46 protein-coding genes are annotated in these 57,671 nt (G+C 69.7%); 25 read left to right on the top strand and 21 right to left on the bottom strand.

Annotated elements, in window-relative coordinates:
• Window positions 1-7: 7 nt before the first annotated feature.
• Window positions 8-1,186 (top strand): acyl-CoA dehydrogenase family protein, encoded by a 1,179-nt coding sequence (locus tag RM1_RS08335; RefSeq protein ID WP_027503589.1) that lies wholly within the window; start codon window positions 8-10, stop codon window positions 1,184-1,186.
• Between the two features lie 69 nt (window positions 1,187-1,255).
• On the opposite strand, the gene RM1_RS08330 is transcribed toward RM1_RS08335, so the two are convergent.
• Window positions 1,256-1,855: a TetR family transcriptional regulator gene (locus RM1_RS08330; RefSeq protein ID WP_245816147.1), complete on the bottom strand. Its 600-nt coding sequence runs from the start codon at window positions 1,853-1,855 to the stop codon at window positions 1,256-1,258.
• Between the two features lie 139 nt (window positions 1,856-1,994).
• Between RM1_RS08330 and RM1_RS08325 the strand changes: the two genes are divergently transcribed.
• Window positions 1,995-3,146 carry an alpha/beta hydrolase family protein gene (locus RM1_RS08325; RefSeq protein ID WP_092667920.1) on the top strand — a complete coding sequence of 384 codons (1,152 nt, stop codon included), beginning with the start codon at window positions 1,995-1,997 and terminating at the stop codon, window positions 3,144-3,146.
• Window positions 3,147-3,208: 62 nt separating this feature from the next.
• Here RM1_RS08325 and RM1_RS08320 read toward each other — a convergent pair whose 3' ends face one another.
• The 5 genes from RM1_RS08320 to RM1_RS08300 all read right to left on the bottom strand — a co-directional run bounded on the left by RM1_RS08320 (window position 3,209) and on the right by RM1_RS08300 (window position 6,984).
• Window positions 3,209-3,952 carry an SDR family NAD(P)-dependent oxidoreductase gene (locus tag RM1_RS08320; RefSeq protein ID WP_072750857.1) on the bottom strand — a complete coding sequence of 248 codons (744 nt, stop codon included), beginning with the start codon at window positions 3,950-3,952 and terminating at the stop codon, window positions 3,209-3,211.
• A gap of 25 nt (window positions 3,953-3,977) precedes the next feature.
• Window positions 3,978-4,898 carry a 3-oxoacyl-ACP reductase gene (locus tag RM1_RS08315; protein WP_072750856.1) on the bottom strand — a complete coding sequence of 307 codons (921 nt, stop codon included), beginning with the start codon at window positions 4,896-4,898 and terminating at the stop codon, window positions 3,978-3,980.
• A 152-nt stretch (window positions 4,899-5,050) separates the two neighbouring features.
• Window positions 5,051-5,452, bottom strand: coding sequence for a cupredoxin domain-containing protein (locus RM1_RS08310; RefSeq protein WP_072750855.1), 402 nt, complete (start codon window positions 5,450-5,452; stop codon window positions 5,051-5,053).
• 132 nt (window positions 5,453-5,584) lie between these two features.
• Window positions 5,585-6,073 carry a nuclear transport factor 2 family protein gene (locus RM1_RS08305; RefSeq protein ID WP_072750854.1) on the bottom strand — a complete coding sequence of 163 codons (489 nt, stop codon included), beginning with the start codon at window positions 6,071-6,073 and terminating at the stop codon, window positions 5,585-5,587.
• Between the two features lie 41 nt (window positions 6,074-6,114).
• A complete protein-coding gene (locus tag RM1_RS08300) occupies window positions 6,115-6,984 on the bottom strand; it encodes an LLM class F420-dependent oxidoreductase (protein WP_072750853.1) in 870 nt (289 codons plus the stop codon).
• 171 nt (window positions 6,985-7,155) lie between these two features.
• Here RM1_RS08300 and RM1_RS08295 point away from each other — a divergent pair, with 171 nt between their 5' ends.
• From RM1_RS08295 to RM1_RS08260, 8 genes are all read left to right on the top strand, one after another.
• Window positions 7,156-8,043 (top strand): IclR family transcriptional regulator, encoded by an 888-nt coding sequence (locus RM1_RS08295; RefSeq protein ID WP_072750852.1) that lies wholly within the window; start codon window positions 7,156-7,158, stop codon window positions 8,041-8,043.
• Window positions 8,044-8,586: 543 nt separating this feature from the next.
• Window positions 8,587-9,798: a hypothetical protein gene (locus tag RM1_RS08290; RefSeq protein ID WP_072750851.1), complete on the top strand. Its 1,212-nt coding sequence runs from the start codon at window positions 8,587-8,589 to the stop codon at window positions 9,796-9,798.
• A gap of 90 nt (window positions 9,799-9,888) precedes the next feature.
• A complete protein-coding gene (locus RM1_RS08285; RefSeq protein ID WP_072750850.1) occupies window positions 9,889-10,764 on the top strand; it encodes an alpha/beta fold hydrolase in 876 nt (291 codons plus the stop codon).
• Window positions 10,761-12,488: an FAD-binding protein gene (locus tag RM1_RS08280; RefSeq protein ID WP_072750849.1), complete on the top strand. Its 1,728-nt coding sequence runs from the start codon at window positions 10,761-10,763 to the stop codon at window positions 12,486-12,488. Before RM1_RS08285 ends, RM1_RS08280 begins: the two co-directional genes overlap by 4 nt.
• A gap of 64 nt (window positions 12,489-12,552) precedes the next feature.
• The gene (locus RM1_RS08275) at window positions 12,553-13,731 is read left to right on the top strand and encodes an acyl-CoA dehydrogenase family protein (protein WP_072750848.1); all 1,179 of its coding nucleotides are present in this window, start codon (window positions 12,553-12,555) and stop codon (window positions 13,729-13,731) included.
• Between the two features lie 32 nt (window positions 13,732-13,763).
• Complete coding sequence (bphC, locus tag RM1_RS08270) at window positions 13,764-14,684, top strand: biphenyl-2,3-diol 1,2-dioxygenase (protein ID WP_072750898.1); 921 nt, start codon at window positions 13,764-13,766, stop codon at window positions 14,682-14,684.
• A 70-nt stretch (window positions 14,685-14,754) separates the two neighbouring features.
• Window positions 14,755-15,486, top strand: a complete 732-nt coding sequence (locus tag RM1_RS08265; RefSeq protein WP_072750847.1) for a flavodoxin family protein — start codon at window positions 14,755-14,757, stop codon at window positions 15,484-15,486.
• A gap of 194 nt (window positions 15,487-15,680) precedes the next feature.
• Window positions 15,681-16,067, top strand: a complete 387-nt coding sequence (locus RM1_RS08260) for a VOC family protein (RefSeq protein WP_174562933.1) — start codon at window positions 15,681-15,683, stop codon at window positions 16,065-16,067.
• Between the two features lie 69 nt (window positions 16,068-16,136).
• On the opposite strand, the gene RM1_RS08255 is transcribed toward RM1_RS08260, so the two are convergent.
• Genes RM1_RS08255 through RM1_RS08245 form a run of 3 tightly spaced genes read right to left on the bottom strand, consistent with a single transcriptional unit; the run spans window position 16,137 to window position 18,340 of the window.
• The gene (locus RM1_RS08255; protein WP_072750846.1) at window positions 16,137-16,928 is read right to left on the bottom strand and encodes an SDR family NAD(P)-dependent oxidoreductase; all 792 of its coding nucleotides are present in this window, start codon (window positions 16,926-16,928) and stop codon (window positions 16,137-16,139) included.
• 18 nt (window positions 16,929-16,946) lie between these two features.
• Entirely contained in the window at window positions 16,947-17,174 is a 228-nt protein-coding gene (locus RM1_RS08250) for a hypothetical protein (RefSeq protein ID WP_072750845.1), read from the bottom strand.
• Between the two features lie 2 nt (window positions 17,175-17,176).
• A complete protein-coding gene (locus RM1_RS08245) occupies window positions 17,177-18,340 on the bottom strand; it encodes a 3-ketosteroid-9-alpha-monooxygenase, oxygenase component (RefSeq protein ID WP_072750896.1) in 1,164 nt (387 codons plus the stop codon).
• A gap of 195 nt (window positions 18,341-18,535) precedes the next feature.
• On the opposite strand from RM1_RS08245, the gene hsaA reads away from it, so the two are divergent.
• Entirely contained in the window at window positions 18,536-19,702 is a 1,167-nt protein-coding gene (gene hsaA, locus RM1_RS08240) for a 3-hydroxy-9,10-secoandrosta-1,3,5(10)-triene-9,17-dione monooxygenase oxygenase subunit (RefSeq protein WP_072750844.1), read from the top strand.
• A 19-nt stretch (window positions 19,703-19,721) separates the two neighbouring features.
• Here the strand turns inward: hsaA and RM1_RS08235 are convergent, their stop codons facing one another.
• Window positions 19,722-21,665 (bottom strand): acyl-CoA dehydrogenase family protein, encoded by a 1,944-nt coding sequence (locus RM1_RS08235; RefSeq protein WP_072750843.1) that lies wholly within the window; start codon window positions 21,663-21,665, stop codon window positions 19,722-19,724.
• 189 nt (window positions 21,666-21,854) lie between these two features.
• On the opposite strand from RM1_RS08235, the gene RM1_RS08230 reads away from it, so the two are divergent.
• The 7 genes from RM1_RS08230 (at window position 21,855) to RM1_RS08200 (ending at window position 29,030) form a co-directional block, all read left to right on the top strand.
• The gene (locus tag RM1_RS08230; protein WP_027503610.1) at window positions 21,855-22,472 is read left to right on the top strand and encodes a TetR/AcrR family transcriptional regulator; all 618 of its coding nucleotides are present in this window, start codon (window positions 21,855-21,857) and stop codon (window positions 22,470-22,472) included.
• A gap of 133 nt (window positions 22,473-22,605) precedes the next feature.
• Window positions 22,606-23,493, top strand: coding sequence for an N-acetyltransferase (locus RM1_RS08225; RefSeq protein WP_143069505.1), 888 nt, complete (start codon window positions 22,606-22,608; stop codon window positions 23,491-23,493).
• 121 nt (window positions 23,494-23,614) lie between these two features.
• Complete coding sequence (locus tag RM1_RS08220; RefSeq protein ID WP_072750842.1) at window positions 23,615-24,778, top strand: steroid 3-ketoacyl-CoA thiolase; 1,164 nt, start codon at window positions 23,615-23,617, stop codon at window positions 24,776-24,778.
• Between the two features lie 98 nt (window positions 24,779-24,876).
• Window positions 24,877-27,063, top strand: a complete 2,187-nt coding sequence (locus RM1_RS08215; protein ID WP_072750841.1) for an acyl-CoA dehydrogenase family protein — start codon at window positions 24,877-24,879, stop codon at window positions 27,061-27,063.
• Window positions 27,064-27,165: 102 nt separating this feature from the next.
• Window positions 27,166-28,314: a steroid 3-ketoacyl-CoA thiolase gene (locus RM1_RS08210; RefSeq protein ID WP_072750840.1), complete on the top strand. Its 1,149-nt coding sequence runs from the start codon at window positions 27,166-27,168 to the stop codon at window positions 28,312-28,314.
• 48 nt (window positions 28,315-28,362) lie between these two features.
• Window positions 28,363-28,716 (top strand): YidH family protein, encoded by a 354-nt coding sequence (locus RM1_RS08205; RefSeq protein WP_072750839.1) that lies wholly within the window; start codon window positions 28,363-28,365, stop codon window positions 28,714-28,716.
• A gap of 2 nt (window positions 28,717-28,718) precedes the next feature.
• The gene (locus tag RM1_RS08200) at window positions 28,719-29,030 is read left to right on the top strand and encodes a DUF202 domain-containing protein (RefSeq protein WP_072750838.1); all 312 of its coding nucleotides are present in this window, start codon (window positions 28,719-28,721) and stop codon (window positions 29,028-29,030) included.
• Window positions 29,031-29,114: 84 nt separating this feature from the next.
• Here the strand turns inward: RM1_RS08200 and RM1_RS08195 are convergent, their stop codons facing one another.
• From RM1_RS08195 to map, 3 genes are all read right to left on the bottom strand, one after another.
• On the bottom strand, window positions 29,115-30,029 hold the full coding sequence (locus RM1_RS08195; protein ID WP_072750837.1) for an NAD-dependent epimerase/dehydratase family protein: 915 nt from the start codon (window positions 30,027-30,029) through the stop codon (window positions 29,115-29,117).
• 66 nt (window positions 30,030-30,095) lie between these two features.
• The gene (locus RM1_RS08190; protein ID WP_072750836.1) at window positions 30,096-30,911 is read right to left on the bottom strand and encodes an SDR family NAD(P)-dependent oxidoreductase; all 816 of its coding nucleotides are present in this window, start codon (window positions 30,909-30,911) and stop codon (window positions 30,096-30,098) included.
• A gap of 109 nt (window positions 30,912-31,020) precedes the next feature.
• Window positions 31,021-31,788 carry a type I methionyl aminopeptidase gene (map, locus tag RM1_RS08185; RefSeq protein WP_072750835.1) on the bottom strand — a complete coding sequence of 256 codons (768 nt, stop codon included), beginning with the start codon at window positions 31,786-31,788 and terminating at the stop codon, window positions 31,021-31,023.
• 52 nt (window positions 31,789-31,840) lie between these two features.
• Here map and RM1_RS08180 point away from each other — a divergent pair, with 52 nt between their 5' ends.
• The gene (locus RM1_RS08180; protein ID WP_027501989.1) at window positions 31,841-32,110 is read left to right on the top strand and encodes a helix-turn-helix domain-containing protein; all 270 of its coding nucleotides are present in this window, start codon (window positions 31,841-31,843) and stop codon (window positions 32,108-32,110) included.
• Between the two features lie 63 nt (window positions 32,111-32,173).
• Here RM1_RS08180 and RM1_RS08175 read toward each other — a convergent pair whose 3' ends face one another.
• Window positions 32,174-33,298, bottom strand: coding sequence for an erythromycin esterase family protein (locus RM1_RS08175; protein WP_072750834.1), 1,125 nt, complete (start codon window positions 33,296-33,298; stop codon window positions 32,174-32,176).
• Window positions 33,299-33,379: 81 nt separating this feature from the next.
• On the opposite strand from RM1_RS08175, the gene RM1_RS08170 reads away from it, so the two are divergent.
• From RM1_RS08170 to RM1_RS08145, 6 genes are all read left to right on the top strand, one after another.
• Window positions 33,380-34,141 (top strand): TioE family transcriptional regulator, encoded by a 762-nt coding sequence (locus tag RM1_RS08170; protein WP_072750833.1) that lies wholly within the window; start codon window positions 33,380-33,382, stop codon window positions 34,139-34,141.
• A 166-nt stretch (window positions 34,142-34,307) separates the two neighbouring features.
• On the top strand, window positions 34,308-36,098 hold the full coding sequence (locus RM1_RS08165) for a glycosyl transferase (protein ID WP_072750894.1): 1,791 nt from the start codon (window positions 34,308-34,310) through the stop codon (window positions 36,096-36,098).
• A gap of 30 nt (window positions 36,099-36,128) precedes the next feature.
• Window positions 36,129-39,413: an arabinosyltransferase domain-containing protein gene (locus RM1_RS08160; protein WP_245816146.1), complete on the top strand. Its 3,285-nt coding sequence runs from the start codon at window positions 36,129-36,131 to the stop codon at window positions 39,411-39,413.
• Entirely contained in the window at window positions 39,410-40,126 is a 717-nt protein-coding gene (locus tag RM1_RS08155; RefSeq protein WP_072750892.1) for a haloacid dehalogenase type II, read from the top strand. Before RM1_RS08160 ends, RM1_RS08155 begins: the two co-directional genes overlap by 4 nt.
• A gap of 101 nt (window positions 40,127-40,227) precedes the next feature.
• On the top strand, window positions 40,228-43,533 hold the full coding sequence (locus RM1_RS08150; protein WP_072750832.1) for an arabinosyltransferase domain-containing protein: 3,306 nt from the start codon (window positions 40,228-40,230) through the stop codon (window positions 43,531-43,533).
• 84 nt (window positions 43,534-43,617) lie between these two features.
• Window positions 43,618-44,472, top strand: a complete 855-nt coding sequence (locus tag RM1_RS08145; protein WP_072750891.1) for a dienelactone hydrolase family protein — start codon at window positions 43,618-43,620, stop codon at window positions 44,470-44,472.
• Window positions 44,473-44,500: 28 nt separating this feature from the next.
• Here RM1_RS08145 and RM1_RS08140 read toward each other — a convergent pair whose 3' ends face one another.
• The 7 genes from RM1_RS08140 to RM1_RS08110 form a co-directional block, all read right to left on the bottom strand.
• Window positions 44,501-46,045: an acyl-CoA carboxylase subunit beta gene (locus RM1_RS08140; protein WP_072750831.1), complete on the bottom strand. Its 1,545-nt coding sequence runs from the start codon at window positions 46,043-46,045 to the stop codon at window positions 44,501-44,503.
• Window positions 46,046-51,019, bottom strand: coding sequence for a polyketide synthase Pks13 (pks13, locus tag RM1_RS08135; RefSeq protein ID WP_072750830.1), 4,974 nt, complete (start codon window positions 51,017-51,019; stop codon window positions 46,046-46,048).
• Between the two features lie 50 nt (window positions 51,020-51,069).
• Window positions 51,070-52,953, bottom strand: a complete 1,884-nt coding sequence (fadD32, locus tag RM1_RS08130) for a long-chain-fatty-acid--AMP ligase FadD32 (protein WP_072750829.1) — start codon at window positions 52,951-52,953, stop codon at window positions 51,070-51,072.
• Between the two features lie 177 nt (window positions 52,954-53,130).
• Window positions 53,131-54,123, bottom strand: coding sequence for an LLM class F420-dependent oxidoreductase (locus tag RM1_RS08125; RefSeq protein ID WP_072750828.1), 993 nt, complete (start codon window positions 54,121-54,123; stop codon window positions 53,131-53,133).
• Between the two features lie 99 nt (window positions 54,124-54,222).
• The gene (locus tag RM1_RS08120) at window positions 54,223-55,203 is read right to left on the bottom strand and encodes a cutinase family protein (protein WP_072750827.1); all 981 of its coding nucleotides are present in this window, start codon (window positions 55,201-55,203) and stop codon (window positions 54,223-54,225) included.
• A gap of 6 nt (window positions 55,204-55,209) precedes the next feature.
• Window positions 55,210-55,743 (bottom strand): DUF732 domain-containing protein, encoded by a 534-nt coding sequence (locus tag RM1_RS08115; RefSeq protein WP_072750826.1) that lies wholly within the window; start codon window positions 55,741-55,743, stop codon window positions 55,210-55,212.
• A gap of 149 nt (window positions 55,744-55,892) precedes the next feature.
• Window positions 55,893-57,671: alpha/beta hydrolase-fold protein (locus RM1_RS08110; RefSeq protein ID WP_245816144.1), on the bottom strand; the 1,779-nt coding region annotated here is incomplete at its 5' end.

Below are 57,671 nucleotides of genomic sequence, written 5' to 3'. Positions count from 1 at the left end.
GCAATCAATGGGTCAGGTCCAGGATCGGATCGAGCAGTTCGCGGAGGAGATCCGCGCCGAGGGTGTGGAGGGCGACCGGCTCATGCGGCTCACCGACACCTCCGCGAAGCGGCTGCGTGAGTCGGGGGCGATCCGCATGCTGCAGCCGAAGCAGCACGGTGGGCTCGAGGTCCACCCGCGTGAGTTCGCCGAGACGGTCATGAGCATCGCCGCGATGGACGGCGCCGCCGGCTGGGTCACCGGCATCGTCGGCGTCCACCCGTGGGAGCTGGCCTTCGCCGACCCGAAGGTGCAGGAAGAGATCTGGGGCGCGGACCAGGACACCTGGGTGGCGTCACCGTACGCGCCGATGGGCGTCGCCAAGGCCGTCGACGGGGGCTATGTCCTCAACGGTCGCTGGTCGTTCTCCTCGGGCACCGATCACTGCCAGTGGGCGTTCCTCGGCGCCCTGCTCGGCGACGAGAACGGCGCGCCGGTGATGCCGCCGGTACCGCTGCACGTGATCCTGCCGCGGTCGGACTACCAGATCGTCGCCGACTCCTGGGATGTCATCGGACTCCGCGGCACCGGGTCCAAGGACCTGATCGTCAAGGACGCCTTCATCCCGAGCTACCGCACGATGCTGGCCTCGGAGGTGATGGACGGCACCGCGGTGAAGAAGGCGGGCCGCACCGAGACGCTGTACAACATGCCGTTCTCCTGCATGTTCCCGCTCGGCATCACCTCGGCGGTCGTCGGCATCGCCGAGGGCGCGCTGGCCTGCCACATCGCCGCGCAGAAGGACCGCGTCGCGATCACCGGGACCAAGATCAAGGAGGACCCGTACGTCCTCTACGCGATCGGCGAGGCCGCGGCCGAGATCGCCGCGTCCCGCGCCGCCCTGCTCGAGACCGTCGACCGGTTCTGGGACATGACGGAGGCGGGCAAGGAGATCGACTTCGAGGCGCGTGCCATCGGGCGTCGTACCCAGACCGCGGCGGCCTGGCGTGCGGTGCGCGCGGTGGACGAGATCTTCGCGCGCTCGGGCGGAGGCGCGCTGCACTACAAGTTCCCGATGCAGCGCTTCTTCCGGGACGCACACGCCGGCATCGCCCACGCGATCCACGTGCCGGGCTCGATCTTCCACTCCTCGGCACTCACCCAGCTCGGCGGCGAGCCGCAGGGGATCCACCGCGCGATGATCTAGGCGGCTCCGCCGCCCGTGCGCGGTTGACGAGTGCATGGACTCCTCAACCGCGCACGGGCGCGCAGCGCCTCACTCGGCCGCGAGTAGTGCGACCGCCATTCGGATCAGCTCGGGCTCGAGGGAGTCGAGATCCTGTGCCGCCTCCGCCGTTGGCTCGCGCTCCCAGGCCGCGAGGGCCCCGATCACGAACCGTGCCATCAGCGCGACCCTCCTCGGCCGTATCGACTCCGGTAGCTGGGTCAACTCGCCCGCGATGTCCGTGAACAGCCCGTGCACAACCATGACCGCGTCCGTGTGCGGTTGCCGGGCGGCCTCCGCGTCGTCGAGCGCGAAGAAATCGAGCCGGATGCCCGCCAGCCACTGTTCGCTGAAGCGCGCCCAGTAGCTGGGCCGCTGCCTGCGCAGCTCGGCGACGAGCGGGCCGACGTAAGCCTCGACCATCGTGGGCAGCGTGAAGTCGCCGCTCGCCCGCGCCGACGCGATGAAGGCCGCGCGGTCCTCGTTGACCGGCTCGGTGTGGAGCTGCCACACCGCCTCGAGCAGGCCCTCCCACGATCCGAAGTGGTAGGTGACCGCCGAGTTGTTCTTGTGTCCGGCGGCCTTGACGACCTCGCTCGCGCGGACACCATGCAGGCCCCGCTCGGCCACGAGTTGCTCAGCGGCCCTCACCAGAGTGAGACGACTCGTTGACATGGGTGTGCGCGCCACGGTACTAAGAGGCCCTTCTTAAATCACATCTGGGGCGATCTGCTCCACCGCATGCTCGGAGGCCGCCATGCGTCACCCTCGTCCAGCTGTTTCGTTCCGAATGATAGGTGCACTGGCGGTCACCGCCATCGCCGTGACCGGGTGTTCCTCGGGTGGGGGAGAGGATTCCGGTTCGTCGCCGCGCGCAGGCGACGTGCTCTCCTCGGCGCCCCTCGCCAACGCGGCGGTGCTGCCGAGCGCCGCCCGCAGCGAGCTGATCACCTACGCATCGCAGAACGGTGCGGGTGAGCCGATCGTCGTCTCCGGTACGGTGGCGATCCCGTCGGGGACCGCGCCCGACGGCGGCTGGCCGGTGCTCAGTTGGGCCCACGGGACGACCGGTATCGCGGACACCTGCGCACCGTCGGGCGACACGGTCGACGGCGCCGTGCACGACTACGTCGGCATGGTCAGTGCGACCCTCGACCAGTGGGTCGAGAACGGTTACGTGGTGGTCCAGACCGACTACGAGGGCATGGGCACCCCAGGGGATCACACGTATCTGAACGCGACCTCCGAGTCGAATGCAGTGACCGACATCGTCCGGGCAGCAAGGCATCTCGACCCGTCGGTGGGCGACAGGTGGTTTGTCGGCGGGCACAGTCAGGGCGGCGCGGCGGCGATCAGCGCGTCCGATCAGGCGGTGGACCGGGCGCCGGAACTGACCCTGCTCGGCGCGATCGCGGTCGCGCCGGGTAGCGGCCTGAGCCAGACCCCGCAGTACGTCGCGAGCGGCAGCCAGGCGGTGGCCCCGGTGCTGTCCTTCCTGCCGATCACCCTGCTCGGTGCGGCGGCGGCGGACCCGGCGGTGGTGCCGGCGGAGATCGTGACCCCGGCCGCAGAGCCGCTGATGCGGGCCGCCCGCACCGGGTGCATCGCCGACGTTCGAGCGGCCATCGGTGACATCCAGGTGAATTCGGTGATCCGTCCGGGCGCGGACCTCGGGCCGTGGACGGACTACCTCGCCGAGCAGGAGCCCTCGAACGCCGACCCCAAGGTCCCGGTGCTGTTCGCGCAGGGCACCGCGGACGCCCTCGTCACACCTGCCGCCTCGCAGGTCCTGGTGAAGCAGCTGTGCGAGAAGGGCGCCGAGCTCGACTACCGGACCTATGACGGCGCGGACCACCGGGCCGCGGTCGCGGCGTCGCGGTCCGATGCGCAGGAGTTCACCGACGCGCTCCTCGCGGGTGACGAGACCCGGCAGACCTGCTGAGGCCCAAGACAACTGTGCGCGAGTTGTACCCCTACCGGGGTGCAACTCGCGCACAGGCGCGTTCAGCGCAGTTTGATGCTGCCGCCGTCGACCATGAGGGTCTGGCCGGTCATGTAGTCGGCGTCCGCGCTGGCGAGGAACACCGCGACCCGCCCGATGTCCGACTCGGGATCGCCGAACCGGTGCAGCGGGGTCTTGGCGAGGAGCGCGTCCTCGATGCCGGGGTTCGCATCGATGTAGGCCCGGACGCCCTCGGTCATGGCGAGCGGGGAGATGACGTTGACGTTGATGTCGTCGGGGGCCCACTCGTTGGCGGCGACACGGCTGATGGCCCGGATCGCCTCCTTGGCAGCGCCGTACGAGCCCTGCGTCGGCTGGCCCTCGATCCCGGCACCGGAGGCGAAGTTGATCACCGAGCCCTGGTTCGCCTTGAGCTGCGGATGGCAGGCCTTCATCAGCCAGAAGGTCGGGTAGAAGCCGGTGCCAAAGGACAGGTCGAGCATGTCCTTGGTGGTCTCGAGCAGGGGCGCCTGACGGGAGGCGTGGGCGTTGTTGACCAGGACGTCGACCCTGCCGAACACCTCGATCGCGGCCGCGACGATCGCGGCCGCGCTCTCCTCCTCGGAGATGTCGGCATTCAAAAACCTTCCGGCCCCGCCGAGTTCGTTCTCGAGTGCCCTTCCGGCATCGTCATCGATGTCGACGAACAGGATCCGTGCGCCCTCCTTGGTGAACGCCCGGACGATGCCGCGGCCGATGCCACCGGCACCGCCGGTGACGATCGCGACCTTGCCTGCAAGCCTCATGCCGTGCTCCTTCGTGGTGGGCAGATCAGTCGACGGCCAGTGCGGCCTTCTCCAGTTCCGCGACGCTGTACGCGGAGTAGGTCTCGTACTGGCCGCGGCCGGTGAAGTACGACGACAGTTGCTGGTCCAGCTCGTCGACCGTGAATGCGGAACCGCTTGCGTCGAAACGGTTCTCGACCTTGGGGGACGCCATGAGTGCGACCATCTTGCCGTAGACGACGAAGACCTGGCCGGTGATCTCGTGCGAGGCCGGGGAGGCCAGGTAGCTGACCAGGGTGCCGACGCGCTCGGGGGCGAGCGGATCGAGGTCGTCGGCAACGGCGGCCTCGCCGAATGCCTCGGCGGTCATCGCGGTCCTGGCGCGCGGGCAGATCGCGTTGGCGGTGACGCCGTAGCGGGACAGGCCCTGCGCGGTGGACAGCGTCAGCGCGGTGATGCCTGCCTTCGCGGCCGAGTAGTTCGGCTGACCGGCAGCGCCGAAGAGGAACGCCTCGGAGGAGGTGTTGATGACGCGGCCGAAGACCGGGCCTCCCGCGGTCTTGCTGGCCGCGCGCCAGTGCACGGCGGCGGCGTGCGACGTCGCGGCGTGGCCCTTGAGGTGCACGCGGATGACGTCGTCCCAATCGGATTCGGACAGGTTGAAGATCATCTTGTCGCGCAGGATGCCCGCGTTGTTGACGAGGATGTCGAACGAGCCGAAGTTCGAGACGGCCTCCGCGACCAATCGCCCGCCGAGGGACCAGTCGGACACGTCGCCGGTGACGGCGATCGCCTCTCCGCCCGCGGCCTTGATCTCGTCCGCGACGTCGTGCGCGGCCTGACCCATGTCGTTGACGACGACGCGAGCACCGGCCGCGGCGAGGGCGAGGGCCTCCGCGCGTCCGAGTCCGGCGCCCGCGCCTGTGATGACGGCCGTCCGGCCGTCCAAGCTCACTGATTCACCCATCTGGGTCCTCCTTTGGGTCGCATTGCCCACGAAATTGGTATTTCGTTCCAGTCTCGCCTGGAGGGAGGGGGCTCGGGTCGACGGATCCCGGTGACCGAGAGTCGGCCGTGACACCCGTTGCGGACGTGGGGCTTTCGGACCGAGGGCGGGTCTCACTCGACGATCAGGATGCTGTACATCTCGGGGTGATAGACGCAGTGGAACGTGTACGCACCCGGGGTGGTCGGCGCCGTGAAGGTGGCGGACTCGTTGCCGTCGACATGGGTGTCGAACAGCCCCTCGGTGTCGGAGGTGACGGAGTGTTCCGGTCCGGCGCCGTTCCGCACGACGACCTCTTCACCCGCACGCACCGACGGTGGGGTCTTGTAGGTGAAGTCCTCGATGGCGATCACCGGCGCCCCGGACTCGGGCGCGACGGTGGTGCTCGGGTGATGCTCGGATCCGTCGTCGGAGGAGCAGGCGGCCGCGAGTCCGGCCGCGACGGCGAGGGCGGCGAGGCCGGCCCGCCGACGTGCCGCACGCCTGCGGGTGAGGGGGGCGGTGGATCCTGGCATGTCGGGCCTCCGTCGGTCGATGGCGTGACGACGCGCTGAGGAACGTTGCTGGAGTGTGTCCAGCGTATGCCCGGCTCTGTCCTCGCGAAACCGCCGCGCCGTCGCCCGGCGGTCGCGAGGCTAGAGCGTATTTCAGTTCTTGACGCCAGCTGCGAGGATCTCCCGCGCCTCCGCCCGGCCGTCGAGGATTCGGTTGGTGCGCAGCGTGACCTTCCACTCGCCGTCGATGCGGGCGAACTCCCAGCGGTTCGCGGTGATCCGGGCGACCCGGTAGGTCCGGGTTTCCTGGTCGTGCAGGACCAGCTGTGAATGGCAGGTGGCCACCGCGGTGTCGCCGTCGACGTCGATGTGCGGCGGGCCGACGAGGTGGCCGCTGCCGGCGTGGATGTAGGACTGGTGAGGCTTCGACTGCACCATGGCCTCGATCTCGCCGTGCCCGCGCAGGCAACCGGTGTCCACGTCGTAGACGCCGTCCTCGGTCCACATCCCCGCGACCGCCGCGCTCTCGCCGCTGTCGACCGCCGGCCCGTACGCGCTGATGATCCGCATCAGGGCGAGCTGGTCCTCGAGCAGCTGAACCCGGGCGGCGAGGCCGGTCAGCAGGGTTTCGGTGTCGGTCATGGTGGGTCCTCCATGTCGAGTGCTGTGGTTGGGAGATCGGGTCAGGAGAACTCGACGCCGAGCGGCGCCGCGAGCTCTTTGAGCGCCTCGAGTTGCTCGCCGTAGTGGGCGGCGCCGGTGGCGGCGATCGAGGCGCTGGCGATGGTGGCGCCCGCATCGCGTAGCCGGGTCAGCGCCCGGGCCGCCGCGTCGGGCGAGCCGGTCGGGTCGAGGGGGCGGCCCGCGCTCAGCACCACCTCCATGTCGGCGGGTACCGGCGCCTTCGCCAGCAGGTCGGCGAGGTCGGGCAGGCTGAGCCCGAACGGCACCCAGCCGTCGCCGAGCTCGATCGCGCGTCGCAGCGACCGAGCGGTGCGGCCGCCGATCCACAGCGGCACCCGCGGCTGCTGGGCGTGCGGTTCGACGACGACGTCGGCGAAGTCGTAGAACTCGCCGTGGTACTCCGGCCGCGGCCGCGACAGGCAGGCCCGCAGCGCGCGCAGGGCGTCGTCGGCGCGGGGGCCCCTGCCCTCGAACGGGGCGTCGAGCAGGTCGAACTCCTCCCGCAGGCTGCCGACCCCGAGGCCGAGGGTGAGGCGTCCGCCGCTGATCCGGTCGAGGGTGCCGTAGCGCTTGGCGATCTCGAGCGGATGGTGGTAGCCGAGGACGAGCACCTGGGTGACGAGCCGGATGCGACGGGTGCGCGCGGCCAGGAAGCCGAAGGTGGCCAGGGGGTCCCAGTAGGTGCCACCGCGCTCGGCCGCGATCGGCGCCGGGACCGCGACGTGTTCGCTGCATGTGAGGTGGTGGTAGCCGAGCCGGTCGGCCGCCTCGGCGATCGAGGCGACCTCGTCGATGCCTGCGCCGACCTCCCAGTCCGCCCGTACCGCTGGGTGCTGGATCAGCACTGGGGTCACGATCCCGATCTGCATGCCACCTTTCATATCCCAGTGGTCCCGATCGCCGCGGTGCTCTCCCGGTGATCGGGACCGAACGAATTCTCGCGGGGGGCTCCCGCTGGCAGGGACGGCTTGCTACTGTTTCAGAATTCATTTCAGTTTCGGTGATCGGGCGGCCCCCCGATCGGGACCGGAGGAGGACCCATGACGGTCGTCACGGAACATGTCGTGCGCAATGACGCCCGTGAGGCGCCGCCCTCGATGGTCGAACGTATGACCCTGATCCTCGATGCGTTCGACGGGCGGGCGGCGCGGTTGACGTTGGAGGAAGTGGCCTGCCGCGCCCGGCTGCCCCGATCGACGGTGCACCGGATCCTCGATTCGCTGGTGAAGCTGAACTGGGTGGAGCACGCCTCGTTCGGGTACCGGCTGGGTCGCCGTGCGCTCGGGATCGGTGGCGGCGACGGCGGGAACGCGGAGATCCGGGAGGCAGCGGCGCCGCTGCTGCACGAGCTGCACCTGCAGACCGGGATGGTCGTGCATCTGTCGGTCCTGGACGGCAACGAGGCCGTCTATCTCGACAAGGTCGGCGGCCGGCTCGCCTCGTCGATCCCGTCCCGCGTCGGCGGCCGGGTGTCCGCACATTCCACGGCGAGCGGGAAGGCGATGCTCGCCTGGCTCGTCCCCGAACGGGTCGACGCGCTGTTCGGTGGCCCGATGAATCGCTGCACCGACCGGACCATCTCGGATCTCGGTGTTCTGCATCAGGAACTCAACCGGATCAGGCAGCGTCGCGGGCTGGCGTTCGAACGAGGCGAGTCCGCGCGCGGGGTGGCCTGCGTCGGCGTCGGCATCCGCGGGCACGAGGGCCCCGTGGCCGGGCTCTCGCTGTGCGGGGATGCGCGGACGGCGCCGCTGGAGCGGCTCGCACCGCTCGTGGCGGACGCCGCCCGCGAGATCACCCGGACGCTGTTCCCCGAGCTCGGCGGCGGTCGCCGGGCCGCGCGGCCGACGGCGACCCAACAGGCGGAGACGTGGTCCCCCGAGGCGCGCACGCGGTTCCTGGCCGTGCGGGGTGCCGGCTGGATCTAGGGCATGTCTCCCAATCCCCATTTCGGCGCCCCCGGCGTCCAATCGCCGCCCTGCAGCGTTGTCGTCGGCGCCGATACAACCCCGGTATCGGCTTCTCCTCCGCCTTGCCGGACGACGATTGTCTCGCCGGGAGCATCCGAGAGGGATTGGGAGACACGCCCTAGGCGGACCGCCCGCTCGGCGGGTACCCGCGCTCCGTGCGTCCACGTGTCGGCGGGCGTGCCGACTGACCGGTGCGTGAACCCTTCGTAAACGTTGCGAAGCACCCCGGCTCCCGAGTTGAACGATCGTCCATGAATGGGTGTGATTGTCCGGCCGAGCGGCATCGTCGCAGGCAGCAGGCTGCCGACGCATTCGCACGCAGTCCTCCACTTCGATCAGTCGGGAACGAGCATGAGCCGGGTTTCACGTCAAAAAGGGTTTCGGTCCGCGGTAGCCGCGGCGGCGGTGGGCCTGGCGCTGGTGGGTGGACCCCTCTCGCAGTTCGCTCTCGCCGCTCCTGCGCGCGCTGCCGAGACCGTTCGCCAGGACGACCCTGTCTGTGTGGGATCCGATCGGGCGACGATGAGCGCGGTCTTCGACGCGGTCCTGCAGGCCTCGAAACCGATCCTGCCCCAGCCGTACCTCGACAACTACGAGGGCATCCGCGCGGAGGGGTTGGCGCGACTGAGGTCGGTTGGCATCAGCACCCTCAGCGTGTCGAACCCCGCCTCCGCCTACTCCTCGGACGACGAGGCGGGGATCCACAAGTACGGCGATCCGATCACGCAGTACATCGTCACGCAGCTGATGAACGTCAAGGCCGGGCGGGAGGGCGCGGTCATCCGCGCCGAGAACCTCACCCTCGGTCAGGCGATCGAGACGGCGTACGCGGTCATCTACACCACCGCCGTCATCCCGGCGAACATCGTCGCCGGCATGATCCCGTCCATGTTCGCGGTCGGGCCGGTCAGCGCCGGGACGCTCATCAGCCTCCCGCTGAGGCTGGGGGCGAAGGGCTTCACGGCCATCTATGAGGCCGCCAGGGACCAGCTCGAGAAGAGCTGTGTGGTCTGGACGACCAAGGCGGTCGCCGACCGCGCCGGCCAACCGGACCGGGAACTCGACTACGGCTTCCGGGCTCCCGCCTTCGTCGAGGCCGTGGCGAACGAGCTCGACATCGCCGGTCCCGACTGCCTGGCCGTGTCCGGCATGCCGCTCTCACGGGTGCTGTCGCGGACCACGAGCCACCTGACCTCCCTCGAGGTCGATCCCGCCCGCCGGGCGCAGATCGAGGATCAGCGCTCGAGGCTGGAGTGGATCATGCGCAACGCGATGGTGCCCGCCGGCCTCATCCCCGCGCACCCGGACGACTTCTCCTCGATCGAGAAGTTCCTGTCCATGGGCCTCGGATTGGTCCCGAAGGTCGGTGGCGCAGCAACCGACGCCCTGATCGGGCTGGGCCACAATGTCTTTGCCGGGAAGGACTTCAGCAAGCTGGTACCGCTCGGCACGCTCACGGTCGGGGATTCGCTGACCGCCGCCTACTTCTCGTACGCACTGACCAGCCAGGTGATGGAACTCGTCTTCGACGAATCCATGAACGCGATGTCCGCTGCCTGGACCGGGGCCTCCGGGGGCGTCGGCGCGCTCGTCAACCCCTTCGAGTGGATTCCGTCGCCCTTCCCCCTCATCAATGCACCGAACGTCTACGGGCTGGTGACCTACCACCACGTCCTGAACTCGGTCTGCCTCACCTCCGAGGCCGACAAGTAGTCGGGCAGCGAGACCCCCGGTGCCACCGGGGGTCTCGCTCATCGGGATCGGCGGGGCGGGTGGCCTGCGGTTGCGGCAGCGTGCGGAGTCATGACGAGCGAACTCACCCACGAGGGCACCATGCGGGAGGTCTCCACCGACCTCGGCGTGTTGCGCTACCACGAGGCGGGCGACGGACCGCCGCTCCTCCTCCTGCACGGCTCCGGCCCCGGCGTCACCGGGTGGCGCAACTACCGCGGTGTGCTCGGGGATTTCGCGCAGCACTTCCGCTGCCTCGTGCTCGAGTTCCCCGGCTTCGGCGTCAGCGATCCGGGCGACGGGCACCCGATGGCGATGGCGATGGGGTCGGTCGGGACATTCCTCGACGCACTCGGCATCGAGGAGCCGGTGCACATGATCGGCAATTCCATGGGCGGCATCGTCGCGACTAACGTCGCCATCCATGCGCCGGAGCGGGTCAACAAGCTGGTGACCATCGGTGGCGTGGGTAAGAACGTCATGATGCCCAGCCCCGGCGAGGGCATCAAGCTCCTGATGGAGTTCACGGACAATCCCACCAGGGAGGGCCTGATCCGGTGGCTGCACTCGATGGTCTACGACCCGGCGGTCGTCACCGAGGAGCTGATCGAGGAGCGGTGGGCGCTGGCCACGGAGCCGCTGACGCTGGAGATCGCCGCGCGGATGTACAGCAGCAGGGCGTTCGCGGCGAACACCGCCGCCGCCAAGGCCTCCGGCGCGACGCCGTACTGGGCGCAGCTGCACAAGATCTCGGCACCGACGCTGCTCACGTGGGGTCGTGACGATCGGGTCAGCCCGGTGGACATGGCGATGCTCCCGATGCGCGACATTCCGAATGCCGAGCTGCACGTGTTCCCCAATTGCGGTCACTGGACGATGATCGAGGCCAAGCAGGCGTGGACGTCGGCGGTGCTGGCGTTCCTCACCCGTGAGGAGGCGAACCGATGACCGGGGAAGGGTCGATCCGCGAGCACGACTCCGGAGACGAGCAGGATTGGGATGCCACCGTCGACTTCCTGATCGTCGGGAGCGGCGGCGGCGGCATGAGCGCAGGCATCACCGCGGCCGACCTCGGGCTGGACACCCTGATCATCGAGAAGGGCAAGAAGTTCGGCGGCTCGACGGCGATCTCCGGCGGCGGCATCTGGATTCCGAACGCCCCGACACTGACCCGCAGGGACGGGGGCGACGACCCGAACGCCATCCGCCGATACCTGCGCACCCTCACCAAGGGCACGGTGCCCGCGGCCCGGATCGACGCGTACGTGGACGCCGGTCCGAAGCTGATGCAGCTGCTGGACCGCAGTCCGCACATGAAGCTGTACTGGGTGAAGGGTTACTCCGACTACCACCCGGAGGAGGACGGCGGCAGCGCGCTCGGGCGCACCATCGAGTGCAAGCCCTTCGACACCCGAAAGCTGAAGGAGGACGAGCAGTTCCAGCGTCCGAACAGCATGAAGGGCCCGCTGGGCCTGTGGGTGACCTCGAAGGACTACCACGACCTGGCGATGGTCAAGCGCACCTGGGCCGGCCGCAGGGCGTCGATGGTCGCCGCCTGGCGCGTCGCGTCGAACATGGTGCTGCGCCGACACATGTCCACCGGTGGACGCGCCCTGGTGGCGCGCCTGCGGATGGTGCTCAAGGACGCCGGGGTCCCGCTCTGGCTGCGCACCTCGATGACCGAGTTGGTGACCGACGCCGACGGCGTCGTGGTCGGCGTGGTCGCCGATCGTGCGGGTGAGACCGTCCGGATCCGCGCGGGTCGCGGTGTGCTGCTGGCCACCGGCGGCTTCGACCACAACCAGCAGATGCGCGATCAGTACCTGCCCGAGCTCGGACGTGCGAACGTCAGCGCGGGGGCCAGGGAGAACACCGGCGACGGCATCCGGGCCGGTCAGGGGCTCGGCGCTGCCGTCGACCTCATGGACGATGCCTGGTGGATGCCGTCGGTGTTCCACCCGATGGGTGCGGTCATCCCGCTGGTGTCGGAGAGGTGTATCCCGCCGTCGGTGATCGTCAATGCGCAGGGAGAACGCTTCACCAACGAGTCGTCGCCGTACGTGAACTTCGTGCACGACCAGCTCGAGGGCGGTCACGTGCCGGCCTGGTTCGTCATGGACACCAAGGCGAAGAACCGGTACCCGTTCGCGCAGGTGCTGCCGAACATGCCTTTTCCGCAAGGGTTCTACGAATCCGGTGTGGTCCACAAGGCGGACACGCTGCCCGAGCTGGCCGCCGCGATCGGCGTCCCCGCCGGTGCGCTCGTCGCGACCATCGAACGGTTCAACGGCTTCGCCCGCGGCGGCAAGGACGAGGACTTCGGCCGCGGCGACAGCGCCTACGACCGATACTACGGCGATCCCACCATGGCGAACCCCAACATGGACGAGATCGTCAAGGGGCCGTTCTACGCGATCCGCTGCGAGGCGGGCGATCTCGGCACCAAGGGCGGCCTCGTCTGTGATGAGAACAGTCGCGTGCTGCGCGGCGACGGAAGCGCGATCGAGGGCCTCTACGCCACCGGCAACACGACCGCCTCGGTGATGGGAAACGAATACGCGGGCGCGGGCGCCACCATCGGCCCATCGATGGTCTTCGGGTACCTCGCCGCGCGGTATGCCGCCGAACACGAGCTCTCACTGAGCGAGAGCGCACCCGTCGCCTCGACCTGAGGCTGCCACGTTCACTTACAGGAGGCGGCTCGCCGCCAGGCACACAGAGAGGGCCGAGGAAGCCATGGGTCAGGTTCAGGAACGGATCGAGCAGTACGCCGACGAGATCCGCGCGGAGGGCGCCGAGGGCGACAAGCTCATGCGACTGTCGGATACCGCCGCCAAGCGACTGCGCGAGTCCGGCGCGATCCGGATGCTGCAGCCGAAGCAGCACGGTGGCCTCGAGGTGCACCCCCGCGAGTTCGCGGAAACCGTCATGAGCATCGCCGCGATGGACGGCGCGACGGGCTGGGTCACCGGCATCGTCGGCGTCCACCCCTGGGAGCTCGCCTTCGCCGATCCCAGAGTGCAGGACGAGATCTGGGGAACCGACCAGGACACCTGGGTCGCCTCGCCCTACGCGCCGATGGGCGTCGCCACCCCGGTCGACGGCGGCTACATCCTCAACGGCCGCTGGTCGTTCTCCTCCGGCACCGATCACTGCCAGTGGGTGTTCCTCGGCGCCATGCTCGGGGACGCCGACGGCAGGCCGCAGATGCCGCCGGTCTCCCTGCACGTGATCCTGCCGCGGTCCGACTACGAGATCGTCGAGGACTCGTGGGACGTCATCGGCCTGCGCGGGACCGGCTCGAAGGACGTGATCGTCCGGGACGCCTTCATCCCCGGCTACCGCACCCTGCTCGCCTCGGATGTCATGGACGGCACCGCGGTCAAGGCATCGGGACGAACCGAGACCCTCTACAACATGCCGTTCTCGTGCATGTTCCCGCTTGGCATCACCTCCGCGGTGGTCGGCATCGCGGAGGGTGCGCTGGCCTGTCACATCGCGGCCCAGAAGGATCGGACCGCGATCACCGGGCAGAAGATCAAGGACGATCCGTACGTGCTGTACGCCATCGGTGAGGCGGCGGCCGAGATCGCGGCATCGCGTGCGGCGTTGCTCGAGACCGTCGACCGCTTCTGGGACATGACCGAGGCGGGCAAGGAGGTCGACTTCGAGGCACGAGCCATCGGCAGGCGGACCCAGACGGCCGCGGCATGGCGTGCCGTGCGCGCGGTCGACGAGATCTTCGCCCGCTCCGGCGGCAATGCCCTGCACAGGAAGTTCCCGATGCAGCGGTTCTTCCGCGACGCGCACGCGGGCATCGCGCACGCCATCCACGTGCCGGGCTCGATCTTCCACTCGTCGGCCCTAACGCAGCTCGGTGGTGAGCCGCAGGGCATCCACCGTTCGATGATCTGACCGACGTAACAGCAAAGGGATTGGTGGAGAACATGTCTGACATCCGTTCGCTCGGATACCTCAAGGTTCAGTCGCGAGACGTCGATCGCTGGCGTGAACTCGTGGTCGACGGCCTCGGCATGGCCGTCGGCTCCGGCCCCGACGGCGACGGGCTGTACCTGCGGATCGACGAGCGCCGGTCACGCCTACAGGTGCTGCCGGGCGAGGTGGACAGGGTGCTCGCGGTCGGCTGGGAGGTACGCGACCAGTTCGCGCTGCGGGCGGTGCGCGATCAGCTGGAGAAGGCGGGCGTCCCGGTCCGCGAGCTGTCCCAGGAGGAGGCGGACCACCGCGACGTGGAGCGCGCGATCACCTTCGTCGATCCCGCGGGCACCACCGTCGAGGTGTTCTTCGGCCCGGTGCTCGACCACAGCCCGGTGGTCACCCCGCACGGCGGCCGGTTCGTGACCGGGCCCGCGGGCCTCGGCCACGTGGTGCTGCCGACGCCGCACTTCCAGGAGACCTACGACTTCTACACCGAGGTCCTCGGCTTCCTGCCCCGCGGTGCGATCCGGCTCGGCGGACCGGGCGCACCCGGCCCCGCCCGGCGGGTGCGGTTCCTCGGCATCAACCAGCGGCACCACAGCCTGGCGATCTGCCCGGCGCCGCCGTCGGAGGCCCCAGGGATGGTGCACCTGATGATGGAGGTCGACACCCTGGACGCCGTGGGCCAGGCGCTCGACCGGGTCGGCAAGCTCGGCTTCTCGATCTCGTCCACCCTCGGCAGGCACACCAACGACAAGATGGTCTCGTTCTACGTCCGCGCGCCCGGCGGCTGGGACGTCGAGTTCGGCACCGAGGGCATGCTGGTGGACGAGAGCCACTTCACCGCGGAGGAGATCACCGCGGACAGCTACTGGGGTCACGACTGGTCCGGTTCGGAGCCCCTCGCGGCGTTCACCCCCGAGTCGTAGCGTTCGGCGCCCCGGGGGCCGGGCGGGCGCATATCGTGGACTGCCGGGGGCACTCGCGGAGGAGTCCGAGATGACAATTCCATCGTCACTGGGCACGGCGCCCAGGTTCGACGGCCTGCTGGCCGCCTTCGTCAACTGCACGCTGAAACGGTCGCCGGAGGTCAGCAACACGCAGGGGCTGATCGACCGCAGCGTCGGGCTGATGCGTGACGCTGGTGTCGCGGTCGACGAGATCCGCGCGGTCGATCACGACATCGCCACCGGCGTGTACCCCGACATGACCGAACACGGCTGGCCGAGCGACGAGTGGCCGCAGCTGTACGGGCGGATCATCGCCGCCGACATCCTGGTGCTGGCGGGCCCGATCTGGCTCGGCGACAACAGTTCGGTGATGAAGAAGGTCATCGAGCGTCTGTACGGCTGTTCGTCGATCCTCAACGACCGGGGGCAGTACGCCTTCTATGGGCGGGTCGGTGGCTGCCTGCTCACCGGGAACGAGGACGGCGTCAAGCACTGCGCGATGAACATCCTCTACAGCCTCCAGCACCTGGGATATGTGATCCCGCCGCAGGCCGACGCCGGCTGGATCGGCGAGGCGGGTCCGGGACCGTCCTACCTGGACGAGGGGTCGGGCGGGCCGGAGAACGACTTCACCAACCGCAACACCACCTTCATGACCTACAACCTGATGCATGCGGCGGCGATGTTGAAGGAGGCGGGCGGGTTCCCCGCCTACGGGAACCAGCGGTCCGAGTGGGACGCCGGCTGCAGGCCGGACTTCGCGAACCCCGACTACCGCTGAGAACTCCAGGTCGCCGGGATCGCGGAAAACGGCTACACCGGAGCAACTCTCGCCTTGGTCGAGCGGCAACACCTCGGTGCGGCAGCGGCGGGGGACTTGCGCGCGCGCCGCGGCCGAGGTATTCCTGGATACAGCGTCGCGTGTCGATGACGGACTGCGTCAGGCATGGAGGCGTCGAATCCCAAGGGGTTTCCTTGACCATCTCGTTCAACCACACCATCGTCGCCGCGAAAGACAAGCAGCTCTCGGCGTACTTCTTCACCACGCTGTTCGGCCTCCCGGATCCGGTTCCGGCCGGCTTCTTCCTCGCCGTCCAGCTCGACAACGGAGTCACCCTGGACTTCGCCGAACCGCCGCCCCACCTCGACGTGACCCCGCAGCACTACGCGTTCCTGGTCTCGGAGGAGGACTTCGACAGCATCTACGGTCGAATCCTCGAGGGCGGCATGGAGCACTGGGCCGATCCCCGGCAATCGGCGACGGGCATCAACAGGAACGACGGGGGTCGCGGGACCTACTTCCTCGACCCGGCCGGGCACTTTCTCGAGATCATCACCCGGCCATACGGTTCGGGCAGATAGGGTCCGCGAATACGGCGGTGGCCGCACCCCGGGCTCGGGGTGCGGCCACCGCGCCGGACGGGTGAGAACCTAGGTGCGTCCGAGGAGCTTGCGCATGCCGTCGGCGGCGCCCTGGACGATCTTGTCGCGCGGGAACCCGGCACGCTTGACGACCGCCGGATAGTTGCCGCCCGCCACCCAGACGGGGCCGTCGGCGAGGTGCTCGAGACCCTCGCGTGCCACGTCCTCTGGCTCGGCGACCAGCATGCCGGGGATGTCGAAGTTCAGCCCGGCCCTTGCCATGGCGGGGGTGCGGGTGACGCCGAGGACGAGTTCGAGCACGTTCACGCCGAAAGGCTTGAGCTCCAACCACAATCCCTCGGCGAACACCCGGCTGAACGCCTTGGCCGCGGAGTAGATGCTCTGCTGCTCGGCGCCCAGGTATCCGGACATCGAGCCCAGCAGCACGATGCCGCCCCTGCCGCGGGCCTTCATCTTGGCGCCGAAGTGGTGTGTGAGCTGCAGCTGCGAGGTCACGTTCAGGTCGATGACGCCCTGCACCTTCTGCAGGTCGCTCTCGACGAATTCGTGCCCGTACGAGTTGGCCCCCGCGTTGAAGATCAGCAGCCCGACCTCGAGGTCGTCGGTGACCGCGCGGATCCGGTCGAGTGCATCCGGTACGAGCAGGTCCAGCGACAGCGTGCGCACCTGCACACCGACAGCACGCACCTTGTCCGCTGTCTCCTCGAGCGGACCGGGCTTGCGCGCGATCAGGACGAGGTGGATACCGGCGGCGGCGAGTTCGTGTGCGAACGCGGAGCCGACACCCTCGGAACCGCCCGCGATCACCGCCCACGGGCCGTACTGGGACTTGTCGATCATGGTTCTCCTTGAGGGGGTTCAGTTCTCGGCGACGTCGAGTCGCCCGTCGAGTACGGCCCGGTCGATCGATCCCTGCAGCGCCTCGCAGACCTGGACCCGAACCGTACGGGCCCGGGAGGGTTTCCCGTCGCGGAACTCGGCGCAGGAGGACTCGGACTCCGACGTCCATTGGATGGCGGTGTGTTGCCAGCTGGTCTTCTCGACGAGGACCCGGTTGCCGCATCGGTCGCATGCCAACGGCTGCATGGCTAGACCGGCTGGTTCTGGGCCTCGGCGGCCTTCTTGGCCGCGATGTTGGCGTCCACTTCCCTGCGCCACGCCTCGACCGGCTTGGTGGTGTCCATCTCGAACTCGAAGCGGTCCACCATCTCCGGTGTGACGTCGGCGACGTCGACGTAGAACTGCTCGTACCAGCGGCGTAGCTGGTAGACCGGGCCGTCCTCGTCGCACAGGAGCGGATTGTTGATGCGGCTCTTGGATTTCCAGATCGCGACGTCCTGCTCGAATCCGGTGGCGATGAACTTGGTCATCCCGCTCGCGATCGACTCCGCCTCGCCGGCCGGCAGCTGGTCGGTCTTCTTGACCATCACGCCGTACATCAGCACGAACTTGTCGGGGGAGATCGGGAAGTGGCAGTTGATCAGGATCGACTCGACATCGAACGTGTCGTATCGGTAGATCAGCTCGTCGATCATGAAGGACGGGCCGTGGTAGGCGGCGACCGAGTCGCTGCCCAGCAGCTTCGGCCGGGTCGGGTCGTTCGACGGCGGCCGCATGTCCTCGCGGGCGATGCCCTCGAAGTACTGGATCGCGGTGTGGCCCTCGAAGATGTTCTTGAACCGGGTGGGGAAGGAGAAGTGCACGTAGAAGAAGTGCGCCATGTCCACGACGTTGTCCACGATCTCGCGGCAGTTGGTGTCGATGACGATCGAGTGCCAGACCCAGTCGGTCCACTCCTCGCCGGGCTTGCGCATCTGCGGGATCGTGACGTCGGCGGGCGGCGGGTTGCCCTCCGGGTCGTTCCACACGAACAGCAGGCCGTCCTGCTCGAGGGTGGTCCAGGAACGGGTGCGGGCGAGCGGGGGGACCCTCCGGGCGTAGGGGATTCCGGTGCACTTGCCGTTGCCGCCCCACCGCCAGTCGTGGAACGGGCAGGCCACCGCGTCACCCTTGATGCTGCCCTGGCTGAGGTCGCCGCCCATGTGGCGGCAGTACGAGTCGAGGACGTTGAGTTTGCCCGCGCTGTCGCCGAACACCACCAGCTTGGTGCCGAAGGCCTCGATGCCGTGGGGCGTGCCGTCGCGGAAGTCCTTCGCGAGGCCGAGGCAGTGCCATCCGCGCGCGAACCTGGTCGGTGCGGCGCCTGCGTCGATCACGCGAACTTCATCGTCTGCGGACTGCGTGGTGGTCACGGTTCTTCCCATCCCTTCGAGCGAGGCCGCCTGCGTGCGGCGAGACCTACTGGTCACTGCCCCCGACGCTAACGAGCACCGTGGCGGGCAATGGTCCCTGTCTCACTGGCCGGGACCGGCCTGACCAGCAGAATTGGACTTTGCCGACCGGCCAGGGCCTCGGCAGCCGGCGCTCAGACGGATAGCATCGGTCAGATGGACAACGAGGTTCTCGCGGCGGTTCGCGAGTTGCTGCCCGGCATCGCCGAACGGGCGCGCGCCACCGAGGACGCACGCCGGGTCTCGGACGAGACGATCCGGGGGCTCGCCGATGCGGGCGTGTTCCGGATGCTCCAGCCCAAGCGGTACGGCGGGGCGGAGGCCGACCCCGTGCACTTCTACGAGGCGGTCCGGGCGATCTCGGGTGCCTGCGGCTCCACCGGTTGGGTGGCCTCCGTGCTCGGGGTGCACCCCTGGCACCTCGCCCTCTTCGACGACAGGGCCCAGGCCGAGGTCTGGGGCGGCGATCCGGGCGTGCTGGTCTGCTCGTCCTACGCGCCGACAGGAACCCTCACCCCCGTCGAGGGCGGCTACGAACTGTCCGGCGTCTGGCGATACGCCTCCGGATGTGATCACGCGCAGTGGGCGTTGCTCGGGGGTCTGCTGGTCGGCGCCAAGGGCGAGCCGATGGACTTCATCACCCTCCTGGTGCCGCGCACCGACTACCGGATCGAGGAGGTCTGGGACGCCGTCGGCCTGCGGGGGACCGGTAGCCACGAGATCGTGGTGGACAGCGCATTCGTCCCCTCGTACCGGGTGATGAACAACTACGAGGTGTCGAACCTGCGCGGTCCGGGACAGAAGGTGAACCCGGCTCCGCTGTACCGGATTCCGTTCGCGACGATCTTCACCACGGCGATCTCGGCGCCGGTGATCGGTGTGGTCGCGGGCTGCTACGAGAACTACCTGTCTTCGATGAGAGACCGGGTGCGGCTCAGCCTCGGCGGCGGACGATTCGCCGAGGACACGTTCGCGCAGGTGACCGTCGCGAGGGCCTCCTCCGAGATCGATGCCGCGATCCTGCAGATGGACCGCAACGTCCGCGCCCTGCTGGAGGTGGCGGCCGCGGGCAAGGAGATCCCGATGCAGTTGCGGCTGCGGGCCCGTCGCGACCAGGTGCGCGCAACCGAGCGGGCTCTGGAGGCCATCGAGCACCTCTTCAAGACCGCGGGCGGTCAGTCCCTCGATCGGGGCAATCCCATCGAGCGGGCCTGGCGGGACGCGCACGCGGGTGGGGTGCACGTGGCCAACGATGCCGAGCGCGCGCTGGCCCTCTACGGGCGCGGGGCCTTCGGCCTGCCGATCGAGGACAACCTGGTCTGACCCCGCCGCTCGGCGTCGACTAGCCTCCGCTTCGCGTCGGCGGTAGGAATCTGCGCGCGACGTTCTCCTCGGTGGACGCGCCAGGCGACCACTGCGAGATCCACGGGCCGGTGCCCTCGCTCTGGTCGGTCACGCCTGCCTCCAGCCAGGTGTACCGGCCGTCCAGGATGCCGTCGGCGAGCCGGTGGTCCACCTCGTCGGTGTTGTCCCACAGGGCCGCGAACAGCCGATCGACCCGGATCCGGGACTGCTGACAGAACGCGTCGGCCAGCTCGTAGGCCGCGTCGCCCTGGCTCGGGTCCTGAGCGCGCAGCATCTCGGCGCGCACGCAGCTCGCCGACATTGCGAACAGTTCCGCGCCGATGTCCACGACCCGGCCGAGGAACGCCTGGTGCTTCTCCATCCCGGCCTGCCAGCGGGCCATGCCGTAGAAGGTGGACCGGGCCAGCTTGCGGGCATTGCGCTCGACGAAGCGCAGATGCGTTGCATTACAGCCGAATTCGCCGTACGACGTGGGGAGCTGCCCCTTCCCGGAGACCAGGTGCGGCAGCCATTTGGCGTAGAAGCCGCTGGCGCCGAGCGCCGCCTTCGCCTTGTGCTGCAGGTCCGCCTTCGGGTCGGCGAGGTCGCCGGCCGCGGCGAGGTGGGCGTCGACGGCCTCGCGGGCAACCAGTAGCCGCATGATCTCGCTCGATCCCTCGAAGATCCGGTTGATCCGCAGGTCGCGGAGCTGCTGCTCGGCGGGCACCGCCCGCTCTCCCCTTGCGGCCAGCGACTCGGCGGTCTCGTAGCCCCGACCGCCGCGGATCTGGATCAGCTCGTCCGCGATCAGGCAGGCCATCTCGCTCGACCACAGCTTGGCGAGCGCGGCCTCGATCCGGATGTCGTTGCGGCCCTCGTCGGCCATCTGCCCGGACAGCTCCAGCACCGCCTCGAGCGCGAACGTGGTGGCGGCGATGAACGAGAGCTTGGCGGCGACCGCCCCGTGCTTGCCGACCTGTCGGCCCCACTGCACCCGCTCCGCGGACCACTGGCGCGCGATGAGCAGCGACCACTTGCCCGCGCCCGCGCACATCGCGGGGAGGGCGAGCCTGCCGGCGTTGAGGGTGGTCAGCGCGATCTTGAGACCGTCGCCCTCGCGCCCGATCAGATTCGCGGCCGGCACACGCACCTGGTGCAGCCGGGTGACGCCGTTCTCGATCCCGCGCAGGCCCATGAACGCATTGCGTCGCTCGACGGTGATGCCGGGCGAATCCGCCTCGACAACAAACGCTGTGATCCCACCGCGGTGGCCCTCGCTGCGGGGCACCCGCGCCATCACCACGAGCAGCTCGGCGACCACGCCGTTGGTGGTCCACAGCTTGACGCCGTCGAGCACATAGGCGGAGCCGTCCTCGGTCGGGGTCGCGGTGGAGGCCATCCTGGCCGGGTCCGATCCGACGTCGGGCTCGGTGAGCAGGAACGCGGATACCGCGCCCTTCGCGCAGCGGGGCAGGAACTCCCGCTTCTGCTCCGGGGTGCCCGCGAGCTTGAGCGGCTCCGGCACCCCGATGGACTGATGCGCCGACAGGAGCGCGCCGATGCTCGGGTTCACGGAGGCGGCGAGCATCAGGGCCCGGTTGTAGGCGACCTGCGACAGCCCGAGCCCGCCGTACTCCTCGGCGACCTTGAGGCCGAAGCAGCCGAGCTCGGCGAACCCCTTGACGTAGTCGTCGGGGATCCGGGACTCCCTCTCGATCACCGTCCCGTCGAGGGTGTCGCAGTACTTCTCGAGCTCGGCGAGGAACCGGTCGGTCTTGGCCGCCTCCGAGGGCGGCGGCTGGGGGAAGGGGTGCACGAGGTCGAGTCGCAGCCGCCCGAGGAAGAGTTCCTTCGCGAACGAGGGCTTGTCCCACCCGCTCTCCCTGGCTTCCTCGGCGACCGCTCTCGCCTGCTCCTCGGTGACCTGGGCCGCTGCAACCATGATCCGCCTCCCGGAAGGACGTGCCAGTTGTTACTGGCGAGTATCCTCCGGCGGCACCGGTTTGGGAACCCAAAAGAGGCGCTTCGCGCCCGTGCGTGTCCCACTGAGCGGAAGATTGCGGCAGTGGTCCCCGCAGGATGTCAGGATCTATCCTGCGGGGAACCATTGTGGAAAGAAGGCGGGGGAGACATGCCCAGGCTTGCGGAGGCACGCGACGCGGCCGAACCCAGTTCGGTCGAACAACGGGCGCGGTACGGCCGCATCCTGGACGCGGCCGCCGTGTTGGCCTCGGAGAAGGAACTCGAGCGCGTCCAGATGCACGAGGTCGCCAAGTCGGCAGGCGTGGCCATCGGGACCCTCTACCGCTACTTCCCGTCGAAAACCCACCTGTTCGTCGCGGTGATGGTCGACCAGATCGACCAGATGGGCGCCGGTCTGACGCGACGGCCGAAGGGCACCGGCTCGCCCGCGGACGCGGTCTACGAGATCCTGCTGCGTGCGACCAGGGCGCTGCTGCGCAGGCCGATGTTGGCGACGGCGATGATCCAGTCCGCGGCGACCTCCAACGCGGCCACGATTCCCGACGTCGCCAAGATCGACCAGCACTTCGACGCGCAGCTGCTCGACGCCGCGGGGATCGAGGATCCGTCCGTCCGCGACACCACGGTCATCCGGTTGGTCGTGTCGCTGTGGTTCGGGCTGATCCAGTCGAGTCTCAACGGGCGGGCGTCGATCCCCGAGATCGAATCCGATCTGCGTATCGCGTGCGACCTGCTGCTCGCGGACCTCAGCGGCACGATCAAGTAGCCGGCCCCTCGCGATGGGGTGGCTCCGGCTGCGGAACCCCTGCCGCGGCGCCAGGCGGGCTATGATCGGCGGTGTGCCGCACCGATAGTGGCTTCTGTCGATGATCCATCGGATCTTGAACATGGAGTCCCGCATGCCCCACATTCGTCCGTTCCGCCGCTCCGACCGCCAGCAGGTCACCGACCTGGTGAACGCGCACATCTCGGCGGTCGTTCCCGGGTGGGCCGTCTCGACCGCCACCCTGCTCGCCCAGCTCGAGGCCGATCCCGGTCAGTACGTGACCGATCCCTGGGTCCAGACCCGCGAGACCCTGGTGGTCGTGGTGGATTCCAGGGTGGTCGGCGCGGCGCACCTGCGGTGCTATCGGAGTTCCCCCGACGTCGGTCCCGACTACCGCGGCTCGGGTGAGGTCGCCTGGATGGTCTGCTGGCCGAATCATGCGGACGCCGCCGCGTCGCTACTGGGCGCTGCGCTGCGTGTGATCGAATCCTGGGGCGCAAGAAGAGTTTTCGCCGATGGTGACCTCCCAACGCCCGCAACCTTCGGCATACCGGACTGCTGGCCGCACCTCGAGGAGTCGCTGCTCGGAGCGGGGTTCCGGCCCGGCGAGGACGCAGTCGAGGTGTTGTTCGCCGGCGGGATCGACACCATGCCGGTGTCGGATTCTCCTGCATCCGAGCATGTTCGGCGCTCGGTGGGTCAACACGGGGTTCGATTCACGCTCGACGATGGCGCGACCGAGCTGGGCTGCGTCGAGACGATCGACGACTGCACGAGGGGCGGGGCGCTGCTCCGGCTGGCCGGATGGGCGGAGGTGGCCGAACTGGACCTGCCGCCGGGTGAAGCCGCCAGAAGTGCGCTCCTCGGATCCGCCGCGGACTGGCTCCGAACGGGCGGCGTCGCGAACCTGTTCATCGCCCTCGGACGCGAGGACGTCGAGGAGATCGAGTACTTCGGGGGTCTCGGCTGGCGGCGACTGGCGACCGTCCGGCGCGGCTGGGAACGCACCACGCGGCCGTAGGGGTTCCGCTGACCGGGATCGGGGCCGTGGCCATCCGACGTCCTGCCTAGCGTCCGGGGAAACCACCGGCGGCGCGGTGGGAGTCCCCACCGCGCCGCGATCCATTCAGGGAGCAGTCATCATGAGCACAGCCGTCATCGTCGACGCGGTCCGCACGCCGATCGGCCGCCGCCGCGGTCAGCTGGCCGGAGTCCACCCGGCCGTTCTGCTGGGTGCGGCGCAGGCCGCGCTGCTCGAGCGCACCGGCCTGGCGGCCACCGAGGTCGGCCAGCTGGTCGGCGGTGCCGTCACCCAGGCCGGCGAGCAGTCCAACAACGTCACCCGGCAGGCCTGGCTGCACGCAGGCCTGCCGTACACCACGGCCGCCACCACCATCGACTGCGCGTGCAGCTCCTCCCAGCAGGCCGTGCACATGGTCGCCGGCCTGATCGCCTCCGGTCAGATCGACGCAGGCATCGGCTGCGGCGTCGAGGTGATGAGCCGGGTGTTCCTCGGTCAGGCCAACGCGCCCGGCACCGGTAACCCGTACCCGGACGACTGGGCCCTGGACATGGGCGACCAGTTCACCTCCGCCGAGCGGATCGCGGTCCGGCGTGGCATCAAGCGAGGCGACGTCGACGCCTTCGGGCTCGAGTCGCAGCGTCGCGCGGCCCTCGCTTGGGCCGAGGGCCGCTTCGACCGCGAGATCACGCCGGTGGCGGCCCCTGTCGTGGACAAGGAGGGCAGCCCCACGGGCGAGGTCGCGACCGTGACTCGCGACGGCGGCCTGCGCGAGACCACCGCCGAGGGGCTGGCCGGGCTCAGGCCGGTCGTCGAGGGCGGCATCCACACCGCGGGCAATTCCTCCCAGGTCAGCGACGGAGCCGCCGCGGTGTTGCTGATGAGCGAGGAGCGGGCGGCCGCGCTGGGCCTGCGGCCGCGAGCGCGCATCGTCGCCTCCACGATGGTCGGCGCCGACCCGTACTTCCATCTCGACGGCCCGGTCGACTCCACCCGCGCGGTGCTCGAGCGGACCGGGATGTCGCTGGCCGACATCGACCTGGTCGAGATCAACGAGGCCTTCGCCTCCGTGGTGCTGTCCTGGGCGCAGGTGCACAACGCCGACATGTCGAAGGTCAACGTGAACGGCGGCGCGATCGCCCTCGGTCATCCGGTCGGCTCCACCGGCTCGCGGCTGATCACCTCCGCCCTGCACGAACTCGAGCGCGCGGACAAGTCCACCGCGCTGATCACCATGTGCGCGGGCGGCGCACTGTCGACGGCCACCGTCATCGAGCGGATCTAGGCGCCTGCGGCGCCCGTGCGCGGTTGGCGAGTCCTGACACTCACCAACCACGCACGGGCGCGAAGCGCCTCTCTCCCTACTAGTACCGAGGACAATCCATGACCATTGGAATGAGTGACGAGGACCGCGAACTCCGCGATTCCGTGCGCGGCTGGGCGGCCCGGCACGCCACCCCGACCGTGATCCGTGAGGCCGTCGAGGCCAAGAGCGAGAACCGCCCCGCCTTCTGGGGTTCGCTCGCCGAGCTCGGCCTGCTCGGCCTGCACCTGCCCGAGGAGGTCGGCGGCGCCGGCTACGGGCTGCTCGAAACCGCCATCGTCGCAGAGGAACTCGGCCGCGCGATGGTGCCCGGCCCGTTCCTGCCGACCGTGATCGTCTCGGCGGTACTGAACGAGGCGGGTCGAGCGTCCGAGCTCGAGGGTCTGGCCGATGGCAGCCTGTTCGGCGCCGTCTCGCTTCAGCCAGGTGGGCTTCGCCTCACCCGGGGCGGCGGCACGGCCACCCTGTCCGGCACGTCCAGCCATGTCCTCGGTGGCCAGGTCGGCGATCTGTTCCTGCTCGCCGCCACCGACACCACCGGCGACCTCGCGTTCGTCCTCGTCGATCGCGACCGCCTCGAGGTCACCGAACTGCCCAGCCACGATGTGGTGCGCCGCAACGCCGAGGTGACCGTCGACGGCCTCGAACTGGCCGACGGCGATGTGCTGGAGCTGGATTCGCGGCGCGTCCGCGACATCGCCGCGACGCTGTTCGCGGCCGAGGCAGCCGGTCTCGCGGACTGGGCCACCACGACTGCCGCCGACTACGCGCGGGTGCGTCAGCAGTTCGGTCGGGTGATCGGCCAGTTCCAGGGCGTCAAGCACAAGGCCGCCCGCATGCTCGCCCAGGCCGAGCAGGCCCGCGTCACCGCATGGGACGCCGCACGCGCCCTCGGCGGGGACACCGACGCGGCCGAAGCCTCGCTGGCCGCGGCGGTCGCCGCGGCGGTCGCACCCGAGGCGGCGTTCCAAGTCACCAAGGACTGCATCCAGATCCTCGGCGGCATCGGCTACACGTGGGAACACGACGCGCACCTATACCTGCGCCGCGCCCAGTCGCTGCGGATCCTGCTCGGCTCCACCGCATCCTGGCGGCGCCGCGTCGCGCAACTGACCCTGGACGGTGTGCGCCGGGTGCTCAGCGTCGAGCTACCGCCGGAGGCGGAGCAGGTCCGCACGGAGGTCCGCGCCGAACTGACACCCGCCCTCGACCTCGAGGGGAATGCCCGCAAGGCCTATCTCGCCGAGAGGGGCTACACGGCGCCGCACCTGCCCGCGCCGTGGGGCAAGGGCGCCGACGCGGTCACCCAGCTCGTCATCGCGCAGGAACTGCGGGCGACACAGGTCACCCCGCACGACATGATCATCGGCAACTGGGTGATCCCCACCCTCATCGCGCACGGCAGCGACGAGCAGCTGCAGCGTTTCGTGCCACCGTCGCTGCGCGGGGACATCGTGTGGTGTCAGTTGTTCTCCGAACCCGGCGCCGGCTCGGACCTGGCGGGCCTGTCCACCAAGGCCACCAAGGTCGAGGGCGGCTGGAAGCTCAACGGCCAGAAGGTATGGACGTCGATGGCCCGCACCGCGGATTGGGGCATCTGCCTGGCCCGCACCGACGCCGACGTCCCCAAGCACAAGGGCCTGTCCTACTTCCTCATCGACATCCCGGGCAGCGGCCTCGACATCCGACCGCTGCGCGAGATCACCGGCGAGGCGCTGTTCAACGAGGTGTTCTTCGACGACGTCTTCGTCCCGGACGAGTGCCTGGTCGGCGAGCCCGGCGACGGCTGGAAGCTGGCCCGCACCACCCTCGCGAACGAGCGGGTCTCGCTGTCGAACGACTCCTCCCTCGGTTCCGGCGGTGAGGCGCTGCTCGACCTGGCCGCCGAGCTCCCGAGCTGCCTGGACTATGAGCAGCTGACCGTGCTGGGGAAGGTGCTGTGCGACGCGCAGTCCGGTGGCCTGCTCGGGCTGCGCACCACCCTGCGCTCCCTGGCCGGGGGGCAGCCCGGGGCCGAATCGTCCATCGCGAAACTGCTCGGCGTCGAGCACATCCAGCAGGTGTGGGAGGTCGCGATGGACTGGGCAGGCCCACGCGCCCTGCTCGGCGACCAGGGCCGGTCCGCGACGCGGATGTTCCTGAGCTCACAGAATCTGTCCATCGCGGGCGGCACCACCAATGTGCAGCTGAACATCATCGGCGAGCGACTCCTCGGTCTCCCCCGAGACCCCGAGCCCGGAAAGTGACACCGGCCGTCGATTCCAGAAAGCCGTCCACCGATCACGTGATGGGCGGACACGAGACACGACGTCCACGAGCTGGGCGTCGCCAATGCGCAAGGAGGAATTGTGGGTAATCCGGTCATCGTGGATGCTGCGCGATCGCCCTACGGTCGGCGGGGCGGGTGGCTGTCCGGACTGCACGCGGCGGAATTGCTGGCGGCCGTCCAGTCGGGGCTGCTCGAACGCCTGCAGCTGGACCCGACCATCATCGAGCAGGTCATCGGCGGATGTGTGACACAGGCGGGCGAGCAGGCCTCGAACGTCAGCCGCAACGCATGGCTGCACGCGGGCCTGCCCGAGCGCACCGGCGTGACGACGATCGACGCGCAGTGCGGCTCCGGGCAGCAGTCGGTGAACCTGATCGCGGCCCAGATCGCGGCCGGTGTCATCGAGGCAGGCATGGCGTGCGGCGTCGAGGCGATGTCGCGGGTTCCGTTGTTGTCCAACATCTCGGGGGATGTCGGCCATCCAAGGCCGCAGGGATGGACGGTCGACATCCCCGCCCAGTTCCTCGGCGCCGATCGTATTGCGCGGCGCCGCGGCTTCTCCCGGCAGGAGCTGGATGCATTCGGGCTCCGGTCGCAGCAGCGGGCCGCGCTCGCATGGGAGGAGGGCCGGTTCGACCGGCAGATCATCCCGGTCAAGGCGCCCGAAGCCGACGGAGGCGCAGCCACCGTCGTCGCGCGCGACCAGGGGTTGCGGGAGACGTCGATGGAGGCCCTCGCCCGCCTGAAGCCCGTGCTCGACGACGGTCTGCACACCGCGGGTACCTCGTCACAGATCTCGGACGGCGCGGCCGCCGCGGTGCTGATGGACGAGACCGTGGCGCGAGGACTCGGCCTGCGTCCACGGGCCCGAATCGTCAAGCAGTGCTTGATCGGTGCCGAACCCCATTTCCTCCTGGACGGGCCCGTTCAGGCGGTCGAGCTCCTGCTGGCGCGTGCGCGGATGTCTGTGAAGGACATCGACCTGTTCGAGATCAACGAGGCATTCGCGGCGGTCCCGATGTCGATGGCGCGGGTCCACGGCGTCGACGAGGACCGACTCAACGTCAACGGTGGCGCGATCGCACTGGGGCACCCGGTCGGATCGTCCGGGGTACGACTCATCGCGACGGCGATCGATGAGCTGGAACGCCGTGACGGTGAGCGGGCGCTCGTCGCCGTGTGCGCAGGCGGCGCGATGGCGAGCGGGGCAATCATCGAGCGGATATGACGCCCGGTGACACCGAGCACGGGCGGATGAGGGAGAGGACCACTCGCGATGGATGAGGCGAAAGACAGTGCGGCGGAGAGTGAGCCGGACTATCGCTTCACCCTCGCCAACGAGCGGACGTTCCTGGCGTGGATACGCACCGCGCTGTGCCTCCTCGCCGGGGCGGTCGCTGTTCACCAGTTGGTTTCGCCGTTTCGAATGCAGGGCACTCGATCGGCCGTTGTCCTTGCGTGCGTGATCCTTTCGATCATCCTCGCGAGTGGCGCGTACTTCCAGTGGCGTGCTGTGCAACGCGCGATGCGGCGGGATGAGCCGCTGCCGAGCTCCACGTTGGTTCCGATCCTGGCGGTGGGTGCCGGCACCATCGCCGTGCTCACCAGCGCTGCGCTGATCCTCTCGTGACCATGGCACCGGCGCGAGACCCCGGTCTTCAGGTCGAACGCACGTCGCTCGCCTGGCGTCGAACCGCGCTGTCCGCGCTGGCGGCTTCCGCGCTCTTCGTCAACCAGGTCGTGCAGCGGGGATGGAGCGCCGCGGCACTCCCCTGGTTGCTTGCGGCGAGCATAATGCTGGGGCTGGCGGTGATCGGCCACCTGCGGGCACGCCTGCTGCGCGGGGGAAGAACGACCGCCAACGGCCACCCGGTGACGGCGGGCGCGGGTGTGGTCGCGCTTGGGGCCTTGTCGGCGGGCGTGGCCGCCCTGTTGTCCCGATGATGCCCTTGCCCCCGCACAACGAAATCGGGCCCCCGGCCCGGCGAACTGAGTTCGCCAGGCCGGGGGCCCGGTGCTTTCGAGTGGCTAACGCGATGCGGCTCGCACCACCCGGACCAGTTGTTCGGCCGCACGCGCGCAGTCGTTGCGGGTGTAACCGAGCGTGGACACGTCCGCAGGCGTCGGCTCGTAGGACAGCCTGTTTCCGCGACCCTGGACGATGAACGCATCCGGTAGCAGCGGGTGCTCCTCGTCGCACTCGTCCACGACCCGATCTCCACCGGCGGCATCGACGAGCATCTGGAAGAACTCACGGAACGAGAGGTTCTGGTCGCCAACGAGATACGCGGCTCCCGGCTCCGCGTTCTGCAGGGCACCCCAGATCGCCTCCGCCAATGAGCGGACAGACATGTAGTTCGTGCCACCCGCGGGAGCGAAGTCGGGAACGTCGGGCTCGTCACCGGACGCCCACGAGATCATCCGGCGATATCGAGTAGCGGACGCACCGGGGACGGCGCCGATGATCGACGGGGGGTTCAGCGTGCAGACGTTGAACGTCTCGTCGGCGAGGGCGCGGGCACCCTCGTCGGCAGCGCGCCGGGCCGCCACGTACGGGTTGTCCTCGGCCAGGTCGGGGAGAAGGTGGTGGTAGTAGCTTCCGACCTGGACGAAGCGCGGAACGCCTGCCTGCTTGGCGAGCGCCGCGAATCGTGGGACGCCAACGCTCTGCGTCCTCTCCCAGAACGGCCCCTCGTCGACGTCGGGGTCCTTGTGTCGCACGTCCTGACCGGCGGCGAACACGATTCCGTCGAACCCGGCCAATTGCTCGGCGGTGAAGGACGGAACGGTGTAGTCGCCGACCAGTACGGGGAAGCCGGCCACCGGCGATTCATCCGGAATCGCGCCTCGGGCCGCAAGCGTGACGTCGTTGCCCTGGTCACGCAAGTGGAGGGCGGCATGGGCACCGATCATTCCGGTGCCTCCGACTACGAGGATCTTCACAGCAGTGAACCTTTCGAATATGAACCTGGGGAAGGTGGTCCGGCATCTGGGGAATCCGACGGACCGTCAGGGATTGCGGGGGCGGTTGGTCCAACCACCGGTCGCGCGAGGCACCCAGCCGCCGGAGCAGTGGGTGCCGCCGTCGACGTGGAGGGTGCCACCGGTGACGTAACGGGCGAGATCGGAGGCGAGGAACAGGGCGGCGCCTGCCACGTCCTCGGGCTGACCCGGTCCGCCGAGGGGTGACCAGGCGGGCCACAGCGGAAGGTCCTCGGCGGGTACGAGTTCGGCGTAGGGCACCTGGACCGTTTCGATGAGATCCGGGGCGATCGCATTGACCCGGATGCCCCGTGGCCCGACCTCGGCGGCGAGCGAGCGGGTGAACTGCATCAGCGCGGCCTTGTAGGCGGAATAGACGGTGTGGCCGGGGATGGCTCGGTGCGCCTCGACCGTGGTGAGGTTGACGATCGATCCGCCGCCGCGTTCGGTCATTGCAGGAAGCAGGGCATGCGTCAGGCGCAGCACGTGACCGAGGTTCGCCTCGTGCAGTTCGAACCACTGGGCGGGATCGTCTGCGGCGAAGGGCTGCGACGCGCGAAGGAAATGCCCGACGTTGTTGACCAGGACGTCGGGGCGGTGTTCGAGGAGCGCGGGGTGGACGTGCGGTCCACGGACATCGGTTTCGATCGCATCGACAACACCGCCTGCGGCGCGGTCGAAGTCGAGCTCCGAGACCGGGTCGACGTCGGCGACGAGGACGTGCGCGCCGTGGGCGGCGAAGCTGCGCGCGATCGCGGCGCCGATACCGGCGGCGCCGCCGGTGACGACGGCCCGCTTTCCGGCCAGCAATGCACCTGGGAAATAGGCCGCTCGGTGTGACATGGATTCATCTCACACCGAGCGGCTCCCCAGGACGGGAAGAGTCCCGATGAGTGAGAACCTGCATCGGTTCGTGCCCGCGGACGCCCCCGGGTGGTCGCGTTCGGCGCGCTCAGGCAGCGGTGAGGATCAGCGGCCCGTCCGCGGTGACGGCGATGGTGTGCTCGCTGTGCGCAGCGCGGGTGCCGTCGAGGGTGCGCAGCGTCCAGCCGTCCCGGTCGTGCCGATAGTCGTCGGTGCCGCCGCGGATGAGCATCGGCTCGAGCGCGAGCACCAGGCCCGCGCGCAGTTTCATCCCCCGGCCGGGCCGTCCCTCGTTGGGCACATGGGGGTCCTCGTGCATGGCGCGGCCGATGCCGTGGCCGCCGTGATCGGCGAGGACCCCGCGCCCCCTGCTCCTGGCGAAGGCACCGATGGCGTCCGCGATGTCGCCGATCCGGTTCCCGACCCGCGCGGCCTCGATGCCCCGCGCGAGCGCCGCCTCGGTGTCCGCGATCAGGCTCAGGTCCTCGGGGTCCGCCGCGCCGACCACGAAGCTGATCGCCGAATCGCCGCACCACCCGTCGAGGAATGCTCCGCAGTCCAGGCTGACCAGATCGCCGTCGGCGAGCCGGTAGTCCGACGGGATGCCGTGCACGATGGCGTCGTTGACGCTGGCGCACACCACGCCGGGGAACGGCGACGGCGCCCAGGAGGGGTGGTAGCCGAGGAAGGCCGGGGTCGCGCCCGCGTCCCGGATCACCGCCGCGGCGGCCGCGTCCAGCTCGCGCAGGCTCACCCCGACCGCTGCGGTCGCCCGCGCCGCCGCGAGGGCCTGCGCCACCACCCGTCCGGCCACCCGCATCGAGCGCACCTCGTCCTCGGTCTTGATCTCGACCATGCCCACCTCACCTTCGTTAACGAATAACTATACCGGTATTACTATAGGGGCTATGGTGCGCGTGCCGCTGACGGCGGAGGAACTCGAACGGGGTAGGCGGCTCGGCGAACTGCTGCGCGGGGCCCGCGGCGAGGCCAGCATGGTCGAGGTCGCGCTGGACGCCGGCATCTCCGTGGAGACGTTGCGCAAGATCGAGTCGGGACGGATAGCGACGCCGGCGTTCTTCACCGTCGCCGCGATCGCCCAGGTCCTCGGACTGTCGCTGGACCTGGTCGCCGAGGCGCTTGCCGATCCGCCCGCGCGCCGCGAGGCGGCCTCGTAGCCCCGGCACACGCGACGATGCGCGATCTTTCGCAGCCGACGGCGTCCGGCGAGAGCGTGTCACCTAATTGACGTGCAGGATCACACCGACCGTGTCGAGACTCGTCTGGTCGAGGGGGAAGTAGCCCTGCGCCGGGGTGGTGTCGGTGCGGGTGCGGGCGGCGGGGACCGCGGCGGCGGGCATCAGGCCCCAGGTGGCGATCCGTGCCTGGAGGAAGCCCTCGAAGGTGTCCGGCTCGGGCTCTCCGAGCCCGATCGCATCGCTGTGGCCAAGGCTGCCCGCGATGAAGGCGTACCGGTCGCCCAGCAGCGAGCCCACGATGGCGCCTGCACTGGACCACTCGAGGTCCATGTCCGCCATGCGCATGGTGCTCGGGTTCTCCTGCAGGTGGCGGTTGTGCGCGAAGGCCAGTGTCGCTCCCCGCCCCGCCTCGATGCCTCGGATGTCGAGGAGGTTCCGAGCCATCAGCGCATCCCGGGTACCCAGCAGGAGCGATACCCGCGCGCTCTCGTCGATGCGTTGCGCCGCCTGGCGGTGATACCGGAGCAGACCGAGTCCGGCGGTGAGATACGTTTTCGCCCTGAGCCATTCGGCCCTGGAGGTCGTCGCGATCATCTCCGGCGCCCGCGCGTAGAGCATGGTGAGCATGTCGTCGGCAACCGACCGCAGCCGGTCCGCCTCGGCCGTGGCTCCGATGGACACGGCCGAGTCCATGACCGCCTCCGTGCGGCTCCAGCGGTCGTCCTCTCCGCAGAGGCTCGCGATGTCGAGGTCGAGCCCCAGATAGTCGCGGGCGTACTCGAGATGGGTTCTCGGGCTGGGCGCACTGGTGGTCTCCATCGGAGCGTCGAAGCCGTGAAAGCTCAATCGTTCTGCCGGCGAACGGTTCTCGTTGTACTCGCGCATCCAGGCCACCAGCTGCCTGTTGGCCTCCAGGTCTCCGAAACCGTGCGAGAAGCCCTCGCCCATCGCCAGGTCGAGGCTGCCGATGCCCTCCCGAACGAAGTCGTCCACGACGAGCGCGGCAACGCGATCGGTCTCCAGTGCGATCGACCGGAAGCCGCGGTCGACCAGCGCGGCGAACAGCTCGTTGCGGACCCGCGCAGAGGCGGGCTCCAGGTGCGTCGGCTCACCGAGGCCCAACAGGTCACATGATGCGGGTACGAAGTCTCGAATGTCCTGGCTCATGTGTCTCAATCGTATCGTTGAAAGCCCGGTTGAGACTTCTGAGGCGTTGACCGGCCAGATGGTCGGTAGAGTCTCAAACCAATGAGAACCCTGCGCCCATCCGACCTCGCCCGCGAGCACGGCATCTCGACCCAGGCGGTCCGCAACTACGAGCGCGACGGCTTCATCCCGCCCGCCGAGCGCTCACCGAGCGGCTACCGGGTCTACAGCGAGGTACATGCGGCGGCACTGCGCACCTACCTCTCGCTCATCCCCGCGTACGGGTACGCGGCCGGTGGCCGGATCATGAACGCACTACACGAGGGGGACCTCGAGGACCTCCTGGTGATCATCGACCGTGCCCACGGCCAGTCGCTCCGCGATCGGGACACCCTCGAGGCCGTCAGGAGAGCGGCGCACCACCTGACGGCCGAGTCCGATACCGCCACAGACCCATTGGACGATTCCGAAACCCGGACCATCGGCGAGCTCGCGCACCACCTCCGCGTCACCCCCGCGACGCTGCGCAACTGGGAAGACGCAGGCATCCTCGCCCCGGCCCGCGACCCGGGCACCGGATATCGCCGCTACCCCGCGAGTGACGTCCGCGACGCCGAGCTCGCCCATCTCCTCCGGCGCGGGGGCTATCCGCTCGATCACATCGCCACCGTGATCCGCCAGATCGGCAGAGTCGGCGGCACAGACGCATTGGCCGCGGCGCTGGATGACTGGCAACGACGACTCACCGCTCAGGGCCTCGCCATGCTCCACGCTGCCGGTCAGCTCGGCCGCTACAGGGAGGTGTGCGACCGCGGTCGGCCCGGGCGCATCGTTGCATCGGCGGCGTCGACCATCAGCCGGTAGGACCGCCTCGGCGGCATGGTGATGGGAGCGCTGCATGGACCGCTTCGTGGCCGCCCGGTCCCGAGCCCGGCTGACCGCCGACAGGAACCTCACAGGGCCGGTGAGTACGGTGGCCGAGGCCAAGGGCCCGGCAATCCGTCGGCCCGCCGACGGACAGGAACGTGCAATGCCCCAGGCACCGATGCTGGCGGACCCCGCGAGGACCTCGACCGCACCGAGGTCCGCGCGCGCCGTCGTCGGGCGCCTGCGGGGACACCGGGCCGGACCGGACGTGGCGGCCGCGCTCGGGTTCACCGTGCTCGCGGTGGTGGTGCTCGGCCGCCAGTGGCGCTCCCCCACCGTCGGCTACCTGATCGGCAGCGGCCAGGACCAGCGGATGTGGGAATGGTTCTTCGCGGTCGCGGCGCACTCGGTCACCCGGCTGGAGAACCCCCTCGGCACGCTCCTGCAGAACTACCCGGACGGCGTGAACCTGATGGCCAACACGGCCATGTTCGGGGTCAGCATCCCGCTCGCGCCCGTCACGCTGCTGTTCGGCCCGACCGCCACCTGGACGCTGGTGCTGACCGCGGGCCTGGCAGGGACCGCCTTCGCCTGGTACTGGCTGCTGTCCCGGTTCGCGGTGCGGTCGCGGGCAGCGGCGGCCGTCGGCGGCCTGTTCTGCGGGTTCGCCCCCGGGATGATCTCGCACGCCAACGGGCACCCGAACTTCGTTGCGCTGGCGCTGCTGCCGCTGATCCTCGGCTGCGTGATCCGGCTCAGCCGCGGCGCGGGCACCAGGACCGCGATCGCGCTCGGGCTGCTGGTCGCGACGCAGATCCTGCTCGGCGAGGAACCGCTGCTGATCTGCGCCATGTCCTTCGCCGTGTTCACGTTGGCGTACTTCGCCTTTCGGCCGCAGCTCGCCCGCGCCGCGGTGCGGTCCTCGTGGCGGCCGCTGCTGCTGGCGGCGGCGATCGCGCTGGCGATCACCGCGATCCCGTTGTGGTGGCAGTTCTTCGGGCCGCAGAGCTACCGGGTCATCGACCACGGGACGATGGGCAACGACCTCAAGGCGCTGCTGCAGTTCCCGGCGCAATCGCTGGGAGGGCGCACCAACCCCGGACAGGACGTCTCGATCGGCGCGACCGAGGAGAACGCCTACTTCGGCTGGCCCCTGCTGGCCCTCGTCGCCGCGGCGTCGGCCTGGCTGTGGCGGGCGCCGCTCGCGCGGGCGGCGACGGTGACGACGCTCGTGATGGGCGTGCTCTCGCTCGGGTCCGAGCTGACGGTCGGACGGAGCCGGACCGGGATCACGCTGCCGTGGGCGTGGTTCGAGCACGTCCCGCTGCTCGAGTCGGTGCTCGAGACCAGGTTCGCGATGGGCGCGGTCCCCGCGATCGCACTGCTGCTGGCGATGGCGACGGACCGCGCCCTCCGTGAGCGGGCGACGCTGGTGCCCTGGTGTATCTGCCTGGTGCTCGCCCTGCTGCCGCTGACCCCGATGCCGCTGCCTGCGGTCGACCGCAAGCCCGCTCCCGAGTTCTTCAGCGACGGGACCTGGCGCGGGTACGTCGACGACGGCTCCATCGTGACGGTCCCGCTGCCGAGGCCCGAGGATGCGCGCGCGCTGTCCTGGCAGGCCGAGGCCGATTTCGGCTTCCCGCTCGCGGGCGGCTACTTCGTCGGACCGGTCGGCGCCGCCAAGAAGGCCAAGTACGGACCGGATGATCGGCCGACGGCTCTGTTGCTGGCCCAGGCGGACAAGACCGGCGTAGCGCCCGCGATCACCGACGAGCTGCGTGCGCAGGCGGCAACGGACCTGAGGTTCTGGCGGGCCGACGCGGTCGTCCTCCCGCCGGGAAAGAACCGTCAGGTCCTCCGCGAGACGGTCAGCGAGCTGCTCCGTGACAGCGGTCAGGCCGCCGGTGACGTCTGGGTGTGGGATGTGCGCGCCCTCGTCGCCGCGGGACGTTGACCCGGGCTCCGTCCCATACGATCGGACCTTGTGTCCGACGCGCCTGAACCCACGCCAGCCGACCGAACCTCACTGCGCACCGCCCGCCTGATCGCGGTCGTCGCGGGTCTGGCCGGGCTGCTGCTGGCCGTCCTCACCCCGCTGCTGCCGGTCAAGCAGACCACCGCCAGCGTGTCCTGGCCGCAGAACGGCGCCCTGACCAGCGTGTCCGCGCCGCTGGTCAGCTACGAACCGCTCAGCATCAGCGCGCACATCCCCTGCGCGGTGGCGACGCAGCTGCCGCCCGACGGGCAGGTCCTGCTCTCCACCGCCCCGAAGCAGGCGGCGGAAGCCGAGCTCGACGGCCTCACCGTCAAGGTCGCGGGCGACCCCGCGAGCGAGACCGGCCGCGAGGTGCAGGTGATCCTGCGCAACAGCGTGCTGGTCTCGGCACCGCTGGCCGACGCCACGAAATGCTCGGCGATCACCGTGTTCTCGGACGCCCAGCACACCACCGCCACCTTCGCCGGGCTGACCGACGACGCGGGCGAGCCGCTCAGCGTCGACGTCGCGGGCGACCTGCGCCCGCAGATGGTCGGCATCTTCAGCGACCTCGAGGGCTCCGCGCCAGCAGGCCTCGAGGTCCGCGCCGACATCGATTCCCGGTTCTCCTCCAGCCCGACGCTGTTGAAGCTGCTCGCGATCATCGTCGGGACGCTGGCCACGCTGGTCGCGCTGGTCGCGCTGCACCGCCTCGACAGCACCGACGGCCGCGCCGCCCGCCGCTTCCTGCCCCGGCACTGGCTGCGTTTCACCGCCGTCGACGGCCTGGTGATCGGCACCCTCGCGCTGTGGCACTTCATCGGGGCCAACACCTCCGACGACGGCTACCTCCTGAACATGGCCCGGGCCTCGGAGCAGGCCGGCTACATGGCCAACTACTTCCGCTGGTTCGGCGTCCCCGAGGCCCCGTTCGGCTGGTACTACGAGGTGCTGGCCGCGATGGCCAAGATCTCCACGGCCAGCCCCTGGATGCGGCTGCCCGCGCTGATCGCGGGCATCCTCTGCTGGATGGTCATCAGCCGCGAGGTGATCCCCCGCCTCGGCCGGGCGGTGCGCCACAACCGGATCGCGATCTGGACCGGCGGGCTGGTCTTCCTCGCGTTCTGGCTGCCCTACAACAACGGCCTGCGGCCCGAGCCGATCATCGCGCTCGGCGCGCTGCTGACCTGGTGCTCGATCGAACGGGCGATCGCCACCGGCCGACTGCTGCCCGCGGCGGTCGGCGTGCTCATCGCGGCGTTCTCGCTGGCGGCAGGGCCGACCGGCGTGATCGCCGTCGCCGCGCTGATCGTCGGCGCCAGGCCGATCACCGCGATCCTGGTAAACCGGGCCCGGCAGGTGGGGTGGCTGCCGCTGCTCGCGCCGATCGTCGCCGCGGGCACCCTCGTCCTGGCCGTGGTCTTCGCCGACCAGACGCTCGCCACGGTGCTCGAGGCGACCCGGGTCCGCACCCTGGTCGGCCCGAACGTGAAGTGGTTCGACGAATACCACCGCTACGACGCGCTGATGAACGTCTCCCCCGACGGGTCGCTGGCCCGGCGGTTCGGCGTGTTCACGATGATCCTCTGCCTGGTCGTCTGCGCGATGATCATGCTGCGCCGGGGCGGCAAGATCCCGGGCGCCGCCGCAGGGCCGTCGCGCCGCATCCTCGGGATCGTGTTCGGCTCGCTGGTGCTGATGATGTTCACCCCCACCAAGTGGACCCACCACTTCGGTGTGTACGCGGGCCTTGCCGCTTCCATCGCCGCGCTGACCGCGGTCGCGGTCGCCGCGGCAACCCTCCGCTCGCGCCGCAACCGCACGCTGTTCGCGGCGGGCGTGCTGTTCCTGCTCGCGTTGGCCTTCACCGGCTCGAACGGCTGGTGGTACGTCTCCAGCTACGGCGTGCCGTGGTGGGACAAGCCGCCGTCCATCGGCGGCAACGCCTTCTCCACCGCCCTGCTCGGCCTGGCGGTGCTGGCGCTGCTGCTGGCGAGCTGGCAGCACCTGCGGGCCCCGTACCGGCCGGAGGAGCAGGCCGCTCCGCCGCGCGGGCTGCGCGCGCTGCTCGGTTCCCCGCTCACGCTCGCGGCGGCCTTCGTGGTGCTCTTCGAGGTGCTGTCCCTGGCCAAGGCCGCGGTCGCGCAGTATCCGGCGTACTCGGTGGCCCGGTCCAACATCGAGGCGATGGCGGGCGACACCTGCGCGCTGGCCGACGACGTGCTCGTCGAGTCGGACGCGAACGCCGGGATGCTCACCCCGGTGAGCCCCTCGGACAACCCGCTCGGGGCGGACGCGGACGCCGGCTTCACCCCCAACGGGGTGCCCGTCGACCTGACCGCCGACGAGGAGAGCAAGGCCGCGGGCGGCGCGAACACCATCGACAGCGACGCCACCACCACCACGTCCGGCACCGCGTCGGGCACGGGCGGCGGCACCGGCACCACCGGCATCAACGGCAGCTCCGTGGCCCTGCCGTTCGGGCTCGACCCGGCGCGGACCCCGGTCCTCGGCAGCTACCAGACCGGTGAGCAGGCCACCGCGAAGCTCACCTCCGGGTGGTACAGGCTGCCGGATACCGGCTCTGCCGGTACATCGGCTCAGCGGAGCGATGCGGCCCCGATCCTGGTGGTCACCGCCGCGGGCCGGATCCGGTCCGTCGACGCCGACGGTGTCGTCACCTACGGCCAGGACCTGGTCGTCGAGTACGGCGCCCGTGCCGCCGACGGCACGATCGAGGCACGCGGCAGCCTGCTGCCCATCGACATCGGGCCGTCGCCGTCGTGGCGGAACCTCCGGGTCCCGATGGCCGACATCCCGGCCGACGCCACCGCCGTGCGGCTGGTCGCGAACGACCACGACCTCTCCCAGCGGCAGTGGCTGGCCGTCACGCCGCCCCGGGTACCGCAACTGCGGACGCTGAACGAGGTGGTCGGCTCGAGCGCACCGGTGCTGCTGGACTGGTCCGTCGGCCTGTCCTTCCCCTGTCAGCGGCCGTTCGACCACGAGTACGGGGTCGCCGAGGCGCCCGAGTACCGGATCCTGCCGGATCGGGTCGGCGCCGACTCCACGAACGGCTGGCAGGACAGCCTCGGCGGCGGCCCGCTCGGCTGGACCGACCTGCTGCTCGCCGCGCAGACGATGCCCAGCTACCTCGACCGGGACTGGGACCGGGACTGGGGCTCGCTCGAGCGGTTCACGCCACTCGACGAATCCGCGGTGCCCGCACGGGTGGACACCGCGACCGTCACCCGGTCCGGGCTGTGGAGCCCTGGCCCGATCCCGGCGCGATGACGGTGCAGGGGGACGTGCGTGCCCTGCTGTTCGATGTGCAGGGCACCGCGACCGACTTCCGCTCCACGGTCATCGAGTCGGCGGAGCGGATCATCGGCGACCGGGGTGTCGACTGGGGTCCGTTCGTCGACCGGTGGCGGGCGGCCTACTTCGCGGCGCTGACCGGCCTGGTGGCGCATGGGCCGGAGTCGGCGTGGACGTCTGTGCACTCGGTGTACCGGTCGGCGCTCGACGAACTCCTCGCCGAAGACGGACTCGGTTCGCTCGGCGAACCGGAACGTGAGGAGCTGACCCTGTCGTGGCAGCGGCTGCGCCCCTGGCCGGACACGGTCCCTGGGCTGACGCGCCTGCGGTCCCGGTACACCCTCGCGACCCTGTCGAACGCAGACGTCGGGGCGGTGATCGGCATCGCCAAGAGCGGTGGGCTGCCATGGGACGCCGTGTTCGCCGCCGAGATGTTCGGCACCTTCAAGCCCGAGCCGGCCGTCTACCTCGGCGCGGCCCGGTACCTCGGGTTCGAACCCGCCCAGATCATGATGGTCGCCTGCCACAAGTACGACATCGACGCGGCAGCCGAACTCGGATTCCGGACCGCGTTCGTCGCGCGGCCCCTCGAGTTCGGGCCCGGCGCGACGGTAGACGTCGCCTACGAGGACCGCTATGACGTGAACGCTGCCGATTTCCTCGATCTGGCCGACCGCTTGGGCTGCTGACCTGGGGCCGAGGGCTGGGTCACGGGCGCCTCGATCACCGAATACGGAGATTCTCCGTAGCGATGTGAACACCGACGGACCCTCGCCTACCATCGTGAACCGTGCCCGACGTCGTGACAGCCCCTGAACCAGTCATTTCCGCACCGCCCCCGGTCGACTTCAGAGCGAAGTACCGCACCGCGCGGCTGATCGCGGTCGTCACCGGTCTGCTCGGTGCGCTGTTCGCGGTGGCGACGCCGTTCCTGCCGGTCAGCCAGACGACGTCCACCCTGAACTGGCCGCAGGCGGGCGTCACCGCGAGCGTCGACGCGCCGCTGATGGCCCAGGTGCCGATCGATCTGCAGGCGTCGGTTCCGTGTGCACTGGTCCGCGACCTGCCCCCGGAGGGCGGCCTGCTGCTGGCCACGGCCCCGCCGCAGGGCACGGACGCGCCGCTCAACTCGATGTTCATGCGGGTCACCGCCGAGACCGTGGACGTGCTCGACCGCAACGTGGTCGTAGCATCGGCCCCGCGGGCCCGGGTCGAGGCAGGCGGCTGCAGCGCCATCACCTTCAGCTCCGACATCAACAGCACCACCGCCACCTTCGAGGGGCTGTCCATCGACGGCAGCCCGGTGACCGGCACCCTCACCGGAGACCTGCGGCCGCAGGTGGTCGGCGTCTTCACCAGCCTGGACGGCCCCGCGCCCGCCGGACTCTCGTTGACGGCGAACATCGATTCCCGCTTCACCTCCTCGCCCACGCTGATCAAGAGCGTGGCGATGGTGCTCGCGGTCCTGCTGACCATCGCCTCGCTGGTCGCGCTCGGCCGGCTCGACGGCACCGACGGCCGCGGCCACCGCCGCTTCTTCCCGTCGCACTGGTGGCGGTTCAAGGCGGTCGACGGCGCGGTCGTCGGCATCCTCGCGCTCTGGCACTTCATCGGCGCGAACACCGCCGACGACGGCTACCTGCTCACGATGGCCCGGGTGTCGGAGCACGCCGGCTACATGGCCAACTACTTCCGCTGGTTCGGCGTCCCCGAGGCCCCGTTCGGCTGGTACTACGAGGTGCTGGCCGCGATGGCCAAGATCTCCACCGCCAGCCCATGGATGCGCCTGCCCGCGCTGCTCGCGGGCATCCTCTGCTGGATGGTGATCAGCCGCGAGGTGATCCCCCGCCTCGGCAGGGCGGTCCGGCACAGCTCCGCCGCCGTGTGGACCGGCGGGCTGGTGTTCCTCGCATTCTGGATGGCCTACAACAACGGCCTGCGCCCGGAGCCGATCGTGGCCCTCGGCGCGCTGCTGACCTGGTGCTCGGTGGAGCGTGCCATCGCCACCGGCCGGCTGCTGCCCGCCGCGGTCGCGATCTTGATCGCCGCGTTCTCGCTCGGCGCCGCCCCGACCGGCCTGATGTGTGTGGCTGCCCTGCTGGCGGGCGCGCGGCCGATGGTCCGGATCCTGGTCCGCCGGCACCGCGACGTGGGCGCCTGGCCGCTGGTCGCCCCGCTGCTGGCGGCGGGCACGGTGGTGCTCGTCGTGGTGTTCGCGGACCAGACCTTCGCGGGCGTCCGCGAGGCCACAAGGGTGCGCAGCCTGATCGGCCCGAACATGAACTGGTACGAGGAGTTCCTCCGGTACTACTACCTGTTCGTGCAGACGGTCGACGGTTCCGTGGCCCGCCGGTTCGCGTTCCTGGTGATGATCCTCTGCCTGTTCACCACCCTGTTCGTGCTGTTGCGCCGCAAGAAGATCCCGGGTGCGGCGGTCGGCCCGTCCTGGCGCCTGCTCGGCGTGGTGTTCGGAACCATCTTCTTCATGATGTTCAACCCCACCAAGTGGACCCACCACTTCGGTGCGTATGCGGGCATCGCCGGTTCGCTGGCCGCGCTCACCGCGGTGGCGGTCTCCGCCGCCGCGCTGCGCTCGCGCCGCAACCGCACCATGTTCGCGGCGGGACTGCTGCTGGTGCTGGCCTTCTCCTTCTCCGGCATCAACGGCTGGTGGTACGTCTCCAGCTACGGCATCCCGTGGTTCGACAAGACCGTCTCGCTCGGCGGCAGGCAGCTCAACTCGGCGTTGCTCGCGCTGTTCGTCGTCGCCGTGCTGGTCGTCGCCTGGCAGTACTTCCGCGAGGACTTCATCGGCACCGAGGTCAAGGCGTCCACCGAAAAGGGCAGGCGCATCAAGAAGTTCGCGGCGGTGCCGCTGACCGTGGTGGCGGCGCTGATGGTGCTGTTCGAGGTGCTCTCGCTGGCCAAGGGCGCGGTGTCCCAGTACCCGGCGTACTCGCTGGCCCGCTCCAACATCGACGCCGTCACCGGGTCGCCGTGCGGACTGGCCGACGACGTGCTGACCGAGGCGGACCCGAACGCGGGCCGGCTGCAGCCGGTCTTCGACCGGGCCGACCCGCCGGCGAACCCGAACGACCCCCTCGGGGGCAGCAAGCCGACCGGATTCAGCCCGAACGGCGTGCCCACCGACCTGTCCGCGGACTACACCGAGGTCAAGCCCGGCCAGTCGAACACCGACGGCCAGTCGGTCGGCGCGAGCTTCGCCACCGGCGCTGGCGCTGGCACCGAGGGCGGCACCGGGGCCGTCGGCGTCAACGGCAGCAACGTCAAGCTGCCGTACGGGCTGAACCCCGCGACCACGCCGATCCTCGGCAGCTACCAGACCGGGGTCCAGGAGCCGGCCAGCCTCGTCTCCAGCTGGTACGGGCTGCCCGCGCGCAGCGAGCAGTCGCCGCTGGTCGTGATCTCCGCGGCCGGGCGCATCTGGTCGGAGAGCAAGGACGGCGAGGTCACCTACGGTCAGTCGCTGCTGCTCGAGTCCGGGCACCGCGAGGCCGACGGCACGATCACCGCGCTCGGGACCTACCTGCCCAAGGACATCGGCCCCGCGCCGTCCTGGCGGAACCTGCGGATCCCGATCGACGAGCTGCCCGCGGGCACCGATGTGGTCCGGATCGTCGCGAACGACCCGAACCTGACCGGCGATCAGTGGCTCGCGTTCACCCCGCCGCGGGTCCCGCAGTTGCAGTCGCTCAACGACTACATCGGCAGGACCCAGCCGGTGCTGCTCGACTGGGCGGTCGGTCTGCAGTTCCCCTGCCAGCGTCCGTTCGACCACAAGTACGGCGTCGCCGAGGTCCCCGGGTTCCGCATCCTCCCGGACCGTCCGCTCGCGGTCAGCTCCACCGACACCTGGCAGTCCCACGAGAACGGCGGACCGCTCGGCTGGACCGAGATGCTCGCCGAGGCGTCAACGGTTCCGACCTACCTGGTCGACGACTGGGGCCGCGACTGGGGCGCGTTGGAGCGGTACACGCCGTACTTCCCCGAGGCTGAGGCCGCCGTCGTCGACACCGGCGAGGTGCGACGCTCCGGCTTCTGGAGCCCAGGCATGATGCGGGTCTACGAGAAGTAACCACCGGCACCGACGAAGACCGGCTCCCCACACGGGGTGCCGGTCTTCGTCGCATCGGAGGGCCTGCGGCCGCATACTCGGTACATGCCGGACGACGAGATGGGCGATTTCGAGGCCGCACACTTCACCCACGACGGCACGACGCGCGCGATCTACCGTCGCGGCACCGGCCCGGCGGTGATCATCATGGCGGAGATCCCCGGTATCACCCCGAAGGTGCTCGAGTTCGCCCGCCGCGTCGCCGAGATCGGGTGCACGGCAGTGCTTCCGCACCTGTTCGGCGACCCCGGCCGGGATCCGAATCCGGGTACCCACGGAAGGGTCGCGATGGCGGTCAACGCGGTCACCACGATGGTCCCGGTCTGTGTCAGCCGCGAGTTCACGATGCTGGCGACCGGGCGCAGCTCGCCGGTGGTCACGTGGTTGCGGGCGCTGGCGGCCCATGAGCACGACCGGTGCGGCGGACCGGGGGTCGGCGCGGTCGGGATGTGCTTCACCGGCGGCTACGCGCTGGCGATGGCCGTGGACGACGTCCTGGTCGCCCCGGTCCTGTCGCAGCCCTCGCTGCCCCTCGGGGTCTCCGCGCGGCGACGGCGGACCATCGACATCTCGCCCGACGACCTGGCCAGGGTGAAGCAGCGATGCGCGAACGGGCTGACCGTCCTGGGGCTGCGCTTCGCCTCCGACCGGCTCGCACCGGCCGAACGGTTCGACTTCCTCCGCGAACAGCTCGGCGACGCCTTCGTCGCCGTCGAACTCGACGGCGCCACCGCGAACCCGGAGGGGCTGCTCCCACCGCACTCGGTGCTCACCGAGCACCTCATCGACGAGCCCGGTCAGCCCACTCGCGCCGCGCTCGACCAGGTCCTCGACCTGATGCGGACGCGGCTGTTGACGCCGACCGCGGACCCAGGCACCGGACCGGGCGATCCGGGGTGAGCCCCGCGGGCGGCACGATCGCCCCGTGTCAGAACGGGATCAGCGAGTGCTTGCGCGGGTTCTTGGGGAGTTCCTTGTCGCGCAGCAGGGTCAGCGCCTTGCGGATCTCGAGGCGGGTGGTCGACGGCTCGATCACCGCGTCGATGTAGCCGCGCTCCGCCGCGACGTACGGCGTCGCGACGTGCTCGTTGTAGTAGTTGATGAGCTGGCGGCGCACCGCGGGGGCGTTCTCGCCCGCCGCCTCGATCTGCTTGCGCCCGATCACCGCGACCGCGCTCTCCGCGCCCATCACGGCGATCCGAGCGGTCGGCCAGGCGAAGTTCACGTCGGCGCCCAACTGCTTGGAACCCATCACCGCGTATCCGCCGCCGTAGGACTTGCGGACCACGACGGTCACCTTCGGCACGGTGGCCGAGACGTAGGAGAACAGGAACCGGCCGCCGCGCTTGATGACGCCGACCTTCTCCTGCTCGACGCCGGGCAGGAAGCCAGGGGTGTCCACGACCAGCACCAACGGGATGTTGTACGCGTCGCAGACCTGCACGAAGTGCGCGGCCTTGTCGGAGGCGGCCGCGTCCAGCGCGCCGGACAGGCCCATCGGCTGGTTGGCGACGACGCCGACCGGGCGGCCGTCCACCCGGGCGAACCCGGTGATGATGTTCTGTGCGCTCTGGCTGCGGACCTCGTGGAAATCGCCGTCGTCGAAGATCTTGAGCAGCACGTCGTGCATGTCGTAACCGGCGTTGTCGGCGTCCGGCATGAACGAGTCGAGCGACAGGTCGTCCTCGGTGATCTCCGGCTCGAGGCCCGGGTTGACGATCGGGGGCTGCTCGGTGCAGCTGGACGGCATGAAGCTCAGGTACTTGCGGGCCCACTCGAAGGCGGCCTTCTCGTCGGCCGCGACGTGGTGCACGTTGCCGTACTCGGCCTGCTTGCGGGCGCCGCCCAGGTCCTCGAGGCTGACGTCCTCGCCGGTGACGGACTTGATGACGTCCGGACCGGTGACGAACATGTACGACTCTTCGGTGGCGATCACGACGTCGGTGTTGATCGGCGCGTAGACGGCTCCACCGGCGCACTTGCCGAGGATGATCGAGATCTGCGGGCACAGCCCGGACAGCGGCTCGTGCCGCCTGCCCATCTCCGCGTACCAGGCCACCGACGCGACGGCGTCCTGAACGCGCGCGCCCGCGGACTCGTTGATCCCGATGACGGGGCAACCGATCTTGATCGCGAAGTCGAGGATCGCGGAGACCTTCCGGCCGAAGATCTCTCCCGCAGCGCCACCGAAGACGGTCTGGTCGTGCGAGAACACCGCGACAGGACGGCCCTCGACCGTGCCGTGCCCGGTGACGACCCCGTCGCCGTACGGGTTGGCGGGATCGCCCGCCATCCGGGCGAGCTGGCCGACCTCGACGAAGCTGCCCGGATCGAGCAGCATGTCGATGCGCTCACGCGGGGTCGGGAGTCCCTTCTCCGCGCGCCTCGCGATGGCCCTCGGGTTACCAGGGGCCTTCGACAGCTCGAGCTTCTCGCGAAGGTCCGCCAGCTTCTCGGCCGTAGTGGTGCTCACTCAGTTGCTCCGCTTCTCGGCCTCGATGTCGGCCAGCTTCTTGGTCAGGTCCGCCCCCACCTTGGCAATGTACGGCTCGTCCACGATCTGGATGTGATCGCCACCGACGTAGACGATCTCCAGGTTCGAGGCGACCTTCCCCCAGCCGCCGTCGGGCGCGCGCGTCCCGAACGACGGTTCGAGCGCGATCGCGTCGTCGTGATACTTGTCCGCCATGTAGAGGACGACGTCGCCGTCGTACTTGTCCGGGTTCGCGGTCTGCAGTGCCCGGTTGTCCAGCCAGGAGGTGCGCTGGTGCTCGATGATGCCACCGGGAATCTTCGCGCCGCTCATCTTGAGCATGTCCATCAGGATCTTGATCTGGTCGTCGTCGGACTCGGCGGCGGCGAGCTTGTCGTACGGCAGCGGCGCATCGATGTTGTAGGTCTTCTTCGCGAACGCGGCGTACCGCTGCCACCGCTTCTTGATCTCCTCGGGGGTCTCCTCGACCTCTTCGCCCGCCATCACCGTGTCGATGAGGCCGACGACCCGGACGTCCTTGCCCTCCTCGCGCAGCAGCTTCGCCACCGCGTAGGAGAGGACGCCGCCGAGCGACCAGCCGTACAGCACGTACGGCCCGTCGCCCTGGATCTCCTTGATCAGCGGCAGGTACTCGCGGGCGCGCACCTCGATCGGGCCCTCGGTGCGTTCGAAGCCGTACATCGGGGTGCCCTCCGGCAGCCGACGCAGCAGCGGCTCGTAGGCGACGGTCGATCCACCGGCCGGGTGGAACACGAAAACCGGCACGGCGGAGGAACCTTCGGGCCGGGCGCGCAGCGAACGCACGAGACCCTCGATCTTGCCCGCGTCCTCGAGGTGCGGGCGCACCTTCTCGGCGAGCTGCTCGACGGTCTCCGAGTCGAGGACGTCGTCGAAGCTCACCTCGCCGCCCGCGCGCTCGGTCAGGCGAGCGGCCAGCTTCTCGGCGGTGTCGTCGTCGAGCACGGGAAGGATGTTGAAGATGCCCTTCGCGGACTTTCCGGTCACCACCGCCCACGTCGCGAACGTGAGGCGCTCGGCGGCGTCGCGCGGCGGGACGTTGATCTCCCCGTCGGACGACTCCTGCGCGGCCTCGGCGAGAATCTCCTCGGCCTCCGCGACCGGGCTGGTCGTCTCGTCGGCGAGGGCCGAATCGAGTGCGGCGGAAGCCTCCTCGGCCTCCTTCTCGGCGCGCTGCTTCTCGGCGAGCGCCTCGACCTCTTCGCGGTTGTCGATCGCGTAGCGCAGGTACTTCTCCACCTCGCGCAGGCTCGCGTCGCGGACCGCCTGCAGCTGCAGCTGCGGGATGTCGAACTCGTACTCGACGCGGTTCTTGATCCGCACCGCCATCAGCGAATCCAGGCCCAGCTCGATGAGCGGGATCTCGGCGGGCAGGTCCTCGACCGCATAGCCCATCGACTCGGCGACGATCAGCGCCAGCCGGTCCTCGAGGGTCTGGTTGCCGTTGGGATCCCACTTGTCGCCGAAGGATTCGACGACCTCGGGCAGCTCCTCCATCGGCGAGCTGGAGCGCGGCTCGGGCGCGGCAACGACGAGCTCGGGCAGCGGTTCGCCCGCGGTCACCACCGCGTCGAGCAGCAGCGCGAAGCCCGCTGCGGTCTTGGCGTGCACCTGCAGCGACGCCCCGCCCGGATGCGGGTTCAGCGTCGTGGTCAGCGTGCCTGCGGCCGGGACCTCGCCGTGCGCGACGGCCGCGGTCAGCACGACATCCGAGAGCACCTGCGCGGCGGCCTCGGTCGCCAGCGCGTTCAGGTCGGCGACCGCGGCGGCCTCGACCTCCCACACGTGCCTGCCGTCGGGCAGCGAGACGTGCGCACCGGGCACCCGGGCGTTGCCGCCCGAGGAGATGCGGATGTCGAGCCAGTGATCCTTGCGGAGGAACGCGGTCCGCGGCAGGTCCGCGTAGCCGCCGCCGGTGAACAGCGACGGCAGGTCCACCGGGTGGCCGTGCACGTAGAGCTGGGCGAGGGCACTGAGCACGCCCAGCTCCTCGTCCTCCTTGCGCTTGAGGGTCGGGATCAGCTGAGCGTCGTGCAGCCCCGCGTCGAACGCGGTGGCCGCGACCGACATCAGCGTCGCCGGGTTCGGCGCCAGCTCGACGAACGTGGTGTGCCCGGCGTCGACGGCCAGGCGCACCGCATTGGTGAAGTAGACGCTGTGCCGCAGGCCCTTGGTCCAGTACTCGACCTGGTGGATCGGGTCGTGCCCGGCCCGGTAGAAGGTCTCCTTGTCGACCGAGGAGTACAGCCCGGCCGTCAGCTTGTGCGGCTCGATGCCGGCCAGCTCGGCCGCCAGCTCGCCGAGCAGCGGGTCCACCTGCGAGGTGTGGCTGGCGCCCTTGGTCTGCAGCACCCGGCCGAGCTTCTCCTCGGCCTCGGCGCGGGCCACGATGGCCTCCACCTCGGGCTGCGGGCCACCGATGACCGTGTGGGTCGGCGCGGCGTACACGCAGACCTCCAGGTTCGGGAAGTCCCCGAGCACGCCCTCGATCTCGGCGGCGCTGTACTCCACCAGCGCCATCAGGCGGATGTCGTCGCCCTCGAGCGTCGACTCGGCCTCGCCCATCAGCCGGGAGCGGGCGGTGATGACCCGGACCGCGTCCTCGAGCGAGAGCCCACCGGTGACGTACGCGGCGGCCGCCTCACCCATCGAGTGCCCGACCGCGGCCTCCAGGTCGGCGCCGTGGTGGCGGAGCACCGCGGCCAGGCCGATCTGGATGGTGAAGATGCCGACCTGCGCGGTCTCGACGTCGTAGTCGACCGAGTCGTCGAGGAACTTCTCGGCCATCTTGTAGCCGGCCTCGTACTCGATCAGCTCGTCGACCTCGTCGACCGTCTTCCGGAACACGGCGTTGTTCAGGTACAGCTGCTTGGCCATCTTGCGGTGCTGCGAACCGAAGCCCGAGAACACCCAGACCGGGCCGTTGGAGGCGGGCGCGTCCGCGGACAGCACGCCCTGGCCGGGCTTGCCCGCTGCGACCGCGCGCAGGCCGGTGATGGCCTCGGCGCGGGTGCGTGCGAGCACCACCGCACGGGAACGGCCGTGGTTGCGGCGGGCCAGCGTGCGGCCGACGTCCTCGAGCGGGGTCGTGCTGCCGGCCTCGGTCTCCAGCCAGTCGGCCAGGTCGGCGGCGGCGCGGCGGCGGCGCGAGGGCATCGAGGCGGAGACCGCGAGCAGCACCGGCGTCGGCTCTGCCTGGGTCTCGGCCTGCTCGGCGGCCACGGCGGGCTCTACGCCCATCGACTCGGCGGCGTCGGCGAGCACACCCGCTGCCTCCGTCTCGACATCGAGCAGCTCCGCTGCCTGTGTGTCCTTCTGGTCCTCGTCGGGGCCGGAAGTGCTCACGGGCGCCGCAGGCGCCTCGTACTCGCGGACCACGACGTGCGCGTTGGTGCCACCGAAGCCGAAGCCGGAGACACCCGCGACGGCGCGGCCGGTGTACCGCGGCCAGTCGGTGGCCTCGGGGATCACCTGCAGGTGCGCCTTGTCGAAGTCGATGTACGGGTTCGGGCCCGCGTAGTTCAGCGACGGGGGGAGCTTGTCCTCCCGCATCGCGAGCACGACCTTGATCAGGCCCGCGGCGCCCGCGGCGGCCTCGAGGTGCCCGAAGTTGGTCTTCGCGCTGCCGAGCAGCGCCGGCTTGTCGGCCCCGCGGCCGCGGCCGACCACCCGGCCGAGGGCGTCCGCCTCGATCGGGTCGCCGAGGATGGTGCCGGTGCCGTGCGCCTCGATGTAGTCGACACCGGACGGCGCGATGCCCGCGTCGCGGTAGGCGCTGCGCAGCACGGCGGCCTGCGCGTCAGGGTTCGGGGCGACAATGCCATTGGAGCGGCCGTCCTGGTTGACGGCCGAGCCTGCGATCACCGCGAGGATGTCGTCGCCGTCGCGCTCGGCGTCCTCGAGGCGCTTGAGGACGACCAGGCCGCCGCCCTCGGCGCGGACGATGCCGTTCGCGTCGGAGGAAAAGGCCTTGATTCTGCCGTCCTCGGCGAACATTCCGATCTCGTTGAAGCCGAGACTCGCTGCGGGCGCGACGAGCATGTTGACGCCGCCCGCGAGCGCGAGGTCGGACTCACCGGTGCGCAGCGACCGCACGGCCTGGTGCACGGCCACCAGCGAGGACGAGCACGCGGTGTCCATGGCGATTGAGGGGCCGCGGAAGTCGAAGTAGTAGGACACCCGGTTCGCGACGATGGCGGTCGAGGTGCCGGTGAGGGCGTAGGGGTGCGCGTGCACCGGATCGCTGACCGCGAGCAGCTGGTAGTCGTTGGCCGAGCTGCCGATGAACACACCGACCTGCTCGCCCTTGAGCTCGCTGGCCGGGATGCGGGCGTGCTCGAGCGCCTCCCAGGTGAGCTCCAGTGCCAACCGGTGCTGCGGGTCGACGTTGCGGACCTCGAGCGGCGACATCGCGAAGAACTCGGCGTCGAAGCCCTTGACGTCGTCGAGGTAGCCACCCTTGGTGTTGGCCGTCTCGATTGCGGCGGCAATCTGCGGGTCGGCGGCGAACTCTGCCCAGCGGCCCTTCGGCAGCTCGGTGACCGCGTCGCGGCCCTCGATGAGCAGTCGCCACATCTCGTCGGGGGTGTGACCGGTGCCGGGGAACCGGCTGGACAGGCCGACGATCGCGATGTCGTGCGACTGCGACGTGTCCTTGATCGCGTAGTACGCCGCGTCCTCGGGCTCGTCGGGGACCTCCGGCTCGCCCTCGATGATCAGGGTCGCCAGCGCAGCGATCGTGGGGTGCTGGTAGACGACCGTGGCGTTCAGCGTGATGCCGACCAGTTCCTCGATCTCCCCGCTCAGAGCGACGGCGTCCCGGGACGAGAGCCCGAACTCCTCCATCGGACGGTCATCCGAGATCTGATCGACCGGTTGCCCGGTCGCCTCGGCAACCCAGTTGCGCAGCCATTCGCGCAGCTGCGCGACCGTCATCTCTGTCTCAGCCATCAACACACCACGCTACCCGTCAAGAAGAGGTTGTCTTACACGCTATCGGGGAACGCGGTCTGCGTGTAACCACCACGGAGCGTCCCCTCGATGTATGCGGCCTTGCAGGCGCGCCTGGCGATCTTGCCGCTGGAGGTACGCGGGATGGACCCGGCAGGCACCAGCAGCACGTCACGGGCGGTGACGCCGTGCCGGGTGGAGATCGCCGCGCGCACCGCGTCGGCAATCGGGGCCGGATCGGCCTTGCCCGCGCCCGGTGCGCGCTCGCCGACCAGGACGAGCTGCTCGGAGGCGTCGTCGGCGTCGAAGGTCAGGCCGGTGCCCGCCTCGAACACCTCCTTCGGGAGCTGGTTCGCGGGCACCGCGAACGCCGCGACGAAGCCGGGGCGCAGCGCGGCGCTCGCCTCCTGTGCGGTCGCCTCGAGGTCCTGCGGGTAGTGGTTGCGGCCGTCGACGATCACCAGGTCCTTGACGCGGCCGGTGATGTACAGCTCGCCGTCGACGTACACGCCGTAGTCGCCGGTGCGCATCCAGTTCGAGTCCTCGGGCGCGCCCTCGGCGTGGCTGCCGGAGGCGATCTTGGAGGACAACCGGTTGTGGAAGGTCTGCTCGGTCTCCTCGGGGCGGCCCCAGTAGCCCTGGCCCATGTTGTTGCCGTGCAGCCAGATCTCGCCGACGTACTCGTCCTCGACCTCGGCGCCGGTGTCGGCGTCCACGATCGCGGCCCACTGGCTGCGCGAGACGTAGCCGCAGGAGACCTGCGGGATGGCGCCGTCGGCGTCCTTGTCCACCTTGACCATGCGGCCCTCGTTGAGCTGGGCGCGGTCGACGTAGATGACCTTGGCCTCGTCGCTGTGCTTGGTGGACGAGACGAACAGCGTCGCCTCTGCCATGCCGTACGACGGCTTGATCGCGGTCTTCGGCAGCCCGTACGGCCCGAACGCGTCGTTGAACTTGCGCATCGACGAGGTCGTGACCGGCTCGCTGCCGTTGATCAGGCCGATGACGTTGCTCAGGTCGAGGGTCTCGCCGTCCTTCGGCAGCCCGCGGGCCGCGGCGTGCTCGAAGGCGAAGTTCGGCGCCGCGGCGAAGGTGCCCGCGCCGTCGGTGATCGCGGCCAGTTCCTTGATCCAGCGGTACGGGCGCTGCACGAACGCGCGCGGCGACATGATGGTGATGTACTTGCCGCCAAGCGCGGGCAGGATCACCGTGAGCAGGCCCATGTCGTGGAACAGCGGCAGCCAGGTGACGCCGCGGGAGTCGGTGGTCAGCTCGATCGCGTCGACCATCTGCAGCGCGTTGGTGCCGACCGCCCGGTGGGTGATCTCCACGCCTGCGGGCACCCGGGTCGAACCGGAGGTGTACTGCAGGTACGCGATGTCGTCGAGCCCGATCTCGGGGTACACCCAGGTCTCGCCGACGGTGTCCGGGATCGCGTCGACCGCGATGATGCGGGGGCGCTCCGCGGCGGGCAGCGAACGGAAGAGCTGGCGGACACCGGCGGCGGAGGTGGACGCCGTGAGGATCGCCGACGGCTTGCAGTCGCCGAGGACCGCGTGCAGGCGGTCGCCGTGGCCGGGCTCGTCCGGATCGAACAGCGGCACCGCGATGGTGCCCGCGTGCATGGCGGCGAAGAAGGAGATGACGTAGTCCAGGCCCTGGGGCGCCAGGATCGCGACCCGCTGGCCGGGCTCGGTCACCTGCTGGAGGCGGGCGGCGACGGCGCGCAGCCGGTTGCCGAACTGGGTCCAGGTGAGCTCGTGTACCTCACCGTCCCGCTCCCGGGAGTAGTCGATATAGCGGTATGCCAGCTCGTCCGCGTTCTCGCGGGTGTGCTGTTCGACGTGATCGACGAGCGTGCTGCCGGGCATCAGCCTGATGTTGCCGGCGTCGTCGACGTAGTCATCGAAGTTCTTCATACCTTCTCCTCCAAGGCAAGCTCCCGGTGAACGCGACGAACACCGGTGAGCTCCATCCCCTGCAGCCGCCTGGGATCGTGCAAATAGTGACTAGTGGTGACAATGCGTGCAGGTCTCAGATCGGTAACGGCGCGCGCCCCATCCCAAACCAACAGCATGTTACAGACAGCGCCGTTCTCATTCACCCTTGAGCAGGGGTATCACCGGAGCGAATGCCTCCATCTGCGTGGGGAAGATCCCCACGTAGGACATGGAGGTCTGCGCCCGCACGCTGCGGATCTGGTCCGCGATCTCCTCGTAGGAGCCGAATGCGAGGTACGGGGAGTTCAGGATCTGCTCCACCGTGAGTTTGACGTCCACCTCGATGTTCGGCGGGTACCCGTTGTCCAGGGCCGCCAGCGCCATCTCGGCCATGGCCTCCCGATCATCGGTCGGCATGATCGTGGTGATCGTCCAGTTCAGCTCGATGTCGTCGAACCGGTCGCCCGCGGCCTCGCGGATGCGCTCGACCCGCGCGGCGGTCGCCTCCATCGTGATGCCGGACAGCAGCATCTTGCCGTCCTTGTTACTGGGCGGGGCGAGCGAGATGATGTCCGCGTACTTGGCCGCCAGCGCCAGCATCTTCGGGCCACCACCGCCGACCACGATGGGCGGGCGCGGGCCCTGCCGGGGCCGCGGACTGCCCTTGAGCCCGTTGATCTGGTAGTACTCGCCCTGGAAGTTGCACTCCTGGCCGCGCAGCAGCGTGTCGAGGATCTCGAGGGACTCCGCGAGCTTGGCGATGCGAACGCCCGGGCTGTCGTACGTGATGCCGCCCTTGTCGAACTCTTCCTTCATCCAGCCCGCGCCGATGCCGAGCTCGAGCCGTCCGCCGGACAGCACGTCGATCGTCGCCGCGTCCTTGGCGAGCACGGCCGGGTGCCGGAACCCATTGGCCAACACCGCGGTCCCGATCCGGATCTTGTCGGTCGCCACCGCGAGTGCGCCGAGCGCGGCGATCGGACCGACCTGATTGCCGAGGTGGTCGGGAATCATGAAGCTGTCGTAACCGAGTTCCTCGGCCTTCTGGGCCAACTTGACGAATCGGCGGGCGCCACCCTCTTCGGCGTTACCCTCTCCGCCGGCGGCAAACCGGAACTTGCGCGGCGCGGGTGCGTCGGCGGAACTCATCGATCATTTCTCCTGAAACCTGGGCAAAACGGGGGTACTGGACGGCGCGGTACGGCAACGTGGCCGGTGGGCCACTCTATCGGCATCACACCGTTCCCACTATTCGTGAGCGGGTGTCGGTGCGGACCTCACCTTCTCGGCGGCCCAGTTTGTCATCCACTGTGTTGCCGTGGTGCCGTTTTGGTCCACCACGAACGAGTTGTACATGGCATGGACCGGGTTGTTGATGTATTCGCCGATCCGCGCGAGGCTCCCGAGGAAGTTCACCGGGTTGAACGCGTTCGCAGGCGCGTCGCAGATGCCGTCCGACGGCGCGCAGATGTCGACCACCCGATCGCCGAGCGTCCCGAAACCACCCGGCCGGGGACCTGTCATCGTCATTCCCGGCACCTTCAGCCCGCCGAGCGACAGCTCCGCGCCGACACCGGCCACCGGCGCGCCGACGATCTGCGCCGTGCCCGGCTCACGCCTGCCGTCCGCGATCAACCCGACGCCGAGCACCAGGTCCGCGGGCACCGGCCCGGTGCCCGCGCCGATCGCCGAGGCGAGGTCGCCTGCGATGACCGCACCCTGCGAGAAGCCCATCAGCACAAAGGTCGTGAGCGGGCAGTTCGCGTGCATGGCCGACATGGCCTCGCTGGCCCGGGCTGTGCCCTCGCCGCGACTCTTGTTGTACGACATCTGACCGTCCGGCGGCAGCGCCACCGGGTTCGAGAACTGCGCCACGTAGGGGACGGTGTACACCTCCGCGCGCTGGCCGCCGAACTGCGCCTGCAGCGGCCTGCTGATGTTGAGCATCAACGACGCCGGGTTCGCGCCCGGGTTGAAGGGATCGTCGATCGCACTCGACTCCCAGGTGCCAGGGATGGAGACCACCTGGACGTCCGGGCAGCTCGCCGGCTGGGCGCTCGGCCGCTCCGGCTCCGGGCCCGGGCCCGGCGGCGGCGCGGGTACCCGCCCGGCCAGCAGGTACCAGGCCACCAACGCGACGAGCGCGAGGAGCAGCACCACGATGAGCACGATGAGCAGGCGCAGCACACCGCGCCCCGACTTGCGGCCCTTACGTCCGGCGGCATTCATCCGCGACTACTTGCAGTAGTGGGCGTTGGCGGCGTCGATGTACACCTTGGCTGCCTCGGCGGCCTGCTCCGGCGTCATCGTCGCGCCGGTGATGCTGGCCTCCGCACCCGCCATGCCGGTGACATAGGCGGTGACCTCTTCGCTGTTCGCGCCGCTGACCTTGGCGCCACAGATGTAGTTCGCGGTCACGATCGCGATGTCACCGTTGTCGGCGACGGCGATGCCGCCCTTCTTCAGCGCCTCCAGGTAGGCCTTGCCGCGATCGTCGATCGCGGGGGCCTCCGTGGGGCCGGGGAAGCCGCTCGGGACCGCCTCGGGCGTCTCCGGGGGCGCGGTCGCCGCGACGGCAGGGGTGGTGTACGGGGGCACCTCGATCGAGGTCTCGGGTGCGGGCGCGGACTTGGAACCGGTGGTCAGGGTTGGCGTGCTGCTGGCCGTCGAGTCGTCGCTGCCACAACCCGCGAGCAGGCCGCCGGTGACCGCCACGAGCGCGCCGACCGTGAGCGCCCTGGCGAGGGAGTTACGAGTGGAAACAAGCATTGAGTTCAGTCCTCGGATTCGTGATCTGCGGGTGCGGCCCACCCGGCGGGCGACGTGCCGACGGCCACGCGGGTGTCGTTGAACAGGCTACCGACGCGAACGGGCCGGTCGCCGGGTTCACCCGGCCACCGGCCCGTGTGCGAAGGGGGCTAACGGTTGTGGATCTCCGCTTTACCGTTGCGGACCGTGATGTTTCCGCCCTGGAAGTCCTGCTGGATCCCACCCGCGATGTCGCGCTGGTCACCAACCGGGAAGCCCAGCCTGCCGTTCTCGTAGTTCTGGCTCTTCCACGCGTCGAAGATCGGGCCGTTGCGCACCGACCAGGCCCCGCTCAGGGGACTCCAGTAGATGTTGCCGTTCTCGAACTCGTTGAAGCGGCCGTTGTCCTTGACCGGGACCTCGCTGGTCCTCGGGAAGCCGAGCCAGCCACCCTCCCAGCCCAGTTCGCCGTACTTCTTCATGATCAGGCCCTGGACGGCGTGGGTCCCGTTCGGCGGGCTGTGATACATCGCGCCGATCTCGAAGCCCTGGATCGCGCCGTCCTTGCCCGGCGCCTTCACCTCGTCGAGGATCGGGTAGCCGAGCGGACCGCGCTCCCAACCCTGACGTGACCACTCGTCCCTGATCGCGCCGCGGACCGCGTGCGCTCCGGTCTGCGGGGTCCAGTAGATGGAGCCGCGCTCGAAGTGGTTGTAGCGTCCGCGCCCGTCCGGGGTGCCGTTCTCGTCCGTGGTCGGCAGTCCGAGCGGCCCGGCGGGACCGCCGTTGGCCTGGTACGAGCCGCCGATCATGCCGGTCAGCACGTGCGCGCCGGTGCCGGGCGACCAGAAGATCCGGCCGTTGCGGAAGTCCTGCGCCTTGCCACCCGCGACATCGTATTCACCGGTGACACAGCCACTGAGCCACGGGTTCGCGTTCGCGACCGCGGCGATGGAACCGCCGGTGCCGCAGTTCGGAGCGCTGGCGTCGACGCCGAGGGCGTTGGCCACCTGCGGCCAGGCCTGGTGCATCTCGAACTGCCAGTACGGCCAGGAATGCGTGCCGGACGGGCGGTAGTTGACCTGCGCGGGAATGCCGAGCTTGTTCAGCTTGGTGGCAAAGCTCTGCGAGCTGAGCCGGGACAGGATCTCCAGACCCATGCCCGCGTAGTTGGTGGAGACGCCGGGGATCCCGGACGGCTGGTCGTAGGGACCGGTCATGCCGCTGCCGCTGGAGACGTACAGGCTGACGCCCCTGAGCTTCTCGGCGTTGGTGTACGGGTCGTGCGCCGCCCATGCCGGGCTGCCGGGCGGGCCCCACATCTTCGAGACGTTGTAGCCGCCCGCGTCGGTCATCGCGTACTGCAGCGCCTGCGGCATGCCGAGCGAGGTGGTGCTCAGGTAGCCGGAGAACGAGCCGGCAAACTTGAAGAAGCCGGGGTTCCGCTCGGTGAGGAACATCGCCGAGGTGCCGCCCATGGACAGGCCGATGATGCCGCGCGTGGTGGTGGTCCGCAGCCCGTTCTCGAGGACCGGCGGGAGCTCCTTCGTCAGGAAGGTCTCCAGCTTGTAGAACTTGCCGTTGTCCGGCGCGAGCCAGTCGGCGTAGAAGCTCGACTCGCCGCCGACCGGCAGGATCACGTTGACGTTCTTGTCCGCGTAGAAGTTCGCGGCGTCGGTCTCGATCGTCCAGCCGCTCTCGTCGTCGCGCGCGCGCAGACCATCGAGCATGTACAGCGCGGGGAACGATGCGTCGGGACGCGAGTTCCAGTCCTTGGCCAGCAGGACCTGAACCTGGAACGGGGCACCCATCGCGGCGGAGTCGACCCACAGGGCCACGCGCCGATCGGTGATCCACTCGACCTTGGAGACGCCGGGCGGCGCCAGCACCGGCGCGACGGCGCGCGCGGCGGACGGCGCGGCCTGCGGCGCCCTCGGGGCCGCGGCGGG

The organism is Rhodococcus maanshanensis NBRC 100610, assembly GCF_001894865.1.
Lineage (GTDB): Bacteria > Actinomycetota > Actinomycetes > Mycobacteriales > Mycobacteriaceae > Rhodococcus_G > Rhodococcus_G maanshanensis.
The sequence above is the reverse complement of the archived record's forward strand: the minus strand, read 5'-3'. Positions and strand labels throughout refer to the sequence as shown.

What these genes read in the sequence shown, in the direction of transcription:
- RM1_RS08125 (WP_072750828.1), bottom strand. Translation starts at nt 54,123, where the DNA reads ATGAGTTCCGCCGACGCACCCGCGCCGCGCAAGTTCCGGTTTGCCGCC.
- RM1_RS08335 (WP_027503589.1), top strand. Translation starts at nt 8, where the DNA reads ATGGGTCAGGTCCAGGATCGGATCGAGCAGTTCGCGGAGGAGATCCGC.
- RM1_RS08320 (WP_072750857.1), bottom strand. Translation starts at nt 3,952, where the DNA reads ATGAGGCTTGCAGGCAAGGTCGCGATCGTCACCGGCGGTGCCGGTGGC.
- RM1_RS08215 (WP_072750841.1), top strand. Translation starts at nt 24,877, where the DNA reads ATGACCATTGGAATGAGTGACGAGGACCGCGAACTCCGCGATTCCGTG.
- RM1_RS08225 (WP_143069505.1), top strand. Translation starts at nt 22,606, where the DNA reads ATGCCCCACATTCGTCCGTTCCGCCGCTCCGACCGCCAGCAGGTCACC.
- RM1_RS08325 (WP_092667920.1), top strand. Translation starts at nt 1,995, where the DNA reads ATGATAGGTGCACTGGCGGTCACCGCCATCGCCGTGACCGGGTGTTCC.
- RM1_RS08200 (WP_072750838.1), top strand. Translation starts at nt 28,719, where the DNA reads ATGGCACCGGCGCGAGACCCCGGTCTTCAGGTCGAACGCACGTCGCTC.
- RM1_RS08265 (WP_072750847.1), top strand. Translation starts at nt 14,755, where the DNA reads ATGACAATTCCATCGTCACTGGGCACGGCGCCCAGGTTCGACGGCCTG.
- hsaA (WP_072750844.1), top strand. Translation starts at nt 18,536, where the DNA reads ATGGACAACGAGGTTCTCGCGGCGGTTCGCGAGTTGCTGCCCGGCATC.
- RM1_RS08285 (WP_072750850.1), top strand. Translation starts at nt 9,889, where the DNA reads ATGACGAGCGAACTCACCCACGAGGGCACCATGCGGGAGGTCTCCACC.
- RM1_RS08120 (WP_072750827.1), bottom strand. Translation starts at nt 55,203, where the DNA reads ATGAATGCCGCCGGACGTAAGGGCCGCAAGTCGGGGCGCGGTGTGCTG.
- RM1_RS08115 (WP_072750826.1), bottom strand. Translation starts at nt 55,743, where the DNA reads ATGCTTGTTTCCACTCGTAACTCCCTCGCCAGGGCGCTCACGGTCGGC.
- RM1_RS08235 (WP_072750843.1), bottom strand. Translation starts at nt 21,665, where the DNA reads ATGGTTGCAGCGGCCCAGGTCACCGAGGAGCAGGCGAGAGCGGTCGCC.
- RM1_RS08280 (WP_072750849.1), top strand. Translation starts at nt 10,761, where the DNA reads ATGACCGGGGAAGGGTCGATCCGCGAGCACGACTCCGGAGACGAGCAG.
- RM1_RS08275 (WP_072750848.1), top strand. Translation starts at nt 12,553, where the DNA reads ATGGGTCAGGTTCAGGAACGGATCGAGCAGTACGCCGACGAGATCCGC.
- RM1_RS08305 (WP_072750854.1), bottom strand. Translation starts at nt 6,073, where the DNA reads ATGACCGACACCGAAACCCTGCTGACCGGCCTCGCCGCCCGGGTTCAG.
- RM1_RS08145 (WP_072750891.1), top strand. Translation starts at nt 43,618, where the DNA reads ATGCCGGACGACGAGATGGGCGATTTCGAGGCCGCACACTTCACCCAC.
- RM1_RS08155 (WP_072750892.1), top strand. Translation starts at nt 39,410, where the DNA reads ATGACGGTGCAGGGGGACGTGCGTGCCCTGCTGTTCGATGTGCAGGGC.
- RM1_RS08170 (WP_072750833.1), top strand. Translation starts at nt 33,380, where the DNA reads ATGAGAACCCTGCGCCCATCCGACCTCGCCCGCGAGCACGGCATCTCG.
- RM1_RS08180 (WP_027501989.1), top strand. Translation starts at nt 31,841, where the DNA reads ATGGTGCGCGTGCCGCTGACGGCGGAGGAACTCGAACGGGGTAGGCGG.
- RM1_RS08230 (WP_027503610.1), top strand. Translation starts at nt 21,855, where the DNA reads ATGCCCAGGCTTGCGGAGGCACGCGACGCGGCCGAACCCAGTTCGGTC.
- fadD32 (WP_072750829.1), bottom strand. Translation starts at nt 52,953, where the DNA reads ATGAAGAACTTCGATGACTACGTCGACGACGCCGGCAACATCAGGCTG.
- RM1_RS08250 (WP_072750845.1), bottom strand. Translation starts at nt 17,174, where the DNA reads ATGCAGCCGTTGGCATGCGACCGATGCGGCAACCGGGTCCTCGTCGAG.
- RM1_RS08165 (WP_072750894.1), top strand. Translation starts at nt 34,308, where the DNA reads ATGCCCCAGGCACCGATGCTGGCGGACCCCGCGAGGACCTCGACCGCA.
- RM1_RS08300 (WP_072750853.1), bottom strand. Translation starts at nt 6,984, where the DNA reads ATGCAGATCGGGATCGTGACCCCAGTGCTGATCCAGCACCCAGCGGTA.
- RM1_RS08220 (WP_072750842.1), top strand. Translation starts at nt 23,615, where the DNA reads ATGAGCACAGCCGTCATCGTCGACGCGGTCCGCACGCCGATCGGCCGC.
- RM1_RS08175 (WP_072750834.1), bottom strand. Translation starts at nt 33,298, where the DNA reads ATGAGCCAGGACATTCGAGACTTCGTACCCGCATCATGTGACCTGTTG.
- RM1_RS08310 (WP_072750855.1), bottom strand. Translation starts at nt 5,452, where the DNA reads ATGCCAGGATCCACCGCCCCCCTCACCCGCAGGCGTGCGGCACGTCGG.
- RM1_RS08190 (WP_072750836.1), bottom strand. Translation starts at nt 30,911, where the DNA reads ATGTCACACCGAGCGGCCTATTTCCCAGGTGCATTGCTGGCCGGAAAG.
- pks13 (WP_072750830.1), bottom strand. Translation starts at nt 51,019, where the DNA reads ATGACGGTCGCGCAGCTGCGCGAATGGCTGCGCAACTGGGTTGCCGAG.
- RM1_RS08315 (WP_072750856.1), bottom strand. Translation starts at nt 4,898, where the DNA reads ATGGGTGAATCAGTGAGCTTGGACGGCCGGACGGCCGTCATCACAGGC.
- RM1_RS08205 (WP_072750839.1), top strand. Translation starts at nt 28,363, where the DNA reads ATGGATGAGGCGAAAGACAGTGCGGCGGAGAGTGAGCCGGACTATCGC.
- RM1_RS08255 (WP_072750846.1), bottom strand. Translation starts at nt 16,928, where the DNA reads ATGATCGACAAGTCCCAGTACGGCCCGTGGGCGGTGATCGCGGGCGGT.
- map (WP_072750835.1), bottom strand. Translation starts at nt 31,788, where the DNA reads ATGGTCGAGATCAAGACCGAGGACGAGGTGCGCTCGATGCGGGTGGCC.
- RM1_RS08295 (WP_072750852.1), top strand. Translation starts at nt 7,156, where the DNA reads ATGACGGTCGTCACGGAACATGTCGTGCGCAATGACGCCCGTGAGGCG.
- bphC (WP_072750898.1), top strand. Translation starts at nt 13,764, where the DNA reads ATGTCTGACATCCGTTCGCTCGGATACCTCAAGGTTCAGTCGCGAGAC.